Raw genomic sequence first — 56,453 nt, forward strand, 5'->3', positions numbered from 1 at the left:
ATGTTGAATCAGAACCGCGATGATTTGGGAATCCTACGACTCCTATAAAGCTCATCCCGCTCTAGATCTCAGGATCCGATGTCCTGAGTTGACCCAGGCAGACCTTTGGCGGTCGCTCGGTGGTCGACTGCTTCGCGCACCCCTGCGGACATTCGAAACGATGATGTTTGACGAGATGCGATGCGCTCCAGGTCGGCACTGCCAAGCGGCAAATCAGGCCCGGAGCCGCCACATTCGCACACGACCTGTACCCCGCAATTCCGTTTCCTCGAGTGGGTCGCAAGCGAAATCTGGTCCAAGCAGTGTGTGAGTTGCATCCGAAATACGGATTTCATCGGGCTCGGCGGACGTTTGAATCCGTGAGGCGAGATTGACGGTGTCGCCCCACAGGTCATAGGCAAACCGCTTTTTGCCTATGACGCCGGCGACGATCGGTCCTGAGTGAATTCCAATTCTCAGTCTTAGCGGTTCTCCTGCGAAGCGTTCGCGCCGACCCGCCTCGCGCAGTTCAAGTGCATAGTGCGCAAGGGCTTCCGCATGATCGGATCGCGCGGCGGGCAGGCCGGCGACCACCATCACACAATCGCCGATTGTCTTGATCTTTTCGCAGCCATATCGTTCCGAGAGCTGATCCGCCACCTTGAAGAAGTAATTCAAGATAGCGAGCGTCGTCACGGCTCCGACGCTTCGCGCTCTTTCCGTAAAACCGACGATGTCGGCAAAAAGCACACTCACCTCGGCGTGGTTGTCCGCAATCTGTTCGTGCGCCTTTAGCCGCTCCGCGATCGACGCCGGAAGAATGTTGAGGAGCAGGGTTTCGGCGCGCTGGTATTCACGCGACAATCCCTCCTGACTCTCCCTCAACGCCTCGTTCGTCGATCGTAATTTCTCGTTGAGTTGACGCTCCCTCTCTTGCAGGAGCGTCATTTCATAAGCCTTCTGTTGAAGCCGCTGCCTGTTGTCGCGCTCGGCGGTGGCGTCAAGAACGAGCAGCCACACGCAGTCATCGTCAGCAAAAAGATGAAGGTCCGCGACACGCCCGCCGGGTAGTTCGACCATGGCCATATGAAATGGAAGCTCCGGGCAAGGCAGCAAGCCTTCCATGAATTCAAGCTGGTCGCTAACTGGTTTGCCAATGCGAAGTGATGAGAGCCCGTAGTGTTTAAGGTTGCCGCCCTTCGCAGCGATGCAAAGCTCCGCGTCAATTTTCAGATATGCGACAGAGTGCTCACGGTAGAAGAAGTTGAAAATCCAGCTTCTGACTTCTCTTGGCAATCCATGCATGGTCTATTCGGTGACCATCGAAGCAAGCTGACGAAACGCATCATCGACACATTCACCCGAAAGCGCGCTTGTCAGATAGATTTGCCATCCAAGTTGCCTCAGTCCGTCAATCTCACTATCCGGTATTGCCCACCGATCGGCCAGATCGGATTTGTTGAACAGCAACACGAACGGCATAGGTCCGAATTCGGCCTCGACCCGCTCGCGCAGCGTGAGCGCCACGGCAAGGGTAGCGGCGCGAGTTCCATCGACGACAAGCACGAGACCGGTCGCACCTCGCACATAGCTGACGCGGAATGAGCCGATATCGTCTTCGCCGGCCAAATCCCACAAAATCAGATCCACGGTCTTATCCGGGAGTACCACACTCTTCTTGTCGATTTTCACCCCCACCGTGGTCAAGTAGGTTTCTGAAAAGATGCTTTGCACAAACCTGCGCACCAGGCTCGTCTTTCCGACAGCGAACCCGCCCAACATGCAGATCTTTTTTTGCAGCATCCCAGGCCCCGCCCTAGTCCAGGTTTACCGTAACCGAAACCCGGCGATTGGTGGAGCTCCCAGTTTGACTATTTTCAGGCACCGCCGGCTCAAAGGTGCCCGCGCCCCGAACCTGCAGCAGCTCCGGAGCGACGCCGCGCTTGTTGAGAAGCGCACGAACTGTCTCGGCGCGGGCGGCGCTGATTGACGCGTTGGCCGTCTCACGACCCGTGCCGTCGGAATGGCCGGTCAACATGAACCGCGCCGTTACGCCTGACTTGCGGGCATTTTGGGCGAATTCCTTTAGTTGATCCGCCAATCTGTCGAGAACCGGCGTCTGTTCTGGTCCCGGCACTACTTTGCCGGAATTGAAGAAAATATCGGTCGCCTGGATGGCCTCTCTCAATTGATTAAGTTCAGCAAGGTCCAGCTCACGCAGCTGCGAGACATCCAGAACCACTCCGTCCGCCGAAAGTTCTTCGGCGGCAGCCCGCGCCCGGTTGATCCAGCCGGCAGGAGCCTCACCTACGATAACGATGCGATCCTGGATGATCGAAAGCCTGACCGATTTTGGCGGGGTCAGCGACGCCGTCAGCCGCTTCACCACGAACTTAGGATCAAGACTCTGATAGAATTGCCACTGTGAATGAACGCGGGCGGGATCGACCTGCGTTCCGGACAACAGCGACTGCGGGTCGGCGGCAAGTGGGTCTCTCAGGCCGGAAATGTAGAAATGTCCGCCCCTCGTCGTTTGTTGGGCGACGATGATTCCCGATTGGGCCTCAAGTCGCGACACATAGTACTGCCAGTGCTCCGCTGCGCGTGCTTCGGGGCTCACATCATGAACCTTGGAGATGTCGAATTCCGGTCCGCCTGCCGAAAGCTGCCGGGCCGCTGCGCGCGCCCGATCTATCCAGGTGTCGGGAGCCTCACCCTCGGCAACGATGCGATCATTGACGATCGAAAATCGTACTGTATCCGGCGGATAAAGCGACGCCGTCAGCCGCTTCAACACGAACTCCGGCTCAAGGCTCTGATAGAATTGCCACTGCGAATGAACCCGGGCGGGATCGACCTGCGTTCCGGACAACAGCGACTGCGGGTCGACGCCAAGCGGGTCTCTCAGGCCGGCAATATAGAATTGGCCGTCGCGTATCTTCTGTTCTGCAACGATGATGCCCGGCTGGGTCTCCAGTCGCGACACATAGGCCTGCCAGCGCTCCGCCTCGCGTGCTTCGGGGCTAACATCACGAACCCTGGAGATATCGAAGACCGGCCCGCCTGCCGAAAGCTGCTGGGCGGCGGCCTGCGCCCGGTTGATCCACGTGTCGGGAGCCTCACCCTCGGCAACGATGCGATCATTGACGATCGAAAGTCGTACTGTATCCGGCGGAGTCAGCGACGCCGTCAGCCGCCTCAACACGAACTCCGGCTCAAGGCTCTGATAGAATTGCCACTGCGAATGAACCCGGGCGGGATCGACCTGCGTTCCGGACAGCAGCGACTGCGGGTCGGCGGCAAGCGGGTCTTTCAGGCCGGCAATATAGAATTGGCCATCGCGTATCTTCTGTTCGGCAACGATGATGCCCGGTTGGGTCCCCAGTCGCGACACATAGGCCTGCCAGCGCTCCGCCTCGCGTGCTTCGGGGCTAACATCACGAACCTTGGAGATATCGAAGACCGGCCCGCCTGCCGAAAGTTGTTGGGCGGCGCCCCGCGCCCGGTCGATCCACGTGTCGGGAGCCTCACCCTCGGCAACGATGCGATCATTGACGATCGAAAGTCGTACTGTATCCGGCGGGGCCAGCGACGCCGTCAGCCGCCTCAACACGAACTCCGGCTCAAGGCTCTGATAGAATTGCCACTGCGAATGAACGCGAGCGGGATCGACCTGCGTTCCGGACAACAGCGACCGCGGGTCGGCGGCAAGCGGGTCTCTCAGGCCGGCGATATAGAATTGGCCGCCGCGCATCTGGTGTTCCGCAACGATGATGCCCGGCTGGGTCTCCAGTCGCGATACATAGGCCTGCCAGCGCTGCCCGGCTTGCCAGGAAAGAAAGAACCAACCGCCTGCCGGTACCAAAACCAGCAGGACTGCAGCCACCACCAGCCACGGAAATCCCTCGTTTGAATCCTCGTGCTTCAGTTCAACACAGGTCTGTAGCTGCGCCTCTACGCCGGCCAACTGCGAACTGTCGCCGTCAAACTGTTCTAGAGCTTCTGAGCTCTCATCGTGGATGCGAAGCAGTACATCGCGAATTATTTCATGTAATTCCTCTGGCGGGTTTCCGCGGATCACCGCAACCAAGGTCGCAAACGGTCCAACTTCGGACCAGAGACGAAGCTCCCCGAAACGGATAGTGTCCAGTCCGCTCTGTTCTTTCTCGTTGAATGAGTCTTTCACAAAATCTTGAATCGCACTAAGCATCGAAGAGATTAGTTGAGGGTCTTCGCTCGTTGCATTTTCGGCGGCTACATGTGTAATCAAAAGCCCCGAATTGCGGTTAATGAGAAAGACATGCTCTACCTGATAGGAGAGGGAATGCTTAAGGACAACTTCTGAGAAGCTCGTTCCTGTCCTCCAGGCTTCGAGCCTCCACTTAAGTCCATGCCAGGTAAATATATGTCTTAAGGATTCATTCAGCGACTGAAAGGTCTGGTCGATCTTTTCGCCGATCGACTTGCGAATAGCCGGCAGAAACACCGGGTATAATATATCCGTCAGCGTGCGCGGGTTCTTCTGGATGGACCGTCGCACGGCCCGCTCGACAACTGGCGCAAAGGCCTCGCCGAGTTGCGCATGAGACGCCGATGCGGCTGCGCTGGGGAGAACGTCCCCCACTGCGGCCGCAAGCTGCTCGGGTTCGTCGAGCAGGTGCGTAACGCGTGAAAGCTCAGTAATTTCGCGGCCGACCAGCAGCTCGCGAAGTGCGTCCATGCGATGATCGGCGGCTGGAACGTCGAAATGCGCATGATTGTCCGGATCGACGTTCCGGGCAATTTCGACCAACAGCCTAGCCAGAGCCTCGCGATCAATCTCGGTATCGTTCGAGGCTGTACTTTGAGGAAGGTTGACTGGGTCGACGGTTGACGTCAAATTCCGATCAACTCACTTTCCAGCTGCGTTCCGAGTTGTTCTTGTTACCGACGGGATCCTGATTCAGACATTTTGCAACCTCGACAAACAGGCCAGCCAAAAGATTCCGGTCGGTCTTGACGTTGCTGAGATCGGAGAACATTTTCTCCATGATCATCTGAACTGTTTCATTCTTTTGCTTGATTTCCTCACGCAGCGAATGATCATTTCGATTCATCCGATCCGCAACGTCGCGCTCAAGCTCGCTCAATTGATCCGACAACGCTCGCACCTGCTTTTCAAGTGCCTGATTTTGCTCGCGAAGATTCCGGTCAATCTCCTTGTCGGCCTCGGCTCGTGCGTCTTTTTCGTTCCGCAATTGCGCCGCAAGCGATTCGACCTGCTTCTTTGCATTTGACTCGTACATTTCGAGATTGCGCTTGGCCTCGGATTCGACATCCTTGAAGCGCTGCAAGAACCGTTCTTCAAGCTTGGAAAAACGGCGGTCATAGTCCTGCATCTGGTTGCCGAACAGCAGATCGCGTATCTTGTCGACACCTACCGCGTCGCCGGAGCCTCCGCCCTCGCGAGCCTGGGCCGCCATGAAGTTCAGCCCGTTTCCCTCTGCATTACCCATCAGATTTACGTCCGCTTTAACTGCTGGAGAAGCGGCACTCGCAGATTCCTTAGCCATCTTTAAGCCCCAATTGCCATAGTGCAAAACTCGGAAACAGATAAATATGTCAGCAAATTAGTCGGGCCGCAAGCTGGAATCTTCCTAGCTTAGGCCGATCCCAGCGTCCCCTTTTCGCCTCTTGAAACAGCAACAAACGCACGAGTTCCGATTGGGGTCACTCTTGTATCTCTTTGTAGCTGCGCCCAACGCGGGCTAATCCAGTCGACCATTGTGCACAATATACTTGCGAAAAGTGCAATACGATGTCTGCTATAGATACTATATTTCAGATAGGTTTCGCAGAATCTTTCGATGCATCGAAACTCGCTGGCCTGTCGGCGCACGTGCTGCCTCATATCCAGCTGTATACTGCGACCGTCGGCTTCCGATGCGGGCCCAAGGCTAGAAGGAAGGTCTTCTTTCGGGACGGAGAATGGCTGTTCGAGAATGCCGGGGACAGCGACCGTTGTCGGCGCAAGCCTGCCTGTTGCCTCTGTGGCCGAAACGAGGTGCGAAACGGACATTCGGTTCCGCGGCCACCCCCTACCGCTCCTCCACAATCCGCAAATACGCCGCCGTCACGAACAGCACGATCAGCCCGAACAAGATCCGCCTGGCCCCTTCCGGCATTTGCAGGATGGTCAGCAGCGTCGTCAGCACTGTGAGGATCAGGGCGCCGATGATGGTGCCGGTGTAACCGCCGCGGCCGCCGAAGATCGAGGTGCCGCCGATCACGGCTGCCGCCACCGAAGGCAGCACCAGCGGTTCGGCGAGCGACAGGGAGGGGGCCTTGATCAGGCCGATATAGAGCAGGCCGGTGATGCCGGCGAGCACGCTCGAGATGACGTAGAGCGCCGTGATGACCTGCCAGTATCGCACGCCGGAGAGGCGGGTCGCGCGCTCATTGTCGCCGACGGCGTAGAGCAGGCGGCCGAAGCCGGTGCGGCTGAGCGTGAAGACGATGAGCGCGGCCAGCGGCACGAACAGCAGCAGGGCGTTGGGCACGCCATATGTCAGGCCGGTGCCGAGCCAGGCGAGGAAGTCGGGAATTTTGGCGCCCGACGCGATCACTGTGCGCTGGTAGACCTGCAGGCAGCCGGTGCCGATCAGGCTGGTGCCCAGCGTCATGATCAGCGGATGGACGCGGAAGACGCCGACTCCGATGCCGTTTACGAGGCCGATCAGGACCGCCGGCATCATTGCCAGCAAGAAGGCGACCGCCGGATCCTGGTTGACGATTTGCGTGGCCATGATGAAGGCGCTCATCGTCGCCACTGTGCCAATCGAGAGGTCGATGCCGCCGGTCAGCATGGTCATGGTCTGGCAGCCGGCGAGGATCGCCAAGGGAATGGCGAATTTGATGGTGTTGGCGATCCAGCGCTCGTTGACGATGCCGGGGCGGAGGACCTCCAGGATCACCACCAGGATGACGAGCAGGATGATCAGCGGGATCAGCGGGCGGTCGGCCATAAAGCGCTTTACGCGGCGGCCGAAGGGGACAGGTTGGGGAGAGATCGCGGTTGTGCTCATGACGCTCGTGCTCGCGATTGGTTTCGCCCGATGTTGGTTCGGTTGACGGGAGGGGATAGTGCTCCACGACGCCCCATTTCATGCCCGCTCATGACTGCCGGCTCCGCATGGTGATGAAGGCGCCGAACATCACCACGGCAACCATGATGGCGCCTTCGACGATGGCGGTGACGTTGGGGTCGATGGCAAGCAGCGTCAGGTCGGTGCGCACCAGCCGCAGCACGAAGACGGCGACGATGGGGCCGAGGAGGCCGCCCTTGCCGCCGCCGAGTGCGACGCCGCCGAGAACCACCGCCGCGACGCTGGCCAGCAGATAGGGGCCGGGAATGGGGGCGCCGATGCCGGTGCTCATGGTCAGCGCCAGCCCGCCAAAAGCGGCGAACAGGCCCGACAGCGCATAGGCGATGATGCGGGTGCGCGCCACCGGCACGCCACTGCGGAACGCCGCCAGCTCGCTCGAGCCGATCGCATAGATGGAGAGGCCGAGGCGTGAGCGCCTGAGCGGTATCCAGATGATGCAGAGGCAGACGATGAGCAGCAGCAAAGCCTTGGGCAGCCAGGCATCGATGCCGTCGGGCAGGCCGGGTATCGGCACCGTGCCTGAGATCAGCGCCTTCAGCCATTCGGCCGCGGCACCGCCTGGCGCATCGAGCACCAAGAGGGCAGCGCCTTGCAGCACGAACAAAGTGGCCAGTGTGACGACGATGTCGGGCACGCGGGTGACGACGATCAGCATTCCGTTGATGGCGCCGAGCACGAAACCCATGGCGAGCACGAAGGGCACCACGAACAGCGCGTATTCTTCGCTGGCGCCTGACATCATCGAGGCGGCGGTGACGCTGGTCAGCGCCATCATGGCGGCGACCGACAGGTCGATGCCGCCGGCGATGACGACGATGGTCTGGGCGGCGACCGCAAAGGCGTAAGGCAGCACGGCGCGCACGAGCGAGCCGAAATCGCCGCTGCCATAGGCCGGCTGGATCAGTTTTGTGATGATGAACAGGACGATGAAGAGGACGAACAGGCCGGCGACCCAGCCCTGGCGGCGCAGGAAATGGCTCATGGCGTCGCCCCCGGCGTGTTCGGTTCTGAGGAACTCGCGCTCTCCGGGGAAGAAGAGTGGGGGTCGGCCAAAATGCCGATGTCGGCCTTGGCGCCGCGCGGCAGGCCGTAGGCGGCGCGCATCAGCGCTGGCTCGTCGGCCTCCTCGACCGGGAAGATGTCGACGACGCGGCCGCCGAAGATCACGATGACGCGGTCGCAGACACGCTGCACCTCCTCCAGTTCGGAGGTGTAGAACAGCACCGACTTGCCGTGGCCGGCGACCTCTCGCAGCAGTTTGTAGATCTCCTGCTTGGTGCCGACATCGATGCCGCGCGTCGGGTCGAAGCACAGCAGGGTCCGTGTGTCGGCGGCGATCCAGCGGGCGATGGTCACCTTCTGCTGGTTGCCGCCGGACAGGCGCTGCACTTCCCCTTGCGCGCGGGTGTCGATCTGCAGCCGTTCGATGGCGCTGACCACCTTGGCGCGCTCCTGGCGCATGGCTATTGGCCCCCAGTTGCGCAAAGCGGCGCTGAAGGGCAGCGCAATGTTCTCGCGCACCGAGCGCTGCATGGCCAGCGCCTCGGCGCGGTCGCCCGGCACATAGGCGAGGCCGGCGCGGATGGCGTCGATCGGGTGGGAGAATTTCGCCGGCTGGCCGTCGACCTCTATTGCGCCGCCGGATGGACGGATCGAGCCGGCCAGGGCGGCGAACAGCTCGTCCTGGCCCTGACCCTCAAGCGCGATGACGCCGGCGACCTCGCCATCGGCGAGATCGAAGGAGACATCGTTGAGCTTGGTTCCGACGCGCAGGTTGCGCACGGAGAGCCTTGGGCGGGCAGAGACGACTGCGGCCTTCTGGCTGGCGTTGTGGGCGGCGACATGGGTCTTGACGATGCGGGTGCCGAGCATCAGCTCGACGATCTTTTCCTCGACGCCGGGCACGATGTCGACGACGCCGACGGTCTCGCCGTCGCGCAGCACGGTGGCGCGGTCGCACAGCGCCGAGATCTCGACGAAGCGGTGGGAGATGAAGATCACCGCGCGGCCGCTGTCACCCTGGCGGCGCACGACTTCCAGCACCTTTTCGGCAAGGTTGGCGGGCAGCGCCGCCGTCATCTCGTCGAGCAGCAGCACGTCGGGCTCGACGGCCAGCGCACGCGCCAGATCGAGCACGCGCAGCACGGCCAGCGGAATGTCGCGGGCGGTGTCGCGGATATCGAGATCGGGAATGCCGAGTTCGCGCACCCAGGCGCGGAACGGCTCGACCGGCGTGCCGGTCAGCCTGAGATTGGACAGCACGTCGAGATCGGGGATCAGCGACGGCTCCTGGTAAACGGGCAAAAGGCCGGCGCGGCGGGCGGCGGCGGGCGAGCGTATGTCGCGGGCCTCGCCACGGATCAGGATACGCCCGGCATTGGCAGGAATAGCGCCGGTCAGGATCTTCACCAGCGTCGACTTGCCGGCGCCGTTGGCACCCATCAGCGCGTGCACCTCTCCCGGCAGCACCGAAAGCGATGCGTTGCGCAGCGCGGCGACCGCGCCGTAGTTCTTGGCGACGGCGGTGGCGTCGAGGAGCGGGTTGCTGGTCAAATCGTGTGGTTCTCGGGTTGCGTGCTCGGATCACTGCGAATGTCAGCGCCGCCCCTCACTGTCCGCAACGCCGGCGACCACGTCCCTCTCCCCGTCTCTATACGGGGAGAGGATGCCGGCAGGCAGGTGAGGAGCGGCGCCGACCGACCGCCGTTAGCGAAAGCCCAGATTTACTCGCCAGGGCCCTTGCAGGCGACGATCTGGTCCTTGGTGTAGGTGGTCCAGTCCGGGATCGAGATCGAGACCGGCCATTCGGGGCTCAGCGACGGATCGGCTGCGGCCTTCAGCTTGGCTTTGCCCTCGTCGGTGGCGTTCTCCCACAGCTGCGGCTCGACCAGCACGGTCTGCTGCGCCGGCTTCTTGCCGTCGAGGATCTGCAGCGCCAGCGTCACGCCAGCGCCGCCGATCGAGCCGGGGTTGGTGACCGCGGCGCCGACGAGACCCTTGACCGAGCTCAACTGGCCGACGAAGCCGGCATTGTCGGCGCCGACGATCGGCACCAGCGGCGCCTGCGACTCGACGAGCGCGTCGACGATGACATTGTCGATGCCGGAGGTCCAGATGCCGTGGATCGGCGTTCCCGTCGAGAGGAAGGAAAGGATCTGCTGCTTGGCCTGGTCCTGCTGCCAACCGGTGAAGACTTCCTGTGCGACCTTCACGTCGGGGAATTCAGCTAGCGCCTTCTTGAAACCCTTGTCGCGGTCGCTGTCGGCGGACGCGCCGGCGGCACCGCGCATGTAGAACACCTCGCCCTTGCCGCCCATCTGGCCGAACAGCCATTTGGCGCCGAGATAGGCGTACTGCTCCTGGTTGTTGGAGATGATGTAGGCCGACGGTTCGGTGACCGCCTGGTCGACGGCAACGACGACGATGCCGGCCTTTGTGGCTTCCTCGAGGCCCGCCTTGATGCCGGCCGGATCGGCCGGGTTGACGACGATGGCGTCGACCTTGGCGCTGATCAGGTTGCGGATGTCTTCCAGCTGGCCGGCGGCATCCGTGTTGCGGTGGGCGATGTTGAGCTTGGCCACCTCGCCGGAAGCCAGCGCCTGCGCCTTCATGGCGCAGACCATCTCCTCGCGCCAGCCATTGCCCTGCACGGTGTTGGAGATGCCTATGGTGTATTTGCCCGCGGCGGACGAGGCGCCCATCGAGGCCAGGAAGGCCGCGCCGGCAAGCAGCGGGACCATGGTCAGATATTTCTTCATTTCAGACTTCCTCCACATTGTTTTTCAGTTCAGTTCCAAGGCGTTAAACCGCGTCGCGTAGAAAGAGATTCAGGCGGCGCGCCTTAAGTTCTTGTGCTTGTTCCACGCATGTCATTGTCCCAAAATCGCTCCTCCGCGCTTTGGGCGACACGCATTTGCGCCGTCATTTCACGAACGGACGCAGCACGTCGCGGGCAAGCAGAAAGCCCCGCTTCACCTGATCGTCGCTGCCTTCAAATCGCCTGTCTTCGTGTTCGATGATGATGGGTCCGTCATAGCCGGCCCGGTAGAGGCCGGAGAAGAAGCCGCTCCAGTCGACATCGCCGAGCCCCGGCATGCGCGGCACCTGCCAGCCTATGCCAGCCGAGAGGATTCCGCGCTCGTAGAGTCCATCATGATCAATCATCAGGTCCTTGGCGTGGGCATGCAGCATGTAGGGGCCGAATTCCCGGATGAAGCGGGCCTGGTCGATCATCTGCCAGACCAGATGCGAGGGGTCGAAATTCATGCCGACATCGCCGCCCCAGGCTTCCAGGATGCGGCGCCAGACCTGCGGCGAATAGCCGATGTTGTGCCCGCCCGGCCACTCGTCATAGCTGAAGATCATCGGGCAGTTCTCGAAGGCGAGCTTGACGCCATGGCCGCGCGCATGGGCAACGATTTCGGGCCAGACCTTGAGCGCCTCCTGCCAGTTGACGTCGACGGTCTTGGCGGCATCGCCACCGCAGAAAGTGTTGACGACAGTTACGCCCATATTGGCGGCCAGCACGATCACCCTCTTCAGATGGCCGATGACAGCCTCGCGGTGGGTGGCGTCGGGGTGCAGCGGGTTGGGATAGTAGCCGAGGCCCGAGACCGAGAGGTTCTTCTCCGCCAGCGAGGCGACGATCTCCCTGGCCTGCGCGGCGGAAGTCGAGGCGGCGTCGATGTGGCTGGTGCCGGCATAGCGGCGGCTGGCGCCCGACGATTTCGGCCAGCAGGCGATTTCCAGCGCCTCGAAGCCGGCGGAGCTTGCCCAGCCGGCGACCTCGCCAAGCGGCGTCTCCGCGAAGGGTGCGGTGAGCAGTCCAAGTTTCATCATGCCTCCCCTGAACAGTTCATCGTTTCACGGAACGAGGAACCGTTCTATCCCTTTGTTTTTGACGCAATTCCGGGCGGAAAGCCGTTTCACACTTTTCCTGGAATTGCTCTCGTCGTGGCTTCATGACCGACTTCCACTATGCCGATTGTGCGGGCCGCTTCAACCGTACCGCCTCGCCTGTTCCAGACTGTGCCTGACGGCGGCCATCGGATCGTCCGACAGCAGCTCGCCGAGCGTTGATGTGACGGACCTGCGGAACGCATCGTTCGCGGCAAGGCCGGGCTCGAAAATCGTGTCGATGGCAAGGATGCCGGCCACCAGTGCCTGTGGATCGCGGCCGGTTGCGTCCGATATGTCGGCGACCTTGCCGGCATAGGGGTCCGACACCGGCCAGCGTTTGCCGAACCGTGCCGAGGCCTGGATCAGATAGGCCATCCAGCCGGCGACCGGGAGCGCCAGCAGCGCGATGCTTTGGCCCTGGCTCAGGCGGTCGCGGATCGGGTTGAGCAGGCGCTGGACGATCTTTTGCGAACCGTCGGTGGCAATCTGGTGGTTGCGGTGGCGGATCGCGATGTTGCGCAGCCGGCCGAGGCTCTGCGCGACATAGGCCAGCGGTTCCATGCCCGGCACCGGCAGCAGCGTCGGCAGCGTCTCTTCGACAAGCATGCGTTGCACAAAGGCCAACAGCAGCGGGTCGGCGATGGCATCGAATGTGTGTTCGAGGCCGGCCAGCACGCCGAGCGTGGCAAGCGTCGTCTGGGCGCCGTTGAGCACCCGCATCTTGAGATGTTCGAACGGCGTGACGTCGTCGACGAAGCTGGTGCCGACCCGATCCCAGCGCGGCACGCGGCCGGCGAATTTCTGCTCGATCACCCACTGCTGGAACGGCTCGCCGACGACGACCGCGGCATCTCGGTAGCCGAAACGCTGCTCGACGCTGTCGAGGTCGGCTAGCGTGACCGCCGGCGCGATGCGGTCGACCATGGCCGACGGGAAGGCGGCGTTGGCCGAGATCCAGTCGGCAAGGCCGTTGCCGCGCCGTTCGGCAAAAGCCTGCACGACATTGGCCAGGATAATGCCATTGGCCGGGATGTTGTCGCAGGAGAGCAGCGTCAGCGGCCGGCCATGTGTCGCCCGGCGCAATTCCAGCGCCCGCGCCAACAGGCCGGGCACACTGCGCGGCATCCCGGGGCTGGCGAGGTCGTGGACAATGTCGGGATGGTCGAGATCGAGTTCGCCGCTGGACGGGATGTGGCAATAGCCTTTCTCGGTCACCGTCATCGTCACCAGCTCGATGTCGGAGGAGGACAGCACATCGAGCGCGGGTGCGGCACTCGCCTGGCTGTCGACGACCGCTATGATGCTGCCGATGACGCGCGCCTCGACATGGCCGTTCTCGCGGATCAACCGCGTGTAGAGACAGCCTTGCCGGCCAAGTGTGTCGTCAAGGCTTGGTGGCCTGATGTTGATGCCGATGACGCCCCAGCGGTCGAAATGGCTGGCCAGCAGATCGTCGGTGTATTCGGCCTGGTGGCAGCGGTGGAAGGCGCCGACGCCGAGGTGCGCCATGCCGGGCGCGAGCGCCGCGCGGTCATAGGCCGGTTTCTGGACGGCGGCAGGCAACCGGGCGAGCAGCGCCGGCCCAAGTGTCTCGGGGGAGAGGGCGACGCTCACCGGTTCGCCCCGATCACCCACTGTTCCTGGTCGACCAGCGTGCCGGTCATCGGTCCGGCCGCGTCGGAAAGCAGGAAGACGGCGAGGTTCGCCACATCGCTCGTCGAGAACAGGCGGCCGAAAGGCTGCGAGGCCTTGGCGGCGTCGAGCCAGCCCGGACCGTTGCCGAGCGTCTCGGCCTGCATGGTGCGTTCGGCCGGTGTGTCGGTCCAGCCGACATTGATGCCGTTGACGCGGATGCGGTCGAAGCGGTGGGCGTTGGCGGCATTCTTGGTCAGCGTGGCCAGCGCGCCCTTGGTCGCGGAGTAGACGGCGAGCTCCGGCGAGCCGCAATGGGCATTGATTGATAGGATGTTGACGATGGCGCCGCCCTGGCCGCGCTTCTTCATATCGGCAATCGCCGCCTGCATGAGGAAGAATGGTGCGCGCGCATTGACGGCGAACAGCGCTGCCCAGTCATCGAGGCCGGCGTCGAGGAAGGACGCACGGTCGGTCAGGCCGGCGGCGTTGACAAGGCCATCGATGCGGTCGAAGCGATCGATGCAGGCTTGCGCCAGCAGGGCAGGGGCTTCGGGGTCGGAGAGGTCGGCGGCGACGAAAACCGTAGGCGTGCCGAGCCGCGAAAGCTCGGCTGCCACGGCATCGCCGCGCGCCTTCTCGCGACCGGTGACCAGCAGGCCACCGGCGCCCGACCGCGCAAGCGTTTCGGCAATCGCTCGGCCAATGCCTTGCGTCGCGCCGGTGACCAGCACCACCTTGCCTTTGAGCTGAAGCTCCATTCCTCATCCCGGAACAAAGTTTCTATTTTTCGAAATATGGAACGTCAATTCCCGGCAGTCAATTGTGCCAGCAGCGCCTCATTGGCCGCGGCGCGCGACGACTGCGTGGACCAGCGCCATGCCGACGGCCAGCGACGCTGCCAGCGAGCGGAAGCCGGCAAAGTCGGATTCGACCACCTCCAGCCAGGTGTCCGACAGCCGGATCAGCGGGCTGAAGGTGCTGTCGGTGATGGTGACGATGCCGGCCTCGCGCTCATGCGCCACAGCGACGAGGTCGGGCGTGATCGAATTGTAGGGGCTGAAGGACACCGCCAGAACGGCGTCCTGCCTGCCGATGCAGCCGACCTGGTCGAGCGCGGTGGAGCCGACATTGTCGACCAGCACGTTGCGCACGCCCTGCTGCGAGAGCGTCAGCGACAGATAGGTGGTGACGGGGAAGGCGCGCTTGGAGCCGATGACATAGATCAGGTCGGCGGCCGCCAGCAGCGTCACCATCTTCTCGAAACTCCCGATGTCGAAACCGCTCTCGACGCGGCCAAGCGAGGCCTGCGAGGCGCCGACCATGCCGTGCAGGAAATGCAGATCGGCGTTGGGTTCGCTCCGCTGCTCGCCGCGTCCGTCCGGCCACGACCCTTTGATATGGTCCTTGAACAGGCCCTGGAAATCGGAAAAGCCGGCATAGCCAAAGATCTGGGCGAAGCGCACCAGCGTCGAGGGCTGCACGCCGGCCTGTGCCGCCACCTGCGCGATAGTGCCGAGCGCGACGTCGCTCGGATGTTGCCACAGGAAGATGGCGACCTGACGCAGCCGCTTGGGGAAATGCACGGTGCCGGACGACAGCACCGCGCGCAACTCCTCATAGGTCTGCGGCTGGATGTAGCCGAGTGCCGCCAGCGAGCGTCCGCGTTTGCGCGTCGCCGCTTCGTCGGCAACGGATCGTCCCGATGTTTTGCCTGCCCCACTCATGATTTCAGGCTAGCGCGGCACGATCGTTTTACAATATGGAAATTGGAAATCGTGTTCGAAAGCTCTGGCGATGTCTTAGGCTTACAAGCCGTCAGAAGTCGCCTGTCCGGAGGAGTTTGAAAATCATGGTCTATGCAACATCGGACGGCTCGACACGCCAACGCTTGCAGGTCGGCATGGTTGGTGGCGGCCGCAATGCCTTCATCGGCGCCGTGCACCGGCTGGCCATGCGGCTCGACGACCAGATCGTTCTGGTCGCCGGGGCGCTGTCCTCCGACCCGGAGAACGCCGCCGCATCGGCCGCCGAGATCGGTATCGCGCCGGAGCGCAGCTATGCCGATTATCGCGTGATGGCGCAGGCCGAAGCCGCGCGACCGGACGGCATCGAGGCCGTCGTCATCGTCACGCCAAACCATCTGCATGCACCAATCGCGACAGCCTTCCTCGACGCCGGCATCGACGTGATCTGCGACAAGCCGCTGTCGACGACGCTGGCCGACGCCGAAGCGCTGGTGGCGCTCGCGCGGTCGAAGAAACGCCGCTTCGTCGTCACTCTCAACAACACCGGCTACGCCATGGTCCGCCAGGCGCGCGAGATGGTGGCGGCAGGCGAACTCGGGCGCATCGTGTCGGTGCATGGCGCCTACATACAGGACTGGCTGACCAGGCCGATCGACGCCGAAGGCCAGAAGCAGGCGGAGTGGCGCACCGACCCGGCGCGCGCTGGGCAGTCGGCGGTGCTGGCCGATATCGGCGTGCATGCCTTCAATCTGGCAAGCTACATCTCGGGCTGTGAGGCCGAGGCGGTTTCGGCCGACCTGTTCACCGCGGTGCCGGGGCGCCGGCTCGACGACAATGCCCATGTGCTGGTGCGCTGGACCGGCGGAGCGCGCGGCACAATCCTGGCCAGCCAGACATCGCCCGGCCACTACAATGATTTGTCCGTGCGCATCTATGGCGACAGAGCCGGGCTGGAATGGTCGGGCGCGCGGCCGGAGGAACTGCGCTTCTCCATCTACGGCGAGGAAAGCCGCACGTTGGTGCGCGGCGGCCATGGCTCAACGCAAGAGAGCCGGCGGGTGTCGCGCATGCCGGCGGCGCATCCTGAAGGTTACATCGAGGCCTTCGCCAATTTCTACCGCGACGCCGCCGATATCATTCGCGCGCATCGCTCGGGCGCGGCGGTCGATCCGGCCCGGGCGGCGCAAGTGCCTGACGTCGTCGACGGCGCGCGCGGCGTAAAGTTCGTCGCGGCGGCGGTGGAGTCGAATGCGGCTGGTGGAGCGTGGACGCAAGCCCGGTTCGGGTGAGAGCGAGGCGCGACCCGATCCGCCCAAACATGACCGCTTCTATCCGGGCAGGAAAGCCTCTAGACTGACGGCTGGTCATGACGAGGGGGGCGGCATGGGTCTCGACAGACGGCATCTGGTGCTTGGCGCCGGCCTGTTGACGTTGTTGCCGGCGGCGCGAAGCTTCGCCGCCGAGACGCTTCAGGACATCAAGGATCTCAAGCCCGGCGAATTCACCTGGCATCCGGAACGCCAGAAGAAGGGGCCGGTCGCTATCATCGTCTCCTTGCCGCAGCAACGCGTGCATGTCTATCGCAACGGCTTGCGCATAGCCGTCTCGACCTGTTCGTCCGGCAAGCCCGGGCATGAGACGCCGACCGGCATCTTCGTCATTCTCCAAAAGGACAAGGACCACAAGTCGAGCACCTACAATGATGCGCCGATGCCGAACATGAACCGGCTGACATGGTCGGGCATCGCGCTGCATGCCGGCAATCTGCCGGGCTATCCGGCCTCGCATGGCTGCGTGCGGCTGCCGCTCGCCTTTTCCAGCAATCTGTTCGGCATCACCCATATCGGCACGCCGGTCATCATTTCGGGCGCTCGCGGCGACCCGGCCGAACTGACCAATCCCGGAATGGTGCTGGGTGGCTACGTGGCCGGGCAGTTCCAGAACGTTGTCGCTTCCAAGGACGGCCACAAGCGCGCCGCCGATTGGGTCGAGCCGGAGGATTTCCCGGTCACCTCGATCATCGCCTCGTCGGGCGACAAGCAGATCATGCTGATCGAGAACGGCGTGGTCGTCGCGCAGGCGCCATTGACCATCACCGGTTCCGGCGGGCTTGGCAGCCATGTGCTGACCTTGCAGGTGGCGGGAGCCGCCAATGACTGGCAATGGGTCGACATCAGCCGCAGCGCCAGTTCCGGCTCGTTCTTCAACAATGAGCAGGACATGCTCAAGCGGCTCAGCACGCAAAAGAGCTTCCTCGACGCCATGCAGGCGAGGATGCATCCGGGCATGGTGATGGTGCTCACCGATGCGCCGCTGCATCCCGACAGCCGCTCCGGCCAGGACTTCGTCGTCATGTCGGCGACGGACTGAGGAGGTTTCCGCTTACGGCGGTCGCGCACGAGGGCGGCTTTGACCCAGCTTGCGTGGCTTGATCCGAGGCGGATGGCTGGGAGGGCAGGTTCAACAGGGGCAGTTGCTTCAGCCTGAACCGTGCGCGTTGCCGTCAGCGGTGCTGATCCCATCCTGCCCGAATATTGCCTTTCCGTGTCCTATCCCGGTTAAAAAAGTATCATCCGTCGCCCTGAATCGTGGTGGCGCCTGCTGTCATGAGCCGGTAGCGTGGTCTCGAAATGCAGAGCCGAAACCAATTCGGCCGGTTTAGGGAATGTGGGCCGAACGCGGCAACGATCCGTGCCGGCCCGGAGGAGACGGACATGGAACCGGACCTGGAAGTTGTCCAGATACGACGCGGTGAGTCCTTCAAGGCGTGGTCGCATGGCTACCCCTTCCACACAGTGCGTTGGCATTTCCATCCCGAATATGAACTGCATCAGGTGATCTTCACCAACGGCCGCTATTTCGTCGGCGACTTCATCGGCGAGTTCGAGCCGGGCAATCTGGTGCTGACCGGACCCAACCTGCCGCATAACTGGGTCAGCGATATCCCGAAGGACAGCTCCATTCCGCTGCGCGGCCGTATCATCCAGTTTTCCGAAAGCTTCATTGGCGACGCCATGCAGGTGCTGCCGGAACTGGCGGGGCTCGGCCCACTGCTGGAGGCGTCGCGGCGCGGCGTGCTGTTTTCCAGCCGCACCAGCAAGGAGCTGGCGCCGCTGATGGAAGAGATGATGCAGGCGCAAGGCGTGCGCCGCATCGAGCTGTTCATGATGATTTCAGGTCTGCTCAGCCGGGCCCATGAGTTCCAGCTGCTCGCCAGCGCCAGCTACCGGCCCGATCCCTCGGGCTACATGACCGCCGGCATGAACAAGGCGTTGGCTTACATCCGTGAAAACCTGACGCAGCTGTTCGACGAGACGGATCTGGCGGCCATTGCCGGCCAGTCGACCGGCGCCTTCTCACGCTCGTTTCGCCGCCACACCGGCATGTCGCTGGTGCAATATGTCAAGCGGCTGCGCATCAACCTCGCCTGCCAGATCCTGATGAGCGACGAGCAGGCCTCGATCACCGACATCTGCTACGAGGTCGGCTTCAACAATCTGTCCAATTTCAACCGGCAGTTCCTGGCGGAGAAGGGCATGCCGCCCTCACGTTTCAGGCGCCTGCTGGCCGACAATATCAACGCGGGAAAAGCCGCTTAACGGAGGAGCCAGGGAGGAACCAAGGGAGGAACCACATTTTTCGCCTGACAACGTGGCCCGCATAACGCGGTCCGCGACGGAGAGCGCTTGTCCTAGAAATCCTTCGTCAGCGGAGGATGTCGGCGCGGCCAAGAGGCCGGTGTCGGGCCCTGGTTCCCAATTGCAGATGGGGCGAGGGCGGAGGCGTGTCTTCACAACAAAGCAGTCAACGACCTTCTTACAACCATATCCAGAAACGGAGAAGACCGAATGACCCGATTTTCATCTTCATTGAAGTCCGCCGGCATGGCAGCAATTGCGCTGTCGCTGCTGGCCGGCACCGCCGCGATCGCAAGGGCCGCCGAGGTCACCGACGCCACCGTCGCCTTCCTGATGCCCGACCAGGCCTCGACCCGCTACGAACAGCACGACTATCCCGGCTTCGCCGCCGAGATGAAGAAGCTGTGCCCGGGCTGCAAGGTGCTCTACCAGAACGCCGATGCCGACGCCTCGCGCCAGCAGCAGCAGTTCAACTCGGTGATCTCGCAGGGCGCCAAGGCGATCGTGCTCGATCCCGTGGACTCGACCGCCGCCGCCTCTTTGGTCAAACTGGCGCAGAGCCAGGGCATCAAGGTCATCGCCTATGACCGGCCGATCCCGACCGCGCCGGCTGACTTCTATGTCTCGTTCAACAATGAAGGCATCGGCAAGGCGATCGCGGACTCGCTGGTCGCGCATCTGAAGGCGCTGAAGGTCGACCCGGCCACCGGCGGCGTGCTGCAGATCAACGGCTCGCCGACCGACGCGGCGGCAGGCCTGATCAAGAAGGGCATCCATGAAGGCCTCGACAACAGCGGCTACCAGATCCTGGCCGAATACGACACGCCGGAATGGGCGCCGCCGAAGGCGCAGCAATGGGCCGGCGGCCAGATCACCCGCTTCGGGCCCAAGATCCTCGGCGTCGTCGCCGCCAATGACGGCACCGGTGGTGGCGCCATCGCGGCCTTCAAGGCAGCCGGCGTCGATCCGGTGCCGCCGGTGACCGGCAACGACGCGACGATCGCCGCCTTGCAGCTGATCATCGCCGGCGACCAGTACAACACCATCTCCAAGCCGAGCGAGATCGTGGCCGCGGCCGCCGCCAACGTCGCCATCAAGCTGCTTTCGGGCGAGACGCCGAAGGCCGAGATGACGCTGTATGATACGCCATCGCAGCTGTTCACGCCGGCGGTGGTGACGCAGGAAAACCTGAAGGCCGAGATCATCGACAAGAAGATCAACACCGCGGCCGAACTCTGCGTCGATCGTTACGCGGAAGGCTGCAAGAAGCTGGGCATCGGGGGCTGACCGCGACCCTTGCCCGCTCCGCTGCCTGGCCGAACAATAGGTTGGAGCCCCACCCCGAATGCATCGGGGTGGGACAGGCTCCGGCGGCGGCCAGGCAGCGCTCACCCGCTTTTTGAACCGGTCCTTTCTTGAAAGGTATTCCAGGCATGATCGATACCCCGGACGAACCGGTTCCGACAGGCGAGCTGGTGCTCAGCCTGCGCGGCATTTCGAAGAATTTCGGTGCCGTTTCGGCACTCACCGACATCGATCTCGATGTCCACGCCGGCGAGGTGGTGGCGCTGGTTGGCGACAACGGCGCCGGCAAGTCGACGCTGGTCAAGATCCTCGCCGGCGTGCATCAGCCAAGCTCAGGCACCATCAGCTATCGCGGCAAGCAGGTGACGCTGGCCGACCCGAGTGCGGCGCTCACGCTCGGCATCGCCACCGTGTTCCAGGACCTGGCGCTGTGCGAGAACCTCGACATCGTCGCCAACATCTTCCTCGGCCGCGAACTCAACCCGCTGCGGCTGGACGAGGTGGCGATGGAGGTGCGCGCCTGGACGCTGCTCAACGAGCTGTCGGCGCGCATCCCCAGTGTGCGCGAAGTGGTCGCGTCGCTGTCGGGCGGCCAGCGCCAGACGGTGGCGATCGCCCGCTCGCTGCTGCTCGAACCCAAGCTGATCCTGCTCGACGAGCCGACGGCGGCGCTTGGCGTCGCGCAGACGGCGGAAGTGCTCAACCTGATCGAGCGGGTTCGCGACCGCGGCCTCGGCGTCGTCATCATCAGCCACAACATGGAAGACGTGCGCGCCGTTGCCGACCGCATCGTCGTGCTGCGGCTTGGCCGCAACAACGGCATCTTCACCCCGGACGCCTCGAACCAGGAGCTGGTCAGCGCCATCACCGGCGCGTCGAACAATTCGGTGTCGCGACGCGCCGAGCGTCGGCAAGCGCGGCAGGATCAAACCCAGGAGCCACGCCCATGAGCCGTCAAGTGGAACAGGCAGCTCCGCCGCAGCTCGACCGCGCCGACGTGCGCGTCAAGCACGAGGCCGGCTTGAGCGGCAGCATCCGCGCTTTCTTCGACCGCGTGCGCTCGGGCGATCTCGGCTCGCTGCCGGTCATCGTCGGGCTGGTCATCATCTGGACCGTGTTCGCCAGCATCAATCCGATCTTCCTGTCGAGCAGCAACCTGGTCAATCTGCTGTTCGATTCCTCCACCGTCGGCGTCATTGCGCTCGGCATTGTCTGCGTTTTGATGGTCGGCGAGATCGACCTGTCGGTCGGCTCGATCAGCGGCTTTGCCTCGGCGCTGGTCGGCACGCTGTGGGTCAGCCAGGGCTGGCCGGTGGCGCTCGCCATCCTGGCCGCGGTCGCCGTCGGCGGCTTCATCGGCGCGCTTTACGCGCTGCTGTTCAACCGGCTCGGCATGCCGAGCTTCGTCTCGACGCTGGCCGGCCTGCTCGCGGTGCTCGGCCTGCAGCTCTACATCCTTGGCTCCACCGGCTCGATCAACCTGCCTTACGGCTCGAACCTGGTGAATTTCGGCCAGCTTCTGGTGATGCCGAAATTCGTGTCGTTCGGGCTGGCGGCTGTGCCCGGCATCGTCATGCTGATCACCGGCCTGCGCACCGTTGCGCGCCGCCGCGCCGCCAACCTGTCGGCACCCTCGACCGGCGGCATCGTCACGCGGGCGGTGGCGATCACGGTCGTGCTCGAACTCATCGTCTTCTATCTCAACCAGGCGCGCGGCATTCCGTGGATGTTCGGCCTGTTCGTCGGCCTGGTCATAGCCATGCATTATGCGCTGACGCGGACGAAATGGGGCCGCTCGATGTCGGCGGTCGGCGGCAACCGCGAGGCGGCTCGGCGCGCCGGCATCAATGTGCGGCTGATCTATTCCAGCGCCTTCGTGCTGTGCTCGATGCTGGCTGCTTTCGGCGGCGTGCTGTCGGCGGCCCGGCTTGCCTCGGCCAGCCAGCAGGCCGGCACCGGCGACGTCAATCTCAACGCCATTGCGGCGGCCGTCATCGGCGGCACCAGCCTGTTCGGCGGCCGCGGCAGCGCTTATTCGGCATTGCTCGGCATCATCGTCATCCAGTCGATCGCCAGCGGCTTGACGCTGCTCGATCTGTCCTCGTCGCTTCGGTACATGATCACAGGCGCCGTGCTGGCCATCGCAGTCATCGTCGACTCGCTGGCCCGCCGTTCGCGTGTTTCCCATGGCCGGGCCTGAACCCATCAACAGGAAGAGAGATATGACTCAACTGTCCGGAAAAGTTGCGGCCGTCACCGGGGCGGCGTCGGGGATCGGACTCGAATGCGCAAGATACATGCTGGCGGCTGGCGCCAGCGTGGTGCTGGTCGACCGCGCCGAGGCGACGCTGAACAGCCTGTGCGCCGAACTCGGCCCCAACGCGATCCCGCTGGTGATCGATTTGATGCAGCCATCAAGCGTTGCCACCATGATGCCGAAGATCCTGGAAAAGGCTGGGCAGCTCGACATCTTCCATGCCAATGCCGGCGCCTATGTCGGTGGCGAGGTGCTGACCGGCGATCCCGACGCGTGGGACCGCATGCTCAATCTCAATATCAACGCCGTGTTCCGTTCGATCCACGCGGTGCTGCCGCATATGGTCGAACGCAAGACCGGCGACATCATCGTCACCAGTTCGATCGCCGGGCTGGTTCCGGTGGTCTGGGAGCCGATCTACACGGCCTCCAAGCACGCCGTTCAGGCCTTCGTCCACACAGTGCGCCGGCAGGTTGCCAAACACGGCCTGCGCGTCGGCGCGGTGGCGCCGGGCCCGGTGGTGACCGCGCTGGTCGATGATTGGCCAAAGGCCAAGCTCGAGGAAGAGCTCGCCGCCGGCGGCCTGATGCAGCCGCGCGAGGTCGCCGAGGCGGTGATGTTCATGCTGACCCGGCCGCGCAACGTGACGATCCGGGATCTGGTGATCCTGCCGCAGAGCAATGATTTGTGAGTGAGTAGCGAATAGGGAGCAGCGAATAGGGAATACGGAGTCGTGATGGGATAGGAATCTGGTTTCCAACCGAGAATCAATGACTTACCTATTCGCTATTCGCTATTCGCTATTCGCTATTCGCTAAACCGAAGGTTCCCCCATGCTCCACTATCTCGGCATCGACGTCGGCACCGGCAGCGCGCGGGCCGGGGTGTTCGACCAGGTGGGAAACCTGCTGGCGTCGGCCAAGCAGGACATCGAGGTCTGGCGCGAGGCCGGCGACATCGTCGAGCAGTCGAGCAACGACATCTGGCGGGCGGTGTGCATTGCCACTCGCACTGCAGTCGCCGAGGCTGGCATAGCGCCCGAGGCGATCGCCGGCATCGGCTTCGACGCCACCTGTTCGCTGGTGGTGCTGGGCGAGGGCGGTGTGCCGTTGCCGGTCGGCCCGTCCAACAATCCCGAACGCAACGTCATCGTCTGGATGGATCACCGCGCGATCGAGCAGACGCGCCGCATCAACCGCAGCGGCGCGGCGGTGCTGAGCTATGTCGGCGGTGTCATCTCGCCGGAGATGGAGACGCCAAAACTCTTGTGGCTGGCGGAAAACATGCCCGCCACCTTCAACGCGGCCTGGCAGTTCCTGGACCTCGCCGATTTCCTGACCTGGCGGGCGACGGGCAGCCTTGCCCGCTCGGTCTGCACCGTGACCTGCAAATGGACTTATCTGGCGCATGAGAGCCGCTGGGACGAGACCTATTTCCGCAAGATCGGCCTCGGCAGCCTGGCCGACGAGGCGTTCGCGCGCATCGGCACCGAGATCGTGCCGGCGGGAGCGTCGCTCGGCGGCGGACTGACCGCGCAGGCGGCAGCGGACCTTGGCCTTGTCCCCGGCACCGCGGTGGCGGCCGGGCTGATCGATGCGCATGCCGGCGGCGTCGGCACGGTCGGCGCACGCGGCGATTTCGGCAGCGTTCTGTCGCGTATGGCCTATGTTTTCGGCACCTCGGCCTGCACCCTGTCATCGACCGCCGAGCCGGCTTTCGTTGATGGTGTCTGGGGTCCGTATTTCTCGGCCATGGTGCCTGGCCTGTGGCTGAACGAGGGCGGCCAATCGGCGGCCGGTGCGGCCATCGACCATCTGGTGCGCATGCATCCGGCGGCCGGCGAAGCGGCGGCCAAGGCGCAGGTCGAGGGGCTCAGCCTCAGCGCCTGGCTCTCGCTGCAGGCGCAAAGCCGTGGGGGTGCCGCGGCGACGCCGGCACTGGTTGGCGATATCCATGTCGTGCCGGAATTTCTCGGCAACCGCGCGCCGTTCGCCGACCCGGATGCGCGCGCGCTGATTGCCGGGCTCGATCTCGACACCAGCCACGACAGCCTGGTCGGGCTTTATGTCGCCGGCGTCTGCGGGCTGGGCTACGGCGCGCGCCAGATCGTGCGGGCCGAGCATGACAAGGGCATCCCTATCGACACCATCGTCGTCAGCGGCGGCGCCGGGCAAAGCCCGCTGGTGCGCCAGCTGCTGGCCGACACGACAGGCATGGTGGTGGTGGCGTCGACCTCGCCGGAGCCGGTGCTGCTCGGCTCGGCGATGCTGGGCGCGGTCGCCGCCGGCTCCTATAAGGACCTGGTGACGGCCATGGCGGGCATGTCGGAACTCGGCGAGGTCTATCATCCCAACGCTTCGCTGGCCGGCTGGCACGCCAAGCGTTTCGCGGCGTTCGAGCTGTTGCAGCAGGCCGGCAAGGCGATCAGGGGCTGAAGCGGTCGGCCACAAGGATGGCGTTGTCAGGAGCGTGGCGGAACTGCAGAGGAACACACGTGCGCCGAGGCTGTCTGTCGTGGTCTCATTGAACGGACTGGATGAGCCATAGGAGAGCCAGAAGGTTGGCGAGCGATGTGCCGGCCGGGCCGAAGGTTTTCATCCGATCATCGATCGTGGCGCCTATGACCGCATCCCCAGCCTGCACAAGGATCATTATCCAGGCGATGGCTTCAAGCCATTCCGTCGAACCGGTAAAAAATGGCACGGCGCTCGCGACCACCAAAGCCACGCTGCGTGCACAACCGTAGAAAGCTATTGTCCGGGCGTTGCCGGTTTCGTTCATGGCGGCAGCCAAGGAGAAACCGAGACTGACGACCGCGCTGAGAGCTGTGACTGACGCGCAAACGATGAAGGCTGTGAACATCGCATTCCATGGCTTGTGGCCGCTACACCTTACTCGAATAGCCAGGGCCTGAAATCAAGTCACTCTTTGCCGCTACCAGTTACAACTTGCGCGGTCACCTGCAGGACACGAATGGCTTCGGCCGCACTCACAGCTCCTTTTCCGCCAACTCCCTGAATTCGTCGGGTACCGAGCGCGCCGCCTCCAGCGCCACGGTGCCGTAGCCGACAGCCTGTTTGCCGAAGCGCTCGCGGATCTTGTCGATGGCGCGGTCGGCGCCGAAGCGGGCCAGACCTTTTCGGGTGCCGGGACGGCGCTTCTCATCGCCGAGGCCGAGCGGCAGTTCGAGTTGCAACTCGGCACTTTCCTCGAGATGCGAGACCGAGATCGCCAGAAGCGAGATCGTCTTCTCGTAAGGGTGGTCGGCAAGCGCGCCGCGCACTAGGTCGCCAGCGATCTCGGCCAGCATCGCAGTCGCCGCGATCGGCTGGTCAAGCGTGATCGAACGCGTGACGGCGCTGAGATCGGCGAAGCGCACGCGCACCGTCACCGTGCGGCCGGGCCTTGCCTTGGCGCGCAGCCGGCTGGCGACGCGGTCGGCTAGATGCAGCAAAGTGGGCACGATGACCCGTGCAATGGCGGGCTTCTGGCCGAGCGCCGATTGCGCGCCGGCCGAGTGCGCCCGGCGCTTCGTCTCCAGTTTGCGCGGGTCGCGGTTCCATGACAGCGCCGACAGCTTTTCGCTGGCGGCGGGACCGAGCAGCCGCGTCAGCGCGCCGCTGTGCGTCCTGGCCAACTGGCCGATGGTCTCGATGCCGATTTCGGCCAGCCGCGCCTTCGTCGCCGGGCCGACGCCCCACATCAGCCCGACCGGCAGGTCGTGCAGGAAGGCGATCTCGGTGCTGGGTTCGACCACCACCAGCCCGTCGGGCTTGGCGACCTGCGAGGCGATCTTGGCCAGATGCTTGGTGCGCGCCACGCCGATCGAGATCGGCAGGCCGAGCTCGGCCCGGACGCGGCGGCGGATGGTCGTGGCGATCTCTTGCGGGGACCCGAACAGGTGTGTGCAGCCGGCGACATCGGCAAAGGCCTCGTCGATGGAGATGCGCTCGACCACGGGCGTGAAGTCGTCGAGCACTTTGATCGCGGCGTCGCCCAGGCGCTGGTAGTCGCTGAAATTGCCGCCGACGAAGATCAACTGCGGGCAGAGTTCGCGCGCCTTGCGCCCCGGCATGCCGCCGCGCACGCCGAAGGCGCGGGCTTCATAGGAGGCTGCGAGCACCACGCCGCCGCCCACCGCTATAGGTTTGCCGCGCAGGGACGGATCGAGCAACTGCTCGACCGAGGCATAGAAGGCGTCGAGGTCGGCATGCAGGATGGTGGCTGTCGTTTCCATCCCGACCGCACATCCGCAGTTGCTGATAGATCGGAACATATAGAGAACAAAGCGCGCACGACTGTCAAGCAGAATGTCGGCGCACGGTGCTATCAGCTGCGTTCTTCAGCACAAATTGCTCAGGCGACGTCGGATCGCGGTTTTCAACAACGTCTTTAAGACAGGCAACGAGGCTGTCAGCATACGCCAGAGTGCGGAAGGAGGACGACATGACCGACCACATCATAGCGCCTTACACGGATTGGTTTGAAGCGCACAAAGCGCATCTCGGGAAAGAAAAGGCGTTTACGCGCCAGCGTCAACAACTCGCGGCGGACCGACGGGCACTGCCATGGCTTCGGATCGACAAGCCCTACGAGTTCGATACGACCCAGGGAAGGAAATCGTTGGCCGATCTCTTCAAGAACCGCAGCCAGTTGATCATTTATCACTTCATGTTTCCGCCCAATGCAGACTATCGGTGCACCGGCTGTTCATTCCTTTGCGACCACATCGACGCCGCCAACCAGCATCTGATGCATCACGACGTCTCCCTGGCCGTCTGCTCACGCGCTCCTCTCACCGAACTATTAGACTTCAAGGCGCGGATGAATTGGCAGTTTGATTGGGTGTCGTCGTTCGGAAGCGATTTCAATTTCGACTTCCAAGTATCGTTCACCGAGGACCAGATCAACTCGGGCAAGGTGTTATTCAATTTTGACGAGGCCGCGATAACAGCAGAGATCGCGGTGGTGCGACCGTTTTCTACAAAGATGATGATGGCAAGATTTATTGCACTTTCCAGGTGCGGGGCCGTGGCGGCGAGAACCTGATCGGGACCTATAGCTATCTCGACCTCACTCCCATCGGCCGCAATGAAAATGGGCCGTCCCATACGCTGGGCGACTGGGTCCGTCTTCACGATGAGTATGATGGTCGATGATTATCCATTTATCGCCGCACAGTTAGGCAACGCCCTGCCTTGGCGTCGGCCTCCGGGCGTCTTTCATAGCTTCGGCGATCATGCGTTCGCCAGATGCTCCGCTCGCAACGCTGCCTTCATCTGGTCCAGCGCAGCATCACCGCCGGCCGCCAATTCGTCGGCGACCCGGGCGAGCTTGTCGTCGGCCCTGCGGTGCTTGCTGCCCCAGGCGCCGAGCGTCGCCAGCACGGGCAGCAGGTCGATGCCGGCCTCGGTCAGCCGGTAGACCGTTTTCAGCCCGTGTGTCGGGTCTTCGCTGCGGGTGAGGATGCCTTCGTCCTGCAGCGTCTGCAGCCGCTCGGCCAGCGTGCGCGAGGAGATGCCTTCGTCGGACTGCAGGAATTCCCGAAAATGCTTTTTCCCGGCGAAGATCAGGTCGCGGATGATGAGCAGCGTCCAGCGGTCACCGAGCAGTTCGAGCGACAGGTTGATCGGACAGCCGGACTTTCCCTTTGTCGACATGTCTATGGTTCCATTTTTAAATCACTTTACTATTGACATCATTCTCCGCGATGGGTCAACTGGTTCCATAAGTAAACCACTCGCCAGCATCGGACAAACCGAGGAGAACGACCATGAAAAAGCTGATCCTGCAGATCCAGGTGTCGGTCGACGGCTTTGTCGGCGCCAACGAGGACCATCACTGGCAGCTCTGGGAATGGGGCGACGAGAGTGCCTGGGACGACGAGCTGAAGCGGGATTTCAACGCTGTCTTCGCCGGCATCGACACCATCCTGCTCAGCCGCAAGATGGCCGAGGAGGGTTACCTGACCCATTGGGGCAATGCGGCGAAGAAATTCCCGCGCGATCCGTTCTACGCCTTTGCGCAGCGGATCGTCGAAGCACGAAAGGTGGTGCTGAGCGACAAGCTCAAAGCCTCGCGATGGGACCGCACTACGGTGGCCAATGGCGACCTGCCGCGCGAGGTCCAGGCGCTGCAGGCGGGCGAGGGCGGCGACATGGCCGTCTTCGGAGGCGCCGGTTTCGCCTCCTCACTCATCGCGGCCGGGCTGGTCGACGAGTTCCAGCTGTTCGTCAACCCGGCGGTGCTGGGCGCGGGACGGCGGATCTTCGACCAGGGCGGTTTCGAGACCCTGCGGCTGCTCGGCTCGAAAGCCTATGCCTGCGGGATGGTGGTCAACCGCTACGCGCCAGTGGCATGATCCGAGGCGTGGTGGAGGCGTCTCGCCGATAAAAAGATGTTTGGGCGGAATCCTTTGCCCGCGTCTCTTCGTCTTCAACGTGCGGTCGCCGGCAGGGCGGGCGCATCAATCCTGAACGGAGAGACAAGACCATGATCCTGGTGACAGGCGCCACGGGCCTGAACGGCAAGGCCATCGTGCGCGAGTTCGCACGGCAGAAGCATCAGGTGAGGGCGCTGGTGCAGGACCCGGCCCGTGCCTCGGCGGCGGGGCTCGACGGGCTTGCCGGGATACAACTGGTCGAGGGCGACATGCGCCGGCCTGAAACGCTGGGCGCTGCACTCGACGGCATCGACCGCGTGCTGATGATTTCGACAGCCGCAGAGGACATGACGGAAACGCAGTGCCGCTTCATCGACGCCTGCAAGCAGGCCGGTGTTGCCCATGTGGTGAAGTTTTCCGGCGCGGAATCCAACATCGGTTATGACGCGACGAAGTTCCGCTTCACGCGCATGCATGAGGAGATCGAGCGCTATCTGGAAGGGTCAGGCTTGGCGTGGGCGCATCTGCGCCCCAGCCAGTTCATGCAGGTCTATCTGCGTGACGCGCCAACCATTGCCGCCGAGGGCGTTTTCCGTCTCGCACTCGGCGACACCGAACTGTCGCCGGTCGATGTCGAGGACATCGCCAAAGTGGCCTTCCGGCTGCTGCGCGATGGCGGCCACGCAGGCGAGAGCCTCGACATGACCGGGCCCGAGGCGCTGACGATGCACGATGTCGCGGCGCGGATATCGAAAGCGATCGGCAGGCCGGTTCGCTATGTCAATGTCAGCCCTGAAGTGCGGCGGCGCAATCTGCTGGCCAGCGGCATTCCAGCCGGCTTCGCCGATGCGCTGGACGAGCAACTGGCCGAGCGGCTGCGGCGGCCGAAATCGCGTGTGCATCTGGCGACGCATGAGATGTTTGGCGTGCGGGCAACGCCGTTCCTCGAATTCGCCCGGCGTCACGCCGCGATGTTTGGCGGCGAGGACTAGCCGCGCTCGCGCAAAAAACATCCGCGGCCACGTATCCTTTCCGACCGCTCGTTCGTCCTAGGCTTCGAAGGTCGCGCGGCCCGCGATCCGCAACCCCGGGAGACCATAATGGCGAGCATACAGAGCGAGGCAAACAGGAACCACTACGCGGCGCTGGCCGCCAATGCCGGCAAACTGACGAGCCCGCAAGCGATCATCGACTACAACGACACGCATTGGACGGCGCTGACCGGCGAACCCGGCGGCGTCGACTATATCGAGGTCGATGCCGGCGGCGTGCCGGCAATGTGGATCGTGCCGAAGGGTGCCGACGAGCAGCGGGTGCTGTTCTACGCGCATGGCGGCGGCTTCATCGGCGGCTCGATCTACACGCACCGCAAGCTGGTCGGGCATCTGGCCAAGGCCGTCGGCTGCCAGGCGTTGCTCTACGGCTATCCGCTGGCGCATCAGGCGAAGCATCCGGCCCAGCTCAATGCGGCGATGACCGCCTGGACCTGGCTCACCGACCGCACCGGGCAAGGCTTCGACACCAGGCACATCGCACTTGCCGGCGATTCCTGCGGCGCGGTGCTGACCTATGGCGTGCTGCAGTGCCTTCGTGCGGAAGGCCGGCCGCTGCCTGCCGCGACGCTGATCATCTCCGGCTGGTTCGACATGGCGCTGACCGGTGCCAGCTATGAGACCAACCGCGACAAGGACCCGGCGTTCGCCAAGGCTGCCGTCGACTGGCTGGTGACGAACTTCATCGACGATGGCGACCGGCTCGATCCGCTGGTCAGTGCGCTCTATGCCGACCTCAGCGGCTTTCCGCCTGTCTTCCTTCAAGCCGGCGCGGATGAGACGCTGGTCGACGAAAGCCGCATGTTCGCCGAGCGCGCCAGGCTGGCCGGCGTCGAGACGCGGCTCGACGTCTTCGACGGCATGCTGCATTCCTTCCAGATGATGGCCGGCAAGGCGCCGGAAGCCGACGACGCGATCGGCCGCCTCGCCACCTGGGTGCGTGCGAGATTGGGCTTACCAGCTATCAGCGACAAAGCTGCCGGCGACAGAGCGGCTTGAGCCATGCGCCGGCTGGTCGTATCGAGCTTCGTGGAAAGTGCAGCACTTGCGTAATGGTGTGGTGACCCTGACCGATATGCCGCGAGGAACCAGCAGATCCGCAAATCCGTTGCACCGGCACAAGGGATACAGCCGCGGCTTGATTCCGAAGGCCTGTTCGACCCGCGCTACAAAGAGTTCCTGGAGACGGTTTCGCATCTGCGGGTCAAGCTGCACCGGTACTGCGCGCGCATGACCGGTTCGGCCCTCGATGGCGAGGACATCATGCAGGAGGCGCTGTTCGAGGCCTATCGCAAGATCGAATTGCTCGACGATGCGCAGGCGCTGCGGCCCTGGCTGTTCCGCATCGCCCACAACCGCTGCATCGACTTCATCAGGAGCCGCCGCGCCCGGCAGCGAGCCGAGGCCGGCTATGCCGGCGACGAGATCGTACTGCCTGTCGAGCCCGCCGGTCCCGGCGCCGGCCGTGCCATCGAGCGGTTGGTCGTGCATCTGCCGCCGAAGGAACGCGCCTGCGTGCTGCTCAAAGATGTCTTCGACCATTCGCTTGAAGAGATCGCCGATCTGGTCGGCTCGACATCAGGCGGCGTCAAGTCGGCGCTCAACCGCGGTCGCGCCAAGCTCGCCGTCTTGCCGGCGCAGCCGATCGCGGCACCGGCACACGATGCCGAGTTGGCGCGGCTGCTCGACCGCTATGTCGAATTGTTCAACAAACGAGACTGGGACGGGGTGCGGGCGCTGACCAGCGCCGATGCCCGGCTGCGCGTTTCGGACTGCTACAATGGCTTGCTCTCCGGCTCGCCCTATTTCGCCGAATTTGAGCGCAGCGAGCTGCCCTGGCGCATACGGCCAGGCGCGTTCGAAAGGGAAAACGTGCTGGTCGTCGACCGGCTGCATGGCGAAGTCTGGCGGCCGCCGTATCTGGTGCGGATCCATGCCGACGGCGGCGTGATCGACCATATCAGCGACTACTATGCGTGTCCCTGGATCCTGGATATGGCATCCGCCGACGCCGGATGAAGTCGGCCTCACTTGGCGTCGTGAAAAATAATGCCGACCGTGTGGCGCATGCCTGAGCGTAGGCGGCTGACGCCGTGGCGCAAGTTGACGCGGTATTTGCCCTTGGTTCCCTGCACCGGTCGATTGTGGACGGCGAAGGCAACCGCGTCGCCCTGGCGCAAGGGCACCACTTCGACCCGGCTTTGCATGCGCGGCCGCTGTTCGGTCAGCGCGAACTCGCCGCCGGTGAAATCCTCGCCCGGTTCGGAAAGCAGGATCGCTACCTGCAGCGGGAAGGCGAGGTCGCCATAGAGGTCCTGGTGGAGGCAGTTGAAGTCGCCGGGCACATATTGCAGCAGCAGCGGCGTCGGTCGTGTCTGGCCGGCGGCATGGCACTGTTCGAGAAACTCCGCATGCGTCGCTGGATAGCGCATCGCTTGCCCCATGCGCTCGTTCCACTGATTGGCGACGCCGGCCAGCCTGGGATAGAGCGCGCTGCGTAGGCCGCCCAAAAGGTCGGGCAAGGGATAGCGGAAATAGCGGTACTCGCCCTTGCCGAAGCCGTGCCTGGCCATGTGGATGTGGCTGCGGAAGTGGTGTTCATGGGAATAGAGGCCGGCGATCCGCCCGCACTCCTGCGGTGAGAGCAGCTTTTCGATCGCCGCGCAGCCGAAGCCGTCGAGCTCGGTGGCAAGGGCTGGCCAGTCGTACGCGGCGACGCGCGTCTCAGCGGCCTCGACCACGGAAGCGGCAACCTTGGCATGGGCGTTCATAGCGTTGCCTCCTTGTCGAGCAAAGCGCGCTTGCGCTCGATGCCCCAGCGGTATCCGGACAGCGTGCCGTCGGTGCGGACAACGCGGTGGCAGGGAATGCCGAGCGCGATGGCGTTGGCCGCGCTGGCCGTCGCCACGGCGCGGGCACCGTTCGGCTGGCCAAGGCGGCGGGCAAGGGCGGTGTAGGTGAGGGTGGCGCCGCACGGGACGGTGCGCAGCACGTCCCACACCCTCTGCTGGAACGGCGTGCCGTGGCGCATGTCGAGCGGCAGGTAGAGACCGGCGCCAGGCGTTTCGACGAAGCGCGCTATCGCCGCGAGATCGTCGCGCAAGGCGGCCTCGTCTTCGATCGGCATCTTGCCAGCGAAGCGATTGCCAAGGTCCTGCTCCAGCGCATCGGCATCCGAACCGATCAGGATGGCGTAGACGCCGATATCGCTGCGCGCCGCCAGGATCTTGCCGATCGCGGACTGGCCGATGGCATAGGCGATGGTGTCGAGGGCGTTGCGGACGCCCGCGGTCGGTGCATTCATTTGGGTCTGCATGGGGTTCATTGCCTTCACTCCTTTGTCCGTGTCTGAACCCTAGTCGCATGCCGGCCGTGCCTCACTCCGGTGCTTGCTTTCAAATTCAAATCGCGAGCGCAAAAGTATGTGCTCTACGGCGCCCCCCTCTGTCCTGCCGGACATCTCCCCCACAGGTGGGGAGATCGGCAGCTCTGGCGCCGGCTCTCTTCCTGCAACGCTGGAGATTGGCGAAGGTCGTGGTGACAGCCGATCTCCCCCCTCGTGGGGGAGATGTCCGGCAGGACAGAGGGGGGCGCCGTAGAGCGCTGATATTGAAACCATTCCCATTTTGTCATGCGACGCGGGTGACGGAGATTTCACCGAGCAGGAACACTTCGCCGGTCAGGAGCCGCAGCTCGATATCGCCGGTCGCGGTCAGGTTCCACTCGGCTTTGCCGTTATCGACCATCTGACCAACGGCGGTCATCACCAGTGATTTCGCGTCTTGGGTGCGTGGGCTGGCGGCAGCGACGTTGCGGGTCTTCGCATCGGTGGTGGGAGACCTTGCCATCGCGCGCATTGTTGCCAGGTCCTCCCGCCGTCAGGCCCGCGAAGACCGATGATCTGCTGGTCTCGCCCCGCCCGATGAGCCGGACACCGCCTCACGGTCGAGCAGCGCGCGCTTGCGCTCCGCACCCCAGGCATAGCCGGACAGCGCGCCGTCTTTCCTGATCACGCGGTGGCAGGGAATGGCGACGGCAAGACTGTTGGCCGCACAGGCGGCGGCTATGGCGCGGGCCGCCCTTGGCGCAGCGATGCGCTCCGCGATCTCGGCATAGGAAACCGCGTGGCCGACCGGGATGTCCTGCAAGGCCTGCCAGACGCGCTGCTGGAACGCGGTGCCGCGCACGTCGAGCGGCAGGTCGAGGCCGAGTGCTGGCGCTTCGACGAAACCGACGACGCGGGCGACCAGAGCCTCGTAGCCGCGGTCGCCGCCGATCAGCCGCGCCTTGGGGAAACGGTCCTGAAGGTCGCGCACCAGCGTGTCCGGATCGTCGCCGAGCAAGATCGAGGCGACGCCTTTTTGGCTCGATGCGACCAGGATGGCGCCGAGCGAGGATTCGCCGACGGCAAAGCGGATCTCTTCATGCGCGCCGCCGGCGCGATAGCGCGTCGGCGTCATGCCGAGCATGCCGGTGGATTTCTCGTAAAACCGCCCGCTCGAATTGAAGCCGGCATCATAGATCGCCGCTGTCACGCTGGCGCCGCCCTCCAGGCCCTGGCGGATCCGGGCGGCGCGCTGCGCGGCGGCATAATCCTTTGGCGTCAGCCCGGTGACGGCCTTGAAGACGCGGTGGAAATAGCTGGCGCTGCGCCCGGCGGCGGTCGCCAGTTCGGCAAGCGACGGTTCTTCGTCGCTCCGTTCGATCCTGCGGCAGGCATCGGCGACCATGGCGGCGTTGCCGGCCTCCAGCGACGGGCCATCCGGATTGCAGCGCCGGCACGGACGAAAGCCGGTCGCCTTCGCTTGATCCAGCGTGTCGTACAATTGCACGTTCTTTGGGTTGGCGCGCCGTGACGGGCAGGAGGGCCGGCAATAGACGCCGGTCGTCGCCACCGAATACCAGAATTCTCCGTCGGCCGATTTGTCACGCGAAACGATGCGCGCCCAGCGCGGATCGTCGGCAACCGGCAGCGGCGTGGATTTCAGATTCTTGGCCAGGGTGATGAACATGCCCGGCATTGAAGCCGCCAAAAGCCGGCCTCGCCACCCGTTTCCTGCCAAGTGCCTGATCGCCGTCGCCCGAGCCCTCGTTGCTACGCCGCCCGCTTGGGTTCGATCGCAAATGGGCTGAGACCCAACCAGGTCTGCATTTTCCTCGCGATGTGCTGGTCGCCGGTCAACGCGACCTTTGCCCCGGCCTTCTCGACCGTGATCAACCCCATCCAGATCGCCGTCATCGTGTGCAAGTCGGTCGAGACGTAGAGATCGACGTCGAAGCCCGGATCGTACCAGCACAGATCGACCTCACCTTGCTTTTCGACGATCAGCCACCACGACCGTTTGGACGCCGGTAGCTCCTGATACAGAAATTGTATCACCGTGCGCCCCTCGGGCAGCGGCGAGGGGTTGAGATTGCGCCGCATGTCCCACATCAGCAACGACGGATCGAGGTTTTTCAGCGACAGCCGGGACTCGACCCATTTCTGTCCCCAGAGGCCCATCGCCTCGACGACCGGGCGCAAATCCCGGCCGGCTTCCGTCAGCCGATATTCGAAGATGCCTTTCTCGCCTGGCACCTCCTTGCGCTCGACGATCCCCGCCAGTTCGAGCTCCCTCAACCTTTGCGACAGAAGGGTCGGCGACATTTTCGGGACGCCGCGGCGCAGGTCGTTAAAGCGGGTCGAGCCCGCCACAAGCTCGCGCATCAGGACCATGGTCCAGCGGGTGCAGAGCACCTCGGCGGCCATCGATAGCGGGCAGAACTGCTTGTATCCGTGCTGGGTCATGAACGACGTCCCTCCCTGGAAGCTGGGCTGAATATTAGGCCCTGATGAATGAAGCGACCAGTACGGAAACTGTACTGCCCCAGTACAGATCGCGGACTGGTTGGCGGGTGCCCTGCCATGCGAGCCCTTTGATCGGCGCACGGATACCCCTTGCGCCGCAACCAGGAGACTACCCATGACCGCTTACATCATCGCAGACATCAAGGTGAAGGACCCGCAGTGGATGCCGTCCTATGCCGCGTCGGTGCACGACCTCGTCCACAAGCATGGCGGCATATATCTGTCGCGCAGCGGCAATGTGAAGACGCTTGAAGGCAAGCCGCTCGACACCACGCTGATCGCCCTGATGGCGTTCCCGTCGGAAGCGGCGGCGCGCGCCTTCACCAGCGATCCGGCCTATGCGCCCTTCGCCTCGGCCCGTCAGGATGGCAGCGACAGCCGCTTCCAGATGATCGACAACACCGATCTGGCCGGAACGATCGCGTATCTGCCGAAGGGATGACCGTTCCCGGCATTCGTCGCATCGATTGCGGGATCTACAAGCAACAACAGTCACAGCGCTTGCGTGTCGGGCCACCGTATTTTCGGCGGCCGGCCAGCTGTGCTTTTTCAAGAAGATTGGAATGAACATGATATCGAACTTCTGCAAAAGGGTTCTCATGGCGGGGGCCATGCTGGCCGTCTGCACCGCGTTCGCGCAGGCCCATCAGGAAGCGTCTGCGTCCGGACCCAATCCGCTGGCCGACAAGGTACGGGCTGCCAACAGCCGGTTTGTCGACGTCAAGGCCGCGACGGCCGAGGGCTATGCGCCCATCCCCTGCGCCAGCGGCATCACCGGCGGCGCCATGGGCATCCACTATGTCAACGGCCAATACCTGAAGGACGACAAGATCGACATCGCCCGTCCCGAAGCCGTGATGTACGAGCCGATGGCCGACGGCACGCTGAAGCTGGTGGCGGTCGAATACATTACCTCGAAGGGGCCCGCGTCGCTGGACGGACAGCTGTTCAACTTCAACAGCGCGCCCAACCGCTACGGCCTGGGCGCGTTCTACGAACTGCATGTCTGGGCGTGGAAGGGCAACCCGACAGGCACCTTCGCCGACATGAACCCGAAAGTGTCATGCGAACACGCGATGGCGCCGAGCCAGTAGCCGGCAATGGCCAGGCGGCGCAATCCGCCTGGCCACTCGCCCGAAGCCTGTGGGATGCGGTTGCCCGGCTTCAGCCAGGCTCGGTCATTGTGACGCTGGATCGGGGATGGCCAGTCCGACCTCCGCGATGTCCCGGCTCGCTTGCGGCAAGACGAAGCGTCCCGCCACGTACCAAAGCAGGGACACGACAAGGATCGACAGATAGCCATCCACGGCATAGTGCCAGCCGGTGTAGACCGAGCCGAACAGGATCAGTGCCGCAAAGGACCAGCCGGCGATGGTCCACCGACGACCGAAGCCGGCCAGGAAGAACGCATTGAGCGTGGCGATCGCGACATGCATGCTTGGCATGGCGGAGATGCCGGTACCCAGTTCCGGGCGACCACTTGCGTAGGCTGCAAACAGATAGTTGGCATAGACATCGACCGAGGCGACGTGGCTGTTCCGCCCCAGGGCGGTTCGCAGTGCGGCAAACCTATCGCCCCCGTAGAACTGGTCGTGGAATATCGGGCCGGTGGACGACAGCAGGGTCGCAAGAACGGTGCCGCACAGGATCGTGGTCAGCACGAACACCCATAGATAGCGCAAGCGCCTGACGGGATCGTTCCAGAAGGCGACGAACAGCAAAATGCCCAACACTTGGACATGCCAAACATATTCGTAGCCAGCGAAAATGACGGCTGAGACCGGTTCGGAAACGACACCGTGCGCCAATGTCCAAGGATCGGCGCCGTGCAGCCGAAGATCAAGCTCCGCCAGGGCGCGGTCGGCGTAGAATGGCACGATGTCCGGGATGGCGACCTTCAAGGTGGTGAAGGCGGTGATGCCGAGAAAGAACAAAAGGATGACGGGTGCGGCTGCCAGCCAACGCTGCCTGAGCGTGTCGAGCATGAACCTGGTCGGGTTGTGCCTGGCAAATGTCAGCGCCACCACGCCGAGCCCAGCCGCCAGAAGCGCGGGCAAGAAGAAGACGAACGGCTTGGCATAGGATTGGGCCAGATACAGATAGCGTCCCGGCTCCAGGTAAAGAGCGGTCACGGCATAGGTCAGACACAAGGCAGTCAGCAGCCAGCCGCTCCTGGTTGCCGCGATGTCCAGGTCAAGAGTGGCAGACGAGCGGCGATTGTCGCCGCGCTGCCTGGTGTGCGCATTCATCGGAGGACATCCCGCCAGCTGCCCAGAAAACTGTTATGGAGTATTTCGCAGACAATGTATTACCGTCTGGTTACTCTCGTACCAAAGTAAAATCCAAAATATTAGATAGTTATAATGCGCAATTTGTGGGTAAGGGTTCATTGATGAAGATGTTGCGCCGCAACGCACCGGCATCAGTCGCCGCCATCCGAGGCTTTCGATTGTTGCAGGCTACCTTGTCATCAGGCTTCGGCTGGATTGAAAGAGGGCGATCGCTTGGACGGCGATGGCCCTGCAAATCAGGCGGCCTTGACCAGGCCGAGCTGGGTGAGGGCGGCGACGCCGTCGTCGAGGCCGATCTCCTCGACGATCCTGCCGTCGACCACTTTCAGCACGGTGGTGCCGGTGAAGCGCATGGTGCGGCCGGTGGCGGTCGGCAGCGACCCGACGAGGAAATCGCTGAACGCCGGACCGGTATGCGTGCCGCCGCCCTCCCACTGGCCGACGACATAGTCGCCTTCGGCAATGAGGTCGGCCGTGGCCCAGAAGTTGAGATCCGGGAAGGCGGCACGGAAATCGGTCATGAAGGCCTTGATGTCGTTGCGGCCGCGGCGCGGCTCATGCAGCGAGTATTTCAGCAGCATGTCGGGTGCGGCGATGTCGTCGACCACCGACAGGTCGCAGGTTTCACCCCAGAAGTCGGTGAACCATCTTACGACGACGGCCTTGTTGTCTTCTTGCTTGGTCATTGGGAGGTCCTCTTGTCTTTGCCTTGGGATCACCGTGTTCACCGGTGACCTGGGCAAGCACTAGGACGATCCGGCGGGCGCAAAACTCCGGTTCTTGCCGGCCAATCGAAAGGCGGAGAGTTGCCGGCAACGCTCACGCTGTTGGCAACGCAGGATCGCCGCTCTGGGCAGTCTTCCTTCGGTAACTGTTTCTTCTCTGGTTTTGCTGCAGATTGCCCCGCGGGTGGGGATGAGCTAAACAGACGATGGCGCGTGAGGACAAGAAAAGTCGCAATGGAACGTTCTGGGCCAAGGCCCTGGAACGCGCCCATCTTGGCGTCTGGGACTGGGATCTTGCGACCGGCGACTGCTTTTATTCCGCGACCTGGGCGCGGATGCTGGGCTATGACGAAAGCGAACTTGCCAACACCAGCGACCTGTGGCTGCAACTGACCCATCCCGACGATCGCGAGCGGGCGCTGGCCAGCGGCGACCGCCACATTGCCGGACAGACCGATGCCATCGAGACCGAACTCAGGCTGAAGCACAAGCAGGGCCACTGGGTGTGGGTGCTCGATCGCGGCGGCATCGTCGAGCGCGACGCGTCCGGAAAGCCGCTGCGGCTGATGGGCGTGCAAACCGACATCACCAAGCAGAAGGCGGCCGAAGCCGAGCTCGAAAAGGTCAATGTGCGCTTCCGCCTGGCGCTTGCCGCCAGCGGCACCGGCATCTGGCACTACGACATCGCCACCAACAAGAGCTATTGGGACACCCGCACCAGGGACATGTTCGGCCTCGTCGCCGACACCGACGAGGTGACGGCCGACCTTTGGCACAGCTACCTGCATCCCGAAGACAAGGAAGCCACCGAGCGCGCGCACCGGGCACCGATGGGAACGGACGCCGTCATCGCCAATCAATACCGTATCATCAGGCGCGACGGCGAGATCCGCCACATCGAATCGCTGGTCCGCTTCGTCGCCGCCGCGGGTGCCGCCGGCCAGATCCTCGGCACGGTGCGCGACATCACCGAGGAAAAGCTGCGCGAGCAGGAGCTCGCCTACGCGGCCCGCCATGACGCGCTGACCGGCCTGTGGAACCGCTCCGCCTTCGACCGGCTGCTCGCCGACCATATCGCGGCGGGTGTGCCGCTCGCCGTGTTCTATGTCGATCTCGACTACTTCAAGGCGCTCAACGATTTTGCCGGCCACGCGGCCGGCGACCTGGCGCTGAAGAGCGTTGCCGCCGGCATCCGCGCTTGTCTGCCGCCATCGGCGCATGCGGCGCGTCTGGGTGGCGACGAATTCGCGCTGGTGGTGCCGCATTGCAATGCCGCGCAGGCCGAGCGGATCGCCACTGCCGTGCTTGGCGCGGTGCGCGAAGCCGATCTCGGCCCGGCCGCATCGACGCGCAAGCTGGCGGCCTCGATCGGTATCGCCTTCGTCGATGACGCCAACACCACGGTGGCCGATGCGCTGGCCTGCGCCGACGATGCCTGCTACGCGGCCAAGGCTGCCGGGCGAAACCGTTTCGCTGTGTTCTCCGTCAAGACGGCATCGGGGTCGGGCGGGCTGAATGCGGCGCGCATCGCCGCCGACACCGTCGATGCCATGGAAGACGGACGGCTGAAACTGTTCGGCCAGGAAATCCATCTGCTGGGCAGGCCCTGGGAAGAGAGCCGCCATGTCGAAGTGCTGGCGAGGCTCGCCGCGCGCAATGGCCGCCTGGTGCCGCCCGGCGAGTTCATTCCGGTGGCCGAGCGGTTCGGCATCGCTTCCAGGCTCGACCGCTGGATCATCCGCACCGCGCTGTCGAGGCACGGCGCGGCCTTGCGCTCGGGTGCGCTGACGCTCGGCTTCAACCTGTCGGCGCAGACGTTGAGCGATCCGCAATTGTGGGCGTTCGTCGACAGCGTCATCGAGGAGACCGGGGCGCCGCATTCGGGCATCGGCTTCGAGATTACCGAGACCGCCGCGGTCACGAATTTCGACGCCGCGGAACAATTCGTGCGCAAGGCGCGCGAGCGGCACTGCCGGGTCAGCCTCGACGATTTCGGCGCCGGCATGAGTTCATTCGAATATCTCAGGCGCTTCCCCGTCGACACGATCAAGATCGACGGTTCCTTTGTCGAGCACATCACGCAAAGCCGCTTCGACCGCGAGATCGTGCTGGCTATCACCAGCATTGCCCGCAGTCTGGGCTGCGATGTTGTGGGCGAGAAGATCGAACGGCAGGATACGTTGACGATGCTGAGCGACATGGGCGTCGCCTTCGGCCAGGGGTTCTTGCTGCACCGGCCGGAACCGCTGGAGGCGATCGTTTCGCGCGCGACCGAAGTGGTGGCAGCCCGAAAGGCATCGTGATCCAGGTATGTTGAGATTCAGGTGTGTTGAGATTCAGGCCGGGCCAGCCGGCCTGAGTCTCAAAACATCTTAGGCGGTTCGCCGCGCCGTCGATTGCCGAAATTCCAGCACTCCAGCCTCGGGTGGCCTGTGCTGTGCCTCTGCCACCGTTTCGATCAACAGATCGAGGGCGTCACATGCCATGCGGCTCGTCTCGTCACTGCCTTGCAGATAGTGATAGGCGCGTTCGAGGTGGATGCGGGCCGCTGAAAAATCACTGGTCAATGGTCTCTCCATGATCCCGCCCTAATGTATTTTGCCGGGCCTGGCGGAATTCGGGGTAAATATCCACAGGCGGCTTTTATTCAAATGCCGTCGAATATTGCGCGCCCTGTCAGGAGCGACGTCTCCAACTCTTTGCCTTGTCCTGCTGCGCGGTTAGACTGCGACCTCCTTGTCCGAGGTGGGATCGATGATCGTCCAGGCCTGCATCAACGGCGCGCGTCCACGTGATTTCCACCCCAGGCTGCCGCTCGATGCACAGGCGATGACCAGCGACGCCGCGGCCTGTGTCGCCGCCGGTGCGGCCGAGTTGCACATCCATCCGCGCATCGACGAACGCGAAAGCCTGGCGGCGGTCAATGCCACTGTGCTGGCGGTGCGCCGGGCCTGCCCGGGCACGCTGATTGGCGTGTCGACCGGCGCCTGGATCGAGAATGATGTCGCGCGGACCCGCGCCGCGATCGGCGCGTGGCAGGAACTGCCCGACTATGCCTCGGTCAATTTGTCGGAGGTCGATGCGCCCGTCGTAATGGAGCTGCTGCGCAATCGTGGCGTCGGCGTCGAAGCGGGGCTTGCTACAACAGCCGACGCCGAGCGCTTCGTCGGTCTTGCCGACCACAGCCGCGTGCTGCGCATCCTGATCGAGATCGACATCCAGGACCTGCCGGCTGCGCTGGACGAGGCGGATGGCATCGCCGCCGTGCTCGAGCGCGCCGGGGTGCGGCGGCCGATCCTGCTGCACGGCGTCGACGCCACGGTATGGCCGTTCGTCGCGCTTGCGCATCGCAAGCGCTGGTCGACGCGGGTCGGGCTGGAAGACGGCAAGACGCTCGCCGACGGCAGGGCGGCGAGCGACAATGCGGAAATCGTTGCGGCGGCCGTGGCGATTTTTCGCGGCGCGCCTGGAGGCTGACGGGGGTCTGCCTCAGACCTGCCCGCCGACTGGCTCTGTCCAGGTGCGCAGAATATGTTTCTGGATCTTGCCGGATGCGGTGCGCGGCAGCGCCTCAGTGAGCAAAAACGCCTTCGGCACCTTGTAGCGGGCGATGCGGGCACCGCAGTGGCTCGCCAGCGCCGCCGGGTCGACAACGCAACCGGGTTTGACCACGACAAAGGCGCGCCCGACTTCGCCCCAGCGTTCGTCGGCGACGCCGATCACCGCTGCCTCGGCAATGTCGGGATGGTCGAGTAGTACCATCTCGACTTCGGCAGGATAGACGTTCTCGCCGCCGGATATGAACATGTCCTTGTGGCGGTCGACGAGGGTGACGAAGCCTTCGTCGTCCTGCCGCGCGATGTCGCCGGTACGGAACCAGCCATCGGCGGTGAAGGCGCGGGCCGTCTCTTCCGGCCGGTTCCAATAGCCCGGCGTGATGCCGGGGCCGGACAGCCATATCTCGCCCGGTTCGCCGGCAGCGACATCGCTGCCATCATCGCCGACGATGCGCAGGCCGATCGTCGGCGCTGCAAGACCGGCCGAGCCCGCCTTGCGGGCGATCCGGTCCACCTCGACCGGCATACAGAGCACGGTGCCGGCTTCCGTCATGCCGAAGCCGTCGACCATGCGGCCGCCTTGTGCCAGCCACCAGAGGATGTCGGAAGCCGGGTTGGACGCGCCGCCGGTGAAGATGGCGGTGAGCGAAGTCCAGTTCACGGGCGCAAAACCCGGATGATCGCGCAACATTCTGGCCATCTGCGGCACGCAGAAATAGTGGCTGACGCCAAGCGCGGGATCGGCGAGGCGACGGTTGGTGAGGACGGCATCGAAGCCGGGCGAGATCAGCACCGTGCCGCCCTGAAGCAGCGGTGGACGCAGGCTGGTGAGGAGGCCGATGACATGGAACATCGGCGCGTCGCAGAGGAAGATGCTGGCATTACCGACACGCCCCAGCACGCCGAAATTGATCGCGGTGGCCAAGGCGTTGCGCTCGGTGACGATAACCCCTTTCGGCCGGCCCGACGTGCCGGATGTGTAGAGGATGATCGACGGCGTATCGTCCGCCGGCAACGAGCGGCGCGGTGCCGGCGCATGCGCCTCGACCGCCGCAGCGAAGGCCGCGACCTCGACCGGCATGCAGCCTTTGGGCGGTGCCATCTCAAGGACGGTGTCGTGCAGCAGCAGCACCGGATCGCAATCTTCGAGGATCGTCTTCTGCTCGGCACCGGCGAGCCGCCAGTTGAGTGGCACGAAGATGGCGCCAAGCCGCATCGCGGCCTGCTGCAGGACAAGCAAGTCGGCGCTGTTGCGGGCTATCGTCGCGATCCGTTGCCCGGCCGCGATGCCATGGCCGGCTTCGAGCAGGCCGACGGCGCGCTGGATGGCTTCGTCCAGCGCGAAATAGGTCCAGCGCCGGCCAGTGGCTAGGTCGACACAAGCGACACGATCCGGCTGCGCCCTGGCGTGCAGGGCCACGGGGTCTGATGTCGTCCAGGCCGGCATCTGCATCTCCTCCCCAGGATTGCCTGTGCTTTGCGGGGTCACCTTGCCTTGTCGTAGGCGCCGAGACCCGGCTTGTAGCTCTTTTCGTCGATGAACTGGCGGATGCCTTCCTTGCGGCCCTCATTGTCATGAGAATTGGCCGCCTCTTGCGCCCGCACGAGATAGTCCTCGGCATTGTCGTAGGTCATCTCGGCGACGCGGCGGATGGCGTCCTTGGTCGCCTTCAGGGCAATCGGGTTCTTCTTGAGCAAGAGGGTGGCGACCTCGGTGACATGCGCCTTCAGATCCGCCAGCGGCATGCTTTCATTGACCAGCTTCCAGGCGGCGGCCTTCCTGCCGTCGATGAGATCGCCGGTCAGCGCGTGGTACATGGCGTCGCGCATCGACAAGAGGTCGATTACCACCTTGGTGGCGCCGCCGCCAGGCAGGATGCCCCAGTTGATCTCGGACAGGGCGAACTGCGCCTCGTCGGCGGCGAAGGCGAGGTCGCAAGCGAAGAGCGGGCCATAGCCGCCACCGAAGCACCAGCCATTGACCATGGCGATGGTCGGCTTGCCGTACCAGCGCAGCCGCCGCCACCAGCCATAGGCTTCGGACTGCGCCTTGCGGATGGCACCAAGGCCCTTGGCTTCGGTCTCGCGGAAATACTCCTTGAGGTCCATGCCCGCCGACCAGGCGCTGCCTTCGCCGGACAGCACCAGCACGCCGACGTCGTCGCGGAATTCCAACTCGTCGAGAACCTCCATCATTCGCCGGTTAAGCGCCGGGTTCATGCAATTGCGTTTGTCCGGACGGTTGAAGCGCACCCAGGCGATGCCGTTCTCGACATCGAAGGCAACGGTCTCTTCGGTCATGGTCGGGTCCTCCCGTTTCGCTGCTGCATTGGTGAAAATTGCTATGTAGCATAGCTATCATATTTGCTATGTCGCATAGTCTTTTTCGCTTGACAAGGGCCATGATCGCGGCGATCGGTTGCACCATGGACGAGGCTCACATCAGTAGCAGTGCGCCAGGCGCTACACCCGAAGACGCGCTCGACGCGCAGATCGGTTACAATCTCAAACGCGCCTCGGCCGTTGCGCTCAACGATTTCGCGGTCGAGCTGGCCGATGCGGCGCTGCGCCCGGTCACCTATGGCATGCTGGCGCTGATCGACGAGAAGCCCGGCATCCGCGCCGCCGAGCTCTGCCGCCTGCTCGGCATGAAGAGCGCCAACATGGCACCGCTGCTTGCCGAACTGGAAGAGCGCGGGCTGGTCGAGCGCGACGACCATGCCGGCGACCGGCGCGTGCAGATGCTTACCCTGACGCCGGCCGCCAGCGAGGCCATGCCCGGATGGCGGCAACAGGTTCGCCGGCACGAGGATCGGTTCCTGCAGCGGCTGACAAAAAAGGAGCGGGCAACGCTGCTGCGCCTGCTGCGCCTGATCTGGACGGATGAAGAGGGCTAGAGCCTGCTCCATCCCGATGGAATCGGGATCATGCTCTAGCTGGTTTCCTCGTCGCGCGCCGCAAGCCGCAGCAGCAGGGCGAAGAACGCAATCACCGGCGGCACGACGAAGCACCAGACATTGGCGAAGGCAAAGCCAAATGCGGCGGCGGCGCAGCCGGCCGCGAATACGGCGACCGCCACCGACATGCGCCTTAGGCGGGCAATGAGGGCAGGGCGGACCTCTGGCTTCACACCGCCCAGAAGATCGCTGAGGTCGATCATGATCTGGGTGGTGGTGCCGGTCATCAGCGTCGATGGCGGTGCGGCCGCGAGATGGACGCGGTGCACCGCATTCTGGATCGCCATGGCGGCGACCAGCACCATGCCGGTGACGATTGCCGCCGCACCGTCACCGGTGGCGAAGGGGCCAAAGCGGATCGCCAGCGCGGCACCAGCGATCAGCAGCACCAGCTTCGCCGCCAGCAGCGGGCCGAGCGCCGGCAGTCCCAGCCCGCGCAAGCGCTCGCCGGCCAGCCGGGTCAGGATGACGACGATGCAGAACACCGGCAACGCCAAAAGCTTTGCCAGCACGCCCGAGATGCCAAGCACCAGCGAGGCGCCCAGGGTGACGAAATTTCCCGTCACATGCGCAGTGAACAGGCCCTGTAGCGCCAGGAACCCGGCCGTATCGACATAGCCGCCATTGAGGCTCAACAGCAGCGGCAGTGTGGGTTTCATCGTTGCATCTCCTGGCCAGGCCTGGCGGTCAGCGTCTCATATCCCGGCGGAGCGTTCCACCTCCGCGCGGCCGCCGCCCGTGCGGCCCTTTGCCGTCGCCGGCGCGGCATCTTTGCCGTCGCGAGGTCACCGCCACATGAACGGCAAACTCGGATGTTCACTTGACGACAATTGTGTCCAACGGAGCTCTTGCATGTCGCTGTCCGGTACGACAACCCGCTACGGAAGCCTCGCCCAGGCATTTCACTGGCTGACGGCACTGCTTGTGCTCATCGCCTTCCTGGTCTCGGAAGGTGGCCCGCCTGCGCGGGTCTATTCCGAGGCCCGTGCCTCGACCCTGTTGCTTCACGAGTCGCTCGGTTTCACCGTCTTCTGGCTGTTGGTCGCTCGTCTGATCTGGCGCCTGTTCGACTGCGTTCCCGATGCACCGCCGATGCCCGCATGGATGGCCGTCGCCTCCAAGGTGACGCATTGGGCGCTCTATGCGCTTCTGTTCGCGGTTCCGGCGACCGCCATGCTCGGCGCATGGTTCGGCGGCCACCCGGTGACGGTCTACCGCTTCGGCGCCATCGGTCCGTTTTTCGACCCGTGGGGCGCCGGCGCATCGCTGGCGGACATCCACGGCACGCTTGGCGATATCATCCTATGGCTCGCCGGCCTGCACGCCGCCGCGGCCATATTCCATCACGTCTTCCTTCGCGATCGCGTGCTAAGCCAGATGCTGCCCGGCTTGCCCAAGGCGCGTTGATATTCAACCGGCCTGCAAATGACGGCTTTCCGCGCTGCTCACGGACCCGAATGTCCGCTCCGGTTCTCGAGCAGACTATCGTTTCGTTTCCAATGCCCTTCGTCCGGGCAGCCCGCTACAGCGCAACAGCCCGCCCCAATCCCCGCCGAACCGCTTCGCGATAGGCGAGGTCGGCCGCCATCATGTCTTCCATGGCAACGCCCATGGCCTTGTAGACGGTGACCTGCTCGGCGCTGACGCGTCCCGGCCGTAGACCGAGCAGCATTTCGCCGAGTTCGGTTCCGGTTTGCGGATCGAGACCGGCGAGTTCGCACGAGCCGACCGGGGTCGGGGCGAAGGCTTCGCTGGTCTCGACGAACAGGCTTGCCCGCTTGATGAGGTCGACCGGCAGTTCACCGCCTGGCGGTGCGACGCCCACCGACGAGACATGGGTGCCGGGCCGCACCCAGTCGGTCGAGATCACCGGTGCGAAGGAATGCGTCGCCAGGCAGACGACATCCGACGAGCGCACCGCGGCTTCGAGATCGCTGACGGCGACGACGCCGGGATGCCGCGCGGCAAGCGCCTGCGCATCGGCGAATTCCTTCGAGACGACGCGGATCTCGGCGAAGTCGCGCACCAGCGGCAGAAGGTGCAAGTGCTGGCCGGCCTGCACGCCGGCGCCCACCACCGTCGCTACCTTGGCGTCGCGCCGGGCGAGTTCGCGCACCGACAGCACGGCTGAGCCGGAGGTGCGCACGGCGGTGATGTAGGTGCCGTCCATGACGCAGACCGGCATGCCGGTCTGCGGGTCGAACAGATGGATGGTGGCGAGGTGGCTGGGGATGCCTTTGGCGATGTTGCCTTCGAAGACGTTGACGATCTTCACCGTCAGATGCATGCCCGCCATCCAGGCCGGCATCGCCAGCGAATAGCCTGCATCGGGGATGTCGAGCTGCGGCCGCGCCGGACTGACGACCTTGCCACCGGACAGGGCCTTGAAGCCGCCGGCCAGCGCCTCGAGAAGCTGGCGAAGGTCGATGCAGGTTTTCACCTCGGCTTCGCTCAAGAAGTGCACTGGTGTATCGCCCTTGGCCTGGGCGCTGCGGGAGATCGATAGGGCTGTTGTCATGGAATCCGCTTTCGTTGTCGGCTGGAGTGCACGGCAACGGTATTGCGACCTGGCGGCGTGATGAAATATGCTGTTTTTGCGATTTTGGCGTGATTATCACGCTAGCCCTGGCTCAAATGTGTGAATCCTGAAATGGACGATCTCGACCGTATCGATCGCTCGCTGCTGCACTTGTTGCAGGAGGACGGCCGCCGCACGACGCTCGATCTGGCGCGGCGGGTCGGCCTTTCGCCGACAGGGGCGGCGCAGCGCGTCAAGCGGCTGTTCGCCGAAGGGTTCATCCGCGCGGTGCGTGCCATTCTCGACCCCGCCAGGATCGGGCAGGCACAGCTCGTGTTCATCGAGGTGCGGCTCGACCACACAGCGCCGCAAGTCTTCGACCGCTTCGCCGAGGCGGTGTTGCGGGCGCCCGAGATCATCGAATGCCACATGGTGGTCGGCGGTTTCGACTATCTGGTCAAGGCGCGCATCGCCGACATGACGGTATTCCAGGATTTCCTGCAGCGGGTCATCCTGCCGCTGCCCGGCGTCCGGGAAACGCACACTTATGCCTCGATCGCCAATGTGAAGCCCGACGCCCTGCTGCCTGTCTGAACTCGCAGCGTCATGGGAGAGTTTTTCTGCATGCTGGTTCAGGCTTTCTGGTTCGAACTGGCTGACGAAACCGGCTATACACCGCCAACTGCCAAGGCCCGTGCGCCAACCCAAGAAGGAAAATCAGATGAGTTCAGAAAAAACAGCTGTCGTCGTGGCTGGCGGCAGCGGCATGGGTGCGGCGGCGGCGAAGCGCCTGGCGGCGGATGGCTTCAACGTCGCCATCCTGTCCTCGTCCGGCAAGGGCGAAGCGCTGGCCAAGGAGCTTGGCGGGCTCGGCGTCACCGGCTCCAACCAGTCGAATGACGATCTGCAACGCCTCGTCGACCTGACGCTGGAGCGCTATGGCCGCATCGACGTGCTAATCAACAGCGGCGGCCACGGGCCGCGCGCGCCGATCCTCGAGATCACGGACGAGCAGTGGCACACCGGCATGGATGTCTATTTGCTCAACGTCATCCGGCCGGTGCGCATCGTGGCACCGCAGATGGTCAAGCAGAAGGGCGGGGCCATCATCAACATCTCGACGGCCTGGGTCGTCGAGCCGAGCCCGATGTTCCCGACCTCGGCGGTGTTCCGCGCCGGGCTTGCCGCCTACACCAAGATCTTCGCCAACACCTATGCACCAGACAATGTGCGCATGAACAACGTGCTGCCCGGCTGGATCGACAGCCTGCCGGCCACCGAGGAGCGCCGCGACAGCGTGCCGATGCAGCGCTACGGTACCTCGGAAGAGGTCGCCGCGACCATCGCCTTCCTGGCGTCCGACGGCGCCGGCTACATTACCGGCCAGAACATCCGCGTCGACGGCGGCATCATCCGCGCTATCTGACGCGGCGACCGGGAGGAGCACCATGTCCGACACCTATCTGCGTCTGGTGCCATCTGACCCCAATTGGCGCCCCGACAATCCGGCCGTGAGTACAGCCATGAAAGCTGCACTTGAGCTGTTCCCGCAGGCCGAGCATGTCGCTATCGAATACGAAGAAGGCGTCACGTTCTTCGACGCCGGAGCAAATACGGAAAGCGTCCATTGCGCGTTCTGCGGCGGCGACTTGGAGGATTGGTGGGGCGAGGCTATGAACGATGCTGCGGCATCGCGCTTCGAAGACCTGTCCGTTACCACGCCGTGTTGCCACAAGCTGACGTCGCTGAACGACCTGCGCTACGTCTGGCCCGCGGCGTTCGGTGTCTGCGCGTTGACGGTCGTCAATCCGGGGGTGACCTCCTTGGCCAGCGAGCAGTTGCGGACGATCGAGCAAGCCATGGGCTCGCCACTAAAGGCGATCTGGCAGCGCCTCTGAGACGACGGATTCTGAATATTCCAAGGAGCAAGAAATGCGGCTTTTGATACTCGGCACCGGCTGGATGGCGCAGGAACATGCCCGCCGCTTCAGCGCCATCGAGGGCGTCGACATCGTCGGTGCCGTCGATGTCGATGCGGCGCGCGTTGGCGAATTCGCCGACGGCTTCAACATCCCCAAACGCTTCACCTCGCTGGAGGAGGCGCTGAAATGGGGCGGCTTCGATGCGGTGGCCAATGTCACGCCGGACCGCATCCATCATCCGACCACCATGGCGCTGATCGCCGCCGGCAAGCCGGTGCTGTGCGAGAAGCCGCTGGCCGAGAACTTCGGCAAGGCCACCGAGATGGCTGATGCCGCCGAGGCTGCCGGCATCGTCAACATGGTGAACCTCACCTATCGCAATGTCGCGGCGCTGCAAAAGGCCCGCCAGATGGTGCAGGCGGGCGAAATCGGCACGGTCAGGCATGTCGAGGCGTCCTATCTGCAAAGCTGGTTGGTGTCGAAATTCTGGGGCGACTGGCACACCGATCCGAAATGGCTCTGGCGCCTGTCGCGCGGCCACGGCTCGAATGGCGTGCTCGGCGATGTCGGCATCCACATCCTCGATTTCGCCAGCTATGGTGCCGCTCTCGACATCGACCATGTCTTCTGTCGGCTGCGCGCCTTCGACAAGGCGCCCGGCAACCGCATCGGCGACTACGAACTCGACGCCAATGACAGCTTCGCCATGACGCTGGATTTTTCCAACGGCGCCTTCGGTGTGGTGCATGCCAGCCGCTGGGCGACCGGCCATCTCAACGAACTGCGCCTGCGCATCTATGGCGACAAGGGCGGCATGGAGGTGGTGCACAATCTCGACCGCTCGCTGCTCAAGGCCTGCGTCGGCGAGAATGTCGAGAATGCCAAATGGGAAGAGCTCGACGCCGGCTCGGTGCCAACCAACTACCAGCGTTTCGTCGACGCCGTCACCAGCGGCGTGCAGAGCGAACCCAGCTTCCGCCACGCCGCCGGCCTGCAAAAGGTGCTGGATCTCGCCGTGGTGTCGGACGAGAAGCGGGCGGAGTTGAAGGCGAATGCCGACACGCCCTAGAGCCGGTTGGCGCTTCACGGCCCCGTTGGTGCTGCTTATGCGGTCAAGGCATCTTGCAGTTCGGGCTGTTCGAAAAGCGTATGAAGCTCGGAAGCCGGCATTGGACGGCCAAAGAACCAGCCCTGGACATCCGTGCAGCCATTCTCCCTGACCAGCCTGAACTGGTCCTCGGTCTCGACGCCTTCCGCGGTCGTGGTCATGCCGAGCGTGGCACCGAGTTCGGCGACGGCCTTGACGATTGCCCGGCTTTCCCCGCTCTCGCACATCAGGCTGACGAAGCTGCGATCGATCTTGATTCGGTTGAACGGGAACGACCTGAGATAACTCAGCGAGGAATAGCCGGTGCCGAAATCGTCCATGGCGATGCTGATGCCGAGGTCGCGCAGGCTATACAGCGTCTTTATCGTGTTTTCATTGTGCGCCAGCAGCACCGATTCGGTGATCTCCAGCTCGAGCCGTGACGGCAGCAGGTTCGAAGCCGCGAGCGCCGCGGCAACCTGAAGCGGCAGCCCCTGCTGTTTGAACTGGGCGGGCGAGAGATTGACCGCGACCTTGACGGGCAGGGGCCATTTGGCGGCGTCGGCGCAAGCCCGCTGCATGATCCACTCGCCAAGCGCGTCGATGACGCCCGTCTCCTCGGCCATCGGGATGAATTCCGCCGGCGGCAGCAGGCCGAGCCGCGGATGGTTCCATCGCACCAGGGCTTCGAAGCCGGTGAGTTTCGAGGTCTTGGCGTCGTGCAGCGGTTGATAATACACGACGAACTGCTCGTTTGTGACGCCGAGAGCCAGTTCGGATTCGAGTTGGCGCCGCTCCTGCAGTCTTGCATCCATTCCCGGCTCGAACGACCTGCAGGTGCCGCGGCCTTCCATCTTGGCTTTGTACAAGGCCAGGTCGGCATTGCGGATGAGGATTTCCGATCTTTGTCCGTCGTCCGGGAAGACAGCGATGCCGATGCTGCTGCCGATGTTGATCTTGTGGCCCTGGATCAAAAATTCGACGGCCAGGGCGTGAATGACCCGGCTTGCCAGCACACCCGCCTCTTCGTCGCCATCGATCAGGAGCTGGAGGATGACGAACTCGTCTCCCCCGGTTCTCGCAACCATGGCGGTTTCACCAGCCTGCTGCTTCAGGCGCCTCGCCACCGCACCGAGAACCTCATCGCCGATTGGATGGCCGAGCGTGTCATTGACCGGTTTGAAACGGTCGAGATCGACGCAATGGACGGCCAGCTTCTCGCCGTCCCTGAGGCTTCTCAGTGCCTCGTCCATCGTGTCGGCCAGGAGGCCTCGGTTGGGCAGGCCGGTGAGAATGTCATGCGTGGCAAGGTGCTGGATCTCGGCGGTGCGTTCCTCGACCCGCCGCTCCAAAGTCTCGGCGGCATTGGTCTGCATCATCATTGTGCGCCCGATCGCATACCAGCAGACCAGCGCCAGCAGCGTGACCACCGCGACCGCCGCATAACCGGCCAGTTCGAATTGCCGCACGGACAGGGCGTCCATGTTGCTGTCGTATCTGCTGTTGGGGAAACCGGCCCAGAGACGCCAGGCGCTTCTGGGATCGTTGAGCGAGAGCGGGATGACTTCGGAATAGAGCAGATTGGGGTCGGCCGCCGTGAAGGCACGGGAATCCGCCGCCAGGGCCGTCGACATCTTGTGCTGGTCGGATTCAAATCCGTAGCCTGAATTGACGATGACATAGTCGCTGCTCGGCAACAGTTTTCTCAGTGCCGAGGTGAGCATGATTGCCGAGACGGAGCCGCGCAGGCTGCCATCCTGGCCGAAGACCGGGACCGAAAGGATGAAACCGGAGCGATCCGCGTCATTGCCGGTGTGGATGAAATCTGTGTTGTCGCAGGTGATGAGCTCCTTGGTGCCAATGATCGGCACATTCAGCCCGTCAATGGCGCTCGAATTCGGATAGTTCGCCTTCAGCCAGGCGAGCTGTTTGGCCAGTTCCTGGTACTCATAGGTCTCGACCTCTTCGGCGGGCCGGGTCAGCGCGTTCTCGTCAAGCTTTGCGGACTTTGCGGCTGCGGCGGCATCGGACCGCGCCCTGGCATTCACGATCAGCTGGTCGAACTGGAGGATCGGCTCCTCGAGCTTTCCGGTCACGGCATCGAAGCGGTCGGGGTCGAAATCCAGCGGCAGGAAGTAGACCTCGGAAATGGAGACGTTGTTGGCGAGATTGTTGTAGATCTGCTGGATTGTCGCGCGGCCCTCGTCGCCGAGGTTCGTGCCATGCCGGTCGAGGTTTCGGACGCTTGGCAGGTAGCTCAGCGTCCGCACATTCTCGTAGACGGCCCGCAAGGCGTCTTCGACCGTCTTGGCGGTTGTCCTGGCGGCCGCCTGGGAGTTCTCGATGTAGCGTTCCTTGGCAAGCGCGAAGTTCCGCTGGGCGTCGATATGCAAGGCCGCCAGCATCGCTGCGCCGGTCACAAGGATCACAACAAATCCGACTGCTCGCCAGAATGCGTTCATCGGCGTCCCACCATCAATTGGTAAGGGATACTTCAGAGCAGTTTAGGAAGCGCTAATGAGGAAGCGCCAATACCAATGCCCTTCCTTGCGGCCCCAGCGCCGTCACACACCAAATCCGACAAGATCCGGAAACCTGTTTTGCGGGTGCGAGAAAGCGGGATTGGCATGCGCAAGGTCCAGGCAATCAGTTCGCCGGTACCGCCCCGGCCTGCTGATCGGCATCAGTCAGCGTATGCAGGAAGGCGACGATGTCGTCGATTTCGGGGTCGGTCAGCGCAGGCTTGTCGCCGGGCTGCTTGCCGAAGGGCGGGTCCTTGTTGAGATTGGCCCAGTAAGGCTTTGGTAAATCGTCGTTTTTCCGGATCGTTCCGTCGGTGTTTTGGGGATACCAGTGGCCGGGATCGCTGTCGCGGCTGGCATAGAAAGCGACCGCGTCGCGCAGCGTGTGGAAGTAGCCGTTGTGGAAGAAGCTTTTGCGCAGCGCGACATTGCGCAGCGTCGGCGTGCGAAACAGGCCGCAATACTCAGCCCGGCCATGGAAGTCGGTACGCAGCGGCCCGCATAGGCCGAGATCGAAATAGGCGGGATCGGCATTGGCCGGGATGGCCGGATTGCGCGGTACGGCGACGGCGATCAGGCCGAAATCGGTGAACTGCGGCGGCTCGCCGTCATTGGCGGGTTCGCTCAGGTGGCAACTGGCGCAATTGCCCTTGGTTTCGTCCTCGAACAGCGCGCGCCCGCGCAATTCCTGCGCCGACAGCGTCGCCTTGCCGGCGAGAAAGGCGTCGTAGCGGCTGGAATAGGGGTAGAAGTCGGTGCTGCTCTGCTCGAAAGTGCCGAGCGCCTCGGCGGCGGCGTCGAAGGCATCGTCCGGGTGGTCGAACACGGTGTCGCCGAAGGCGGCCTTGAATTCATCGGCATAGGCGGTTTTGCGCAACCCGGCGGTGACGGCGCCGGCATCCTTGTTGGCCATCTCGAATGGCGACAGCAGCGGGATCTTGGCCTGGTCGCGGCCGCCGTCGGCGCGGCCGTCCCAGGTCAGGCCGCCGGTCGGGCCGTTGTCGACACTTTCGTCGCCTTCATCCTCGGAATCGTAGAAATGCTCGGTGAAGGCGGGTGCCGCCTGGAGGTAACGCAGCGACGGCACGGCGCGCAGTCCGGGCTGGTCCAGCTTCGGACCGCCCATCTCGACCGGTGCGGCCGACGCCGGACCGAAGGCATGGCGCGGATCATGGCAGGACGAGCAGGATTGTCTGCCTGAGGCCGACAGCGACGGGTCGAAGAACATCTTTCGGCCAAGCGCTGTCAGCGCCTGCGCCCGCGCGAAGGCATCCGCGCGCGACATCGGTCCGGGATGGACACTGCCGCTACCAGCGCTGACGGCGTTGCCGGACAGGATCGTGGCGAGGCCAAACATCGATGCCGCGGCGGTCACGATCATCAAGCCTTTCCATCGTCTTGCGGTCATAAGGTTCAGTCCGATTTGTTCCGGAATTAGGTCCGCACTGCAACGGATTGATGACCGGTCCACCCGCTCACGCAACCGTGTTCGGATGGGCGATAAATGTCACAAAGATGACAAAGCATCGACCTAGCGTCCGAAGCCATGGCTCGTCGCCCCCAAGCCATGCACTGCCCTCTAGCCATCACCCTAGCCATGAGGACCTCCCATGACGCGGTTCACGCTTTTCACCTCGCTTTGCCTGGCCGGCACGGCGCTGGCCTCGATTCCGGCTACAGCCAATGCAGCCCCTCCCGGCTACGGCAAGATCGACACCGTTGTCGTCATCTATGCCGAAAACCGCAGCTTCGATAATCTCTATGGCGGCTTCCCCGGCGCCAACGGCCTGGCCAACCTTTCGGCCGGCCAGGTGCGCCAACTCGACCGCGACGGCAAGCCGCTGAGCGAACTGCCGCCGGCCTGGGGTGGCCTGACCGCCAAGGGGGTGACGCCGCCGGTGACCGAGGCGCAGTCGGCGCATCTCAGCAATGCCAGCTTCGCCATCGACGACGCCAGCGGCTTCAACGAGAAGACCTCCGTCATCACCCGCGACCTCTGGCACCGCTTCTATCAGGAGCAGATGCAGATCGATGGCGGGAAGAACGACAAGTTTGTCGCCTGGGCCGATTCAGGCGGCCTGGTGATGGGCCACTATGACGGCTCGGTGCTGCCGATGTGGGCGGTGGCGAAGAAATACGTTTTGGCCGACAATTTCTTCCAGGGCGCCTTCGGCGGCTCCTTCCTCAACCATATCATGCTCGCCTGCGCCTGCGTGCCGGTCTATCCCAACGCCGACACCAGCCCGGTCAAGGGGCAGATCGCCGTGGTCGAGGCCGATGGCACGACGCTGAAGGTCGCCGACAATTCGCCGGCCTCGGCCCTCGGAGGCGCGCCGAAATTCGTCAATGACGGCGCCATCACGCCAGACTTTTACGCCGTCAATACCATGCAGCCGCCCTATCAGCCGAGCGCCAACAAACCGGCCGAAGGCGGCGACAAGGCACTTGCCGATCCGGCGCAGCCGACCACGCTACCGCCGCAGCACGACATCACCATCGGTGATCTGTTGTCTCTAAAGGGCGTCAGCTGGGCCTGGTATTCCGGCGCCTGGCAGGCAGCGCTCGACGGCAAGAACGCGACGCCGGTGCCGAACTTCCAGTTCCATCACCAGCCATTCAACTATTTCGCGGCATACGCGCCTGGCACGGCCGCGCGGGCCGAACATCTTAGGGATGGCGGCCTCGACGGGACCGAATTCATCAAGGCGATCGACGACGGCAAGCTGCCGGCGGTGAGTTTCTACAAGCCGCAAGGCAACCTCAACGAGCATGGCGGCTACGCCGATGTGGCGAGCGGCGACCAGCATCTCGCCGACGTCGTCTCGCATCTGGAGAAAAGCCCGCAATGGAGCCACATGCTGGTGGTCGTCACCTATGACGAGAATGGCGGTTTCTGGGACCATGTCGCGCCGCCGAAGGCCGACCGTTGGGGGCCGGGCAACCGCATCCCCGCCTTCATCATCTCGCCCTATGCGAAGATGGGTACTGT

General features: G+C 63.8%; 52 protein-coding genes and 1 pseudogene (1 of these 53 running past the window's edge). 24 read left to right on the forward strand and 29 right to left on the reverse strand.

The features are described 5' to 3' along the window. Positions 1–213 precede the first annotated feature (213 nt). From AC07FD_RS36620 to AC07FD_RS36675, 12 genes are all read right to left on the reverse strand, one after another. Positions 214–1,284, reverse strand: a complete 1,071-nt coding sequence (locus tag AC07FD_RS36620; RefSeq protein ID WP_478353788.1) for an adenylate/guanylate cyclase domain-containing protein — start codon at positions 1,282–1,284, stop codon at positions 214–216. 3 nt (positions 1,285–1,287) lie between these two features. Continuing rightward, positions 1,288–1,782 (reverse strand): Rab family GTPase, encoded by a 495-nt coding sequence (locus tag AC07FD_RS36625; protein WP_095091295.1) that lies wholly within the window; start codon positions 1,780–1,782, stop codon positions 1,288–1,290. 13 nt (positions 1,783–1,795) lie between these two features. Beyond that, positions 1,796–4,771, reverse strand: coding sequence for an OmpA family protein (locus AC07FD_RS36630; RefSeq protein WP_478353789.1), 2,976 nt, complete (start codon positions 4,769–4,771; stop codon positions 1,796–1,798). A 94-nt stretch (positions 4,772–4,865) separates the two neighbouring features. After that, positions 4,866–5,531 carry a hypothetical protein gene (locus AC07FD_RS36635; RefSeq protein WP_478353790.1) on the reverse strand — a complete coding sequence of 222 codons (666 nt, stop codon included), beginning with the start codon at positions 5,529–5,531 and terminating at the stop codon, positions 4,866–4,868. 525 nt (positions 5,532–6,056) lie between these two features. Then, a complete protein-coding gene (locus AC07FD_RS36640; RefSeq protein WP_478353791.1) occupies positions 6,057–7,043 on the reverse strand; it encodes an ABC transporter permease in 987 nt (328 codons plus the stop codon). An 88-nt stretch (positions 7,044–7,131) separates the two neighbouring features. Next, a complete protein-coding gene (locus AC07FD_RS36645; RefSeq protein WP_478353792.1) occupies positions 7,132–8,106 on the reverse strand; it encodes an ABC transporter permease in 975 nt (324 codons plus the stop codon). Then, positions 8,103–9,677 (reverse strand): sugar ABC transporter ATP-binding protein, encoded by a 1,575-nt coding sequence (locus tag AC07FD_RS36650; RefSeq protein ID WP_478353793.1) that lies wholly within the window; start codon positions 9,675–9,677, stop codon positions 8,103–8,105. The genes AC07FD_RS36645 and AC07FD_RS36650 overlap by 4 nt, the downstream gene beginning before the upstream one ends. A 170-nt stretch (positions 9,678–9,847) precedes the next feature. Continuing rightward, positions 9,848–10,882 carry an ABC transporter substrate-binding protein gene (locus AC07FD_RS36655; protein WP_478353794.1) on the reverse strand — a complete coding sequence of 345 codons (1,035 nt, stop codon included), beginning with the start codon at positions 10,880–10,882 and terminating at the stop codon, positions 9,848–9,850. 163 nt (positions 10,883–11,045) lie between these two features. After that, positions 11,046–11,960, reverse strand: a complete 915-nt coding sequence (locus tag AC07FD_RS36660; RefSeq protein ID WP_478353795.1) for a sugar phosphate isomerase/epimerase family protein — start codon at positions 11,958–11,960, stop codon at positions 11,046–11,048. Positions 11,961–12,122: 162 nt separating this feature from the next. Beyond that, positions 12,123–13,637 (reverse strand): mannitol dehydrogenase family protein, encoded by a 1,515-nt coding sequence (locus AC07FD_RS36665; RefSeq protein ID WP_478353796.1) that lies wholly within the window; start codon positions 13,635–13,637, stop codon positions 12,123–12,125. Further along, complete coding sequence (locus tag AC07FD_RS36670; protein WP_478353797.1) at positions 13,634–14,416, reverse strand: SDR family oxidoreductase; 783 nt, start codon at positions 14,414–14,416, stop codon at positions 13,634–13,636. Before AC07FD_RS36670 ends, AC07FD_RS36665 begins: the two co-directional genes overlap by 4 nt. 78 nt (positions 14,417–14,494) lie before the next feature. Then, complete coding sequence (locus AC07FD_RS36675; protein ID WP_478353798.1) at positions 14,495–15,382, reverse strand: MurR/RpiR family transcriptional regulator; 888 nt, start codon at positions 15,380–15,382, stop codon at positions 14,495–14,497. Positions 15,383–15,507: 125 nt separating this feature from the next. Here AC07FD_RS36675 and AC07FD_RS36680 point away from each other — a divergent pair, with 125 nt between their 5' ends. From AC07FD_RS36680 to AC07FD_RS36715, 8 genes are all read left to right on the forward strand, one after another. After that, positions 15,508–16,692, forward strand: a complete 1,185-nt coding sequence (locus AC07FD_RS36680) for a Gfo/Idh/MocA family protein (RefSeq protein ID WP_478353799.1) — start codon at positions 15,508–15,510, stop codon at positions 16,690–16,692. A 94-nt stretch (positions 16,693–16,786) separates the two neighbouring features. Continuing rightward, positions 16,787–17,773 carry a L,D-transpeptidase gene (locus tag AC07FD_RS36685; RefSeq protein WP_478353800.1) on the forward strand — a complete coding sequence of 329 codons (987 nt, stop codon included), beginning with the start codon at positions 16,787–16,789 and terminating at the stop codon, positions 17,771–17,773. Between the two features lie 344 nt (positions 17,774–18,117). Then, entirely contained in the window at positions 18,118–19,002 is an 885-nt protein-coding gene (locus tag AC07FD_RS36690) for a helix-turn-helix domain-containing protein (protein WP_478353801.1), read from the forward strand. 249 nt (positions 19,003–19,251) lie between these two features. After that, a complete protein-coding gene (locus tag AC07FD_RS36695) occupies positions 19,252–20,328 on the forward strand; it encodes an ABC transporter substrate-binding protein (protein ID WP_478353802.1) in 1,077 nt (358 codons plus the stop codon). A 146-nt stretch (positions 20,329–20,474) separates the two neighbouring features. Continuing rightward, positions 20,475–21,296 carry an ATP-binding cassette domain-containing protein gene (locus AC07FD_RS36700; RefSeq protein ID WP_477413165.1) on the forward strand — a complete coding sequence of 274 codons (822 nt, stop codon included), beginning with the start codon at positions 20,475–20,477 and terminating at the stop codon, positions 21,294–21,296. Then, a complete protein-coding gene (locus tag AC07FD_RS36705) occupies positions 21,293–22,546 on the forward strand; it encodes a sugar ABC transporter permease (protein ID WP_478353803.1) in 1,254 nt (417 codons plus the stop codon). Before AC07FD_RS36700 ends, AC07FD_RS36705 begins: the two co-directional genes overlap by 4 nt. A gap of 22 nt (positions 22,547–22,568) precedes the next feature. Further along, positions 22,569–23,294, forward strand: coding sequence for an SDR family oxidoreductase (locus tag AC07FD_RS36710; RefSeq protein ID WP_478353804.1), 726 nt, complete (start codon positions 22,569–22,571; stop codon positions 23,292–23,294). A gap of 142 nt (positions 23,295–23,436) precedes the next feature. Continuing rightward, positions 23,437–25,038, forward strand: a complete 1,602-nt coding sequence (locus tag AC07FD_RS36715; protein ID WP_478353805.1) for an FGGY-family carbohydrate kinase — start codon at positions 23,437–23,439, stop codon at positions 25,036–25,038. Positions 25,039–25,123: 85 nt separating this feature from the next. On the opposite strand, the gene AC07FD_RS36720 is transcribed toward AC07FD_RS36715, so the two are convergent. After that, a complete protein-coding gene (locus AC07FD_RS36720; RefSeq protein WP_478353806.1) occupies positions 25,124–25,465 on the reverse strand; it encodes a hypothetical protein in 342 nt (113 codons plus the stop codon). A gap of 127 nt (positions 25,466–25,592) precedes the next feature. After that, on the reverse strand, positions 25,593–26,840 hold the full coding sequence (gene dinB, locus AC07FD_RS36725) for a DNA polymerase IV (RefSeq protein ID WP_478353807.1): 1,248 nt from the start codon (positions 26,838–26,840) through the stop codon (positions 25,593–25,595). A 209-nt stretch (positions 26,841–27,049) separates the two neighbouring features. Between dinB and AC07FD_RS36730 the strand changes: the two are divergent. Continuing rightward, a pseudogene (locus AC07FD_RS36730) lies at positions 27,050–27,762 on the forward strand (DUF899 domain-containing protein). 78 nt (positions 27,763–27,840) lie between these two features. Here AC07FD_RS36730 and AC07FD_RS36735 read toward each other — a convergent pair. Beyond that, positions 27,841–28,263 (reverse strand): winged helix-turn-helix transcriptional regulator, encoded by a 423-nt coding sequence (locus AC07FD_RS36735; RefSeq protein ID WP_478353808.1) that lies wholly within the window; start codon positions 28,261–28,263, stop codon positions 27,841–27,843. 113 nt (positions 28,264–28,376) lie between these two features. Here AC07FD_RS36735 and AC07FD_RS36740 point away from each other — a divergent pair, with 113 nt between their 5' ends. The 4 genes from AC07FD_RS36740 to AC07FD_RS36755 all read left to right on the forward strand — a co-directional run bounded on the left by AC07FD_RS36740 (position 28,377) and on the right by AC07FD_RS36755 (position 32,056). Then, on the forward strand, positions 28,377–28,964 hold the full coding sequence (locus AC07FD_RS36740) for a dihydrofolate reductase family protein (protein WP_478353809.1): 588 nt from the start codon (positions 28,377–28,379) through the stop codon (positions 28,962–28,964). A gap of 131 nt (positions 28,965–29,095) precedes the next feature. Next, on the forward strand, positions 29,096–29,977 hold the full coding sequence (locus AC07FD_RS36745; RefSeq protein WP_478353810.1) for an SDR family oxidoreductase: 882 nt from the start codon (positions 29,096–29,098) through the stop codon (positions 29,975–29,977). 108 nt (positions 29,978–30,085) lie between these two features. Beyond that, positions 30,086–31,036, forward strand: a complete 951-nt coding sequence (locus AC07FD_RS36750; protein ID WP_478353811.1) for an alpha/beta hydrolase — start codon at positions 30,086–30,088, stop codon at positions 31,034–31,036. A 180-nt stretch (positions 31,037–31,216) separates the two neighbouring features. Beyond that, positions 31,217–32,056 carry a sigma-70 family RNA polymerase sigma factor gene (locus AC07FD_RS36755; protein WP_478353861.1) on the forward strand — a complete coding sequence of 280 codons (840 nt, stop codon included), beginning with the start codon at positions 31,217–31,219 and terminating at the stop codon, positions 32,054–32,056. An 8-nt stretch (positions 32,057–32,064) separates the two neighbouring features. Here AC07FD_RS36755 and AC07FD_RS36760 read toward each other — a convergent pair whose 3' ends face one another. From AC07FD_RS36760 to AC07FD_RS36780, 5 genes are all read right to left on the reverse strand, one after another. Continuing rightward, positions 32,065–32,808 (reverse strand): 2OG-Fe(II) oxygenase, encoded by a 744-nt coding sequence (locus AC07FD_RS36760; protein ID WP_478353812.1) that lies wholly within the window; start codon positions 32,806–32,808, stop codon positions 32,065–32,067. Continuing rightward, a complete protein-coding gene (locus AC07FD_RS36765; protein ID WP_478353813.1) occupies positions 32,805–33,362 on the reverse strand; it encodes a methylated-DNA--[protein]-cysteine S-methyltransferase in 558 nt (185 codons plus the stop codon). Before AC07FD_RS36765 ends, AC07FD_RS36760 begins: the two co-directional genes overlap by 4 nt. A 304-nt stretch (positions 33,363–33,666) precedes the next feature. Continuing rightward, positions 33,667–33,894, reverse strand: a complete 228-nt coding sequence (locus tag AC07FD_RS36770) for a hypothetical protein (protein WP_478353814.1) — start codon at positions 33,892–33,894, stop codon at positions 33,667–33,669. 21 nt (positions 33,895–33,915) lie between these two features. Then, a complete protein-coding gene (ada, locus tag AC07FD_RS36775; protein WP_478353862.1) occupies positions 33,916–35,049 on the reverse strand; it encodes a bifunctional DNA-binding transcriptional regulator/O6-methylguanine-DNA methyltransferase Ada in 1,134 nt (377 codons plus the stop codon). 83 nt (positions 35,050–35,132) lie between these two features. After that, positions 35,133–35,825 (reverse strand): winged helix-turn-helix transcriptional regulator, encoded by a 693-nt coding sequence (locus AC07FD_RS36780; RefSeq protein WP_478353815.1) that lies wholly within the window; start codon positions 35,823–35,825, stop codon positions 35,133–35,135. A 175-nt stretch (positions 35,826–36,000) separates the two neighbouring features. Between AC07FD_RS36780 and AC07FD_RS36785 the strand changes: the two genes are divergently transcribed. Together AC07FD_RS36785 and AC07FD_RS36790 are read left to right on the forward strand one after the other, a co-directional pair. Then, the gene (locus AC07FD_RS36785; protein WP_478353816.1) at positions 36,001–36,327 is read left to right on the forward strand and encodes a DUF1330 domain-containing protein; all 327 of its coding nucleotides are present in this window, start codon (positions 36,001–36,003) and stop codon (positions 36,325–36,327) included. A 121-nt stretch (positions 36,328–36,448) separates the two neighbouring features. After that, complete coding sequence (locus AC07FD_RS36790) at positions 36,449–36,979, forward strand: hypothetical protein (RefSeq protein WP_478353817.1); 531 nt, start codon at positions 36,449–36,451, stop codon at positions 36,977–36,979. Positions 36,980–37,063: 84 nt separating this feature from the next. Here the strand turns inward: AC07FD_RS36790 and AC07FD_RS36795 are convergent, their stop codons facing one another. After that, entirely contained in the window at positions 37,064–38,134 is a 1,071-nt protein-coding gene (locus tag AC07FD_RS36795) for a phosphatase PAP2 family protein (protein ID WP_478353818.1), read from the reverse strand. Between the two features lie 278 nt (positions 38,135–38,412). Then, positions 38,413–38,862: an ester cyclase gene (locus AC07FD_RS36800; protein ID WP_478353819.1), complete on the reverse strand. Its 450-nt coding sequence runs from the start codon at positions 38,860–38,862 to the stop codon at positions 38,413–38,415. Between the two features lie 245 nt (positions 38,863–39,107). On the opposite strand from AC07FD_RS36800, the gene AC07FD_RS36805 reads away from it, so the two are divergent. Continuing rightward, positions 39,108–41,204, forward strand: a complete 2,097-nt coding sequence (locus AC07FD_RS36805) for an EAL domain-containing protein (RefSeq protein ID WP_478353820.1) — start codon at positions 39,108–39,110, stop codon at positions 41,202–41,204. 69 nt (positions 41,205–41,273) lie between these two features. Here the strand turns inward: AC07FD_RS36805 and AC07FD_RS36810 are convergent, their stop codons facing one another. Continuing rightward, a complete protein-coding gene (locus AC07FD_RS36810) occupies positions 41,274–41,468 on the reverse strand; it encodes a hypothetical protein (RefSeq protein WP_478353821.1) in 195 nt (64 codons plus the stop codon). 187 nt (positions 41,469–41,655) lie between these two features. Between AC07FD_RS36810 and AC07FD_RS36815 the strand changes: the two genes are divergently transcribed. Further along, positions 41,656–42,378: a 3-keto-5-aminohexanoate cleavage protein gene (locus tag AC07FD_RS36815; RefSeq protein ID WP_478353822.1), complete on the forward strand. Its 723-nt coding sequence runs from the start codon at positions 41,656–41,658 to the stop codon at positions 42,376–42,378. A 12-nt stretch (positions 42,379–42,390) separates the two neighbouring features. Here AC07FD_RS36815 and AC07FD_RS36820 read toward each other — a convergent pair whose 3' ends face one another. Further along, the gene (locus tag AC07FD_RS36820) at positions 42,391–43,911 is read right to left on the reverse strand and encodes an AMP-binding protein (protein ID WP_478353823.1); all 1,521 of its coding nucleotides are present in this window, start codon (positions 43,909–43,911) and stop codon (positions 42,391–42,393) included. Positions 43,912–43,943: 32 nt separating this feature from the next. Then, positions 43,944–44,759 (reverse strand): p-hydroxycinnamoyl CoA hydratase/lyase, encoded by an 816-nt coding sequence (locus AC07FD_RS36825; protein WP_478353824.1) that lies wholly within the window; start codon positions 44,757–44,759, stop codon positions 43,944–43,946. A gap of 101 nt (positions 44,760–44,860) precedes the next feature. Between AC07FD_RS36825 and AC07FD_RS36830 the strand changes: the two genes are divergently transcribed. Beyond that, the gene (locus tag AC07FD_RS36830) at positions 44,861–45,355 is read left to right on the forward strand and encodes a MarR family winged helix-turn-helix transcriptional regulator (RefSeq protein ID WP_478353825.1); all 495 of its coding nucleotides are present in this window, start codon (positions 44,861–44,863) and stop codon (positions 45,353–45,355) included. 35 nt (positions 45,356–45,390) lie between these two features. Here the strand turns inward: AC07FD_RS36830 and AC07FD_RS36835 are convergent, their stop codons facing one another. Next, positions 45,391–46,074: a YoaK family protein gene (locus AC07FD_RS36835; RefSeq protein WP_478353826.1), complete on the reverse strand. Its 684-nt coding sequence runs from the start codon at positions 46,072–46,074 to the stop codon at positions 45,391–45,393. Between the two features lie 193 nt (positions 46,075–46,267). On the opposite strand from AC07FD_RS36835, the gene AC07FD_RS36840 reads away from it, so the two are divergent. Further along, entirely contained in the window at positions 46,268–46,822 is a 555-nt protein-coding gene (locus AC07FD_RS36840; protein WP_478353827.1) for a cytochrome b, read from the forward strand. 115 nt (positions 46,823–46,937) lie between these two features. Here the strand turns inward: AC07FD_RS36840 and AC07FD_RS36845 are convergent, their stop codons facing one another. Continuing rightward, on the reverse strand, positions 46,938–47,933 hold the full coding sequence (locus AC07FD_RS36845; RefSeq protein WP_478353828.1) for an ornithine cyclodeaminase family protein: 996 nt from the start codon (positions 47,931–47,933) through the stop codon (positions 46,938–46,940). 132 nt (positions 47,934–48,065) lie between these two features. Between AC07FD_RS36845 and AC07FD_RS36850 the strand changes: the two genes are divergently transcribed. From AC07FD_RS36850 to AC07FD_RS36865, 4 genes are all read left to right on the forward strand, one after another. Next, positions 48,066–48,527, forward strand: coding sequence for an Lrp/AsnC ligand binding domain-containing protein (locus AC07FD_RS36850; RefSeq protein ID WP_478353829.1), 462 nt, complete (start codon positions 48,066–48,068; stop codon positions 48,525–48,527). A 127-nt stretch (positions 48,528–48,654) separates the two neighbouring features. Continuing rightward, positions 48,655–49,359 (forward strand): SDR family oxidoreductase, encoded by a 705-nt coding sequence (locus AC07FD_RS36855; RefSeq protein ID WP_478353830.1) that lies wholly within the window; start codon positions 48,655–48,657, stop codon positions 49,357–49,359. A 22-nt stretch (positions 49,360–49,381) separates the two neighbouring features. After that, positions 49,382–49,831 (forward strand): hypothetical protein, encoded by a 450-nt coding sequence (locus AC07FD_RS36860; protein WP_478353831.1) that lies wholly within the window; start codon positions 49,382–49,384, stop codon positions 49,829–49,831. Positions 49,832–49,865: 34 nt separating this feature from the next. Next, a complete protein-coding gene (locus AC07FD_RS36865) occupies positions 49,866–50,924 on the forward strand; it encodes a Gfo/Idh/MocA family protein (protein ID WP_478353832.1) in 1,059 nt (352 codons plus the stop codon). A 35-nt stretch (positions 50,925–50,959) separates the two neighbouring features. On the opposite strand, the gene AC07FD_RS36870 is transcribed toward AC07FD_RS36865, so the two are convergent. Next, entirely contained in the window at positions 50,960–53,404 is a 2,445-nt protein-coding gene (locus AC07FD_RS36870; protein WP_478353833.1) for a putative bifunctional diguanylate cyclase/phosphodiesterase, read from the reverse strand. A 184-nt stretch (positions 53,405–53,588) separates the two neighbouring features. Further along, positions 53,589–54,821: a cytochrome-c peroxidase gene (locus tag AC07FD_RS36875; protein ID WP_478353863.1), complete on the reverse strand. Its 1,233-nt coding sequence runs from the start codon at positions 54,819–54,821 to the stop codon at positions 53,589–53,591. Positions 54,822–55,074: 253 nt separating this feature from the next. On the opposite strand from AC07FD_RS36875, the gene AC07FD_RS36880 reads away from it, so the two are divergent. Beyond that, on the forward strand, positions 55,075–56,453 hold the 5' portion of the coding sequence (locus AC07FD_RS36880; protein WP_478353834.1) for an acid phosphatase. 160 nt of this gene lie beyond the right edge of the window; 1,379 of the gene's 1,539 nt are visible here — the first part of the coding sequence; the start codon lies at positions 55,075–55,077; its stop codon lies beyond the right edge, outside the window.

The sequence above is a fragment of the Mesorhizobium waitakense genome, assembly GCF_056431085.1.

Excerpts from the sequence above, each read along its gene's own strand:
- AC07FD_RS36620 (WP_478353788.1), bottom strand. The coding sequence starts at position 1,284 with ATGCATGGATTGCCAAGAGAAGTCAGAAGCTGGATTTTCAACTTCTTC.
- AC07FD_RS36625 (WP_095091295.1), bottom strand. The coding sequence starts at position 1,782 with ATGCTGCAAAAAAAGATCTGCATGTTGGGCGGGTTCGCTGTCGGAAAG.
- AC07FD_RS36635 (WP_478353790.1), bottom strand. The coding sequence starts at position 5,531 with ATGGCTAAGGAATCTGCGAGTGCCGCTTCTCCAGCAGTTAAAGCGGAC.
- AC07FD_RS36640 (WP_478353791.1), bottom strand. The coding sequence starts at position 7,043 with ATGAGCACAACCGCGATCTCTCCCCAACCTGTCCCCTTCGGCCGCCGC.
- AC07FD_RS36645 (WP_478353792.1), bottom strand. The coding sequence starts at position 8,106 with ATGAGCCATTTCCTGCGCCGCCAGGGCTGGGTCGCCGGCCTGTTCGTC.
- AC07FD_RS36655 (WP_478353794.1), bottom strand. The coding sequence starts at position 10,882 with ATGAAGAAATATCTGACCATGGTCCCGCTGCTTGCCGGCGCGGCCTTC.
- AC07FD_RS36660 (WP_478353795.1), bottom strand. The coding sequence starts at position 11,960 with ATGAAACTTGGACTGCTCACCGCACCCTTCGCGGAGACGCCGCTTGGC.
- AC07FD_RS36670 (WP_478353797.1), bottom strand. The coding sequence starts at position 14,416 with ATGGAGCTTCAGCTCAAAGGCAAGGTGGTGCTGGTCACCGGCGCGACG.
- AC07FD_RS36675 (WP_478353798.1), bottom strand. The coding sequence starts at position 15,382 with ATGAGTGGGGCAGGCAAAACATCGGGACGATCCGTTGCCGACGAAGCG.
- AC07FD_RS36680 (WP_478353799.1), top strand. The coding sequence starts at position 15,508 with ATGGTCTATGCAACATCGGACGGCTCGACACGCCAACGCTTGCAGGTC.
- AC07FD_RS36685 (WP_478353800.1), top strand. The coding sequence starts at position 16,787 with ATGGGTCTCGACAGACGGCATCTGGTGCTTGGCGCCGGCCTGTTGACG.
- AC07FD_RS36690 (WP_478353801.1), top strand. The coding sequence starts at position 18,118 with ATGGAACCGGACCTGGAAGTTGTCCAGATACGACGCGGTGAGTCCTTC.
- AC07FD_RS36695 (WP_478353802.1), top strand. The coding sequence starts at position 19,252 with ATGACCCGATTTTCATCTTCATTGAAGTCCGCCGGCATGGCAGCAATT.
- AC07FD_RS36700 (WP_477413165.1), top strand. The coding sequence starts at position 20,475 with ATGATCGATACCCCGGACGAACCGGTTCCGACAGGCGAGCTGGTGCTC.
- AC07FD_RS36705 (WP_478353803.1), top strand. The coding sequence starts at position 21,293 with ATGAGCCGTCAAGTGGAACAGGCAGCTCCGCCGCAGCTCGACCGCGCC.
- AC07FD_RS36710 (WP_478353804.1), top strand. The coding sequence starts at position 22,569 with ATGACTCAACTGTCCGGAAAAGTTGCGGCCGTCACCGGGGCGGCGTCG.
- AC07FD_RS36715 (WP_478353805.1), top strand. The coding sequence starts at position 23,437 with ATGCTCCACTATCTCGGCATCGACGTCGGCACCGGCAGCGCGCGGGCC.
- AC07FD_RS36720 (WP_478353806.1), bottom strand. The coding sequence starts at position 25,465 with ATGTTCACAGCCTTCATCGTTTGCGCGTCAGTCACAGCTCTCAGCGCG.
- dinB (WP_478353807.1), bottom strand. The coding sequence starts at position 26,840 with ATGGAAACGACAGCCACCATCCTGCATGCCGACCTCGACGCCTTCTAT.
- AC07FD_RS36735 (WP_478353808.1), bottom strand. The coding sequence starts at position 28,263 with ATGTCGACAAAGGGAAAGTCCGGCTGTCCGATCAACCTGTCGCTCGAA.
- AC07FD_RS36740 (WP_478353809.1), top strand. The coding sequence starts at position 28,377 with ATGAAAAAGCTGATCCTGCAGATCCAGGTGTCGGTCGACGGCTTTGTC.
- AC07FD_RS36745 (WP_478353810.1), top strand. The coding sequence starts at position 29,096 with ATGATCCTGGTGACAGGCGCCACGGGCCTGAACGGCAAGGCCATCGTG.
- AC07FD_RS36750 (WP_478353811.1), top strand. The coding sequence starts at position 30,086 with ATGGCGAGCATACAGAGCGAGGCAAACAGGAACCACTACGCGGCGCTG.
- AC07FD_RS36760 (WP_478353812.1), bottom strand. The coding sequence starts at position 32,808 with ATGAACGCCCATGCCAAGGTTGCCGCTTCCGTGGTCGAGGCCGCTGAG.
- AC07FD_RS36765 (WP_478353813.1), bottom strand. The coding sequence starts at position 33,362 with ATGAACCCCATGCAGACCCAAATGAATGCACCGACCGCGGGCGTCCGC.
- AC07FD_RS36770 (WP_478353814.1), bottom strand. The coding sequence starts at position 33,894 with ATGCGCGCGATGGCAAGGTCTCCCACCACCGATGCGAAGACCCGCAAC.
- ada (WP_478353862.1), bottom strand. The coding sequence starts at position 35,049 with ATGTTCATCACCCTGGCCAAGAATCTGAAATCCACGCCGCTGCCGGTT.
- AC07FD_RS36780 (WP_478353815.1), bottom strand. The coding sequence starts at position 35,825 with ATGACCCAGCACGGATACAAGCAGTTCTGCCCGCTATCGATGGCCGCC.
- AC07FD_RS36785 (WP_478353816.1), top strand. The coding sequence starts at position 36,001 with ATGACCGCTTACATCATCGCAGACATCAAGGTGAAGGACCCGCAGTGG.
- AC07FD_RS36790 (WP_478353817.1), top strand. The coding sequence starts at position 36,449 with ATGAACATGATATCGAACTTCTGCAAAAGGGTTCTCATGGCGGGGGCC.
- AC07FD_RS36795 (WP_478353818.1), bottom strand. The coding sequence starts at position 38,134 with ATGAATGCGCACACCAGGCAGCGCGGCGACAATCGCCGCTCGTCTGCC.
- AC07FD_RS36800 (WP_478353819.1), bottom strand. The coding sequence starts at position 38,862 with ATGACCAAGCAAGAAGACAACAAGGCCGTCGTCGTAAGATGGTTCACC.
- AC07FD_RS36805 (WP_478353820.1), top strand. The coding sequence starts at position 39,108 with ATGGCGCGTGAGGACAAGAAAAGTCGCAATGGAACGTTCTGGGCCAAG.
- AC07FD_RS36815 (WP_478353822.1), top strand. The coding sequence starts at position 41,656 with ATGATCGTCCAGGCCTGCATCAACGGCGCGCGTCCACGTGATTTCCAC.
- AC07FD_RS36820 (WP_478353823.1), bottom strand. The coding sequence starts at position 43,911 with ATGCAGATGCCGGCCTGGACGACATCAGACCCCGTGGCCCTGCACGCC.
- AC07FD_RS36825 (WP_478353824.1), bottom strand. The coding sequence starts at position 44,759 with ATGACCGAAGAGACCGTTGCCTTCGATGTCGAGAACGGCATCGCCTGG.
- AC07FD_RS36830 (WP_478353825.1), top strand. The coding sequence starts at position 44,861 with ATGATCGCGGCGATCGGTTGCACCATGGACGAGGCTCACATCAGTAGC.
- AC07FD_RS36835 (WP_478353826.1), bottom strand. The coding sequence starts at position 46,074 with ATGAAACCCACACTGCCGCTGCTGTTGAGCCTCAATGGCGGCTATGTC.
- AC07FD_RS36840 (WP_478353827.1), top strand. The coding sequence starts at position 46,268 with ATGTCGCTGTCCGGTACGACAACCCGCTACGGAAGCCTCGCCCAGGCA.
- AC07FD_RS36845 (WP_478353828.1), bottom strand. The coding sequence starts at position 47,933 with ATGACAACAGCCCTATCGATCTCCCGCAGCGCCCAGGCCAAGGGCGAT.
- AC07FD_RS36850 (WP_478353829.1), top strand. The coding sequence starts at position 48,066 with ATGGACGATCTCGACCGTATCGATCGCTCGCTGCTGCACTTGTTGCAG.
- AC07FD_RS36855 (WP_478353830.1), top strand. The coding sequence starts at position 48,655 with ATGAGTTCAGAAAAAACAGCTGTCGTCGTGGCTGGCGGCAGCGGCATG.
- AC07FD_RS36860 (WP_478353831.1), top strand. The coding sequence starts at position 49,382 with ATGTCCGACACCTATCTGCGTCTGGTGCCATCTGACCCCAATTGGCGC.
- AC07FD_RS36865 (WP_478353832.1), top strand. The coding sequence starts at position 49,866 with ATGCGGCTTTTGATACTCGGCACCGGCTGGATGGCGCAGGAACATGCC.
- AC07FD_RS36870 (WP_478353833.1), bottom strand. The coding sequence starts at position 53,404 with ATGAACGCATTCTGGCGAGCAGTCGGATTTGTTGTGATCCTTGTGACC.
- AC07FD_RS36875 (WP_478353863.1), bottom strand. The coding sequence starts at position 54,821 with ATGTTTGGCCTCGCCACGATCCTGTCCGGCAACGCCGTCAGCGCTGGT.